The following is a 56929-nucleotide window of genomic DNA, read 5'->3' on the forward strand; positions in this document are numbered from 1 at the left end:
GGCCTCGGCAAGGACGGCACATTGTGGGTGCCGGTGCCCGAGGACGGCACGCTGGTCCAGGTGAAGGACGGCCGGCAGGTCAAGGCCGTGACGGTCGGCGAGCCCGGCGACCCGCTCACCCTGACGCTCGCCAACGGCGCCCCGCTGGTCACGAACTCCGCCGCCGCCTCCGCCATGCTGATCGGCCCGGCGGGCACCCGGCTCCAGGTGTCCCTGCCCAGCACGGTGACGGGCGCGGGCGGCGGCGGCCTGCTGGTCCCGGCGGTGGCCGAGAGTCAGATCGTGCCGATCCTGGAGCCCAGGAAGGGCGCGCTCGTCCTGGTCGACACCGCCGGCGGCGGGCTGACCACGGTCTCGGTGAAGGGCGGCAAGCTGGGGGCGCCGCAGGCGCTCGGGCGGCGCGTCTACATCGCCGACGAGAGCACGGGCCGGCTCATCGTGTACGACACGGTGGCCAAGGCGTTCGAGCCCCAGAAGGTCGTCACGGGCAAGGCGGGGCCGCTGGAGGTGTTCGTCAAGGACGGGCTGCTCTGGGTGAACGACCAGTTCAGCGAGACCGCCCTGGTCATCGAGCAGGACGGCAGGGGGCACCGGGTCGGCAAGTACGACGAGGCGCTCGGCCAGAAGGACACGCCGACGCCGCTGCCGGTCCCGACCGACCTCCCCACGGTGGTGCAGCCGACCCTGGCGCCCACCCGCTCGACCAGGCAGCCCACCGGGAAGCCGACGTCCGTGCCGACGAGGACGAAGACGGCCGTGCCGACCGTGACCGTGACGAAGACCCCCACCCCGTCCGCCACTCCTTCGGACACCCCGACCCCGACCCCGACCCCGACGCCCACTCCCACGCCGACCCAGACGCCCGATCCGCCGGGATCGGTGACGGCCAGGTCCGGGCCCGGCTGGATGGAGGTCACCTTCACACCCTCCCGCCAGGGCACGGTCAAGGGCTACTCGCTCAAGGGCGCGTCCGGCGCCGCCGACGTCACGCCGTCCCGCGTGCAGCCCGACGGGCCGTACCAGTTCCGGGTGAGCGGCGGCCGGTGCGACCAGGAGTACACGTTCCGGGTGGTCGCTGAGTGGTCCGGCGGCGAGGTGGAGTCCCAGTCGTCCGTGCCCGTGCGCCCGTGCGTCGCACCGGGCCGGCCGTCCGGCTTCACCGCCAAGGGCAAGAACCACGGCGCCGACCTGACCTGGTCGGCCCCGGAGAACGCGCGGGACGGCGGCGTCACGTACACGCTGGACGGGCCCGGCAACCACCCCGGCTCGCCCGACGGCACCGCCGCCGAGGTCACCGGGCTCAAGAACGGCCAGTCCTACACCTGGACGCTGCGGGCCAAGAACGCGGCGGGCGAGAGCGAGGAGCGCGCGGAGGCCACGGCCGACCTGCGCCTGCCGTCCGCCCAGTTCAGGAACGCCAACAACAACGACAGGGACACCATCATCCGCTCCGGGCCCAGCGCGGGCGCCGAGGCGGGGCGCATCCCCAAGGGCGTGTACATCACGATGACCGTGCTCTGCCAGCAGAAGGGCGCCCCCTACACCGACACGGACACGGGCATGAGCAGCGACGTCTGGAACAAGGTGGAGTCCGGCCGCGGCAACGGCTGGCTCAACGACGTGCTGATGGACACCCCGAAGGGGGGCTTCCCCGCGGCCCCGCTCTGGGAGTGCGAGTGATCACCAGGGCGGGGTGGGGCCTGGCGGCCGCCTCGGTGCTGGTCTACGCCGTGGGGGCGCCGCTCGGGTACGCCCAGGCGGCGGTCCTCGCGGTGGCGGGGCTGGCCGCCGTGGGCGCGAGCGCGCTGTGGACGCTGCGCGGCGCCGGGCTGGACGTGCGGCGGGAGCTGACGCCGGTGAAGGTGGCCAGGGGCGAGCCCGCGGTGGCCCTCCTGCACGTGCGCAACACCGGCCGCCGCCGCCACGCCGGGCTGGTGGCCCGCGACACCTGCCGGGGCACGTCCGTCACGGTGGAGGTGCCGGCGCTGGCCCGCGACACCGCGCGGACGGTGTCGTACCGGCTGCCCACCCGGCGGCGCGGGGAGACGCCCGTCGGGCCGTTGCTGCTCGACCGCACCGACCCGTTCGGGCTGGCGCGGCGCTCGATCGCGTACGGGCGCACCGACCTGCTCCTGGTCCGGCCGCGTACGGTGCCGCTCGCGCCCCCGCACGCCGGCCGCCGCAGGCACCTCGACGGGCTCGACTCGCGCTCCGCGCCGAACGGGGCGATCAGCTTCAACGGGCTGCGCGACTACGTGATCGGCGACGACCTGCGGCACGTCCACTGGCGCTCCACGGCCCGCACCGGCGTCCTCATGGTCAAGGAGCTGACCGACGTCAACCTGCCGAGCACCGTTACGGTCCTGGACACCCGGTACTCGTCGTACGAAGGGGACGACGAGTTCGAGCTGGCCGTGGACGTGGCGGCGTCGGTGGCCTGCGCGGTGACGCGCGACCGCTTCCCCGTGCGGCTGCTCACGGGGGCGGGGGAACTGCTGCACGCCAAGGGCGGGCCGGGGGAGACCGAGGAGGTCCTGGACCGGCTCGCCGTGGTGGAGCGCTCCGAACAGGCGGACGCGCCGCTCCACGCCCTGCGCCGGGCGGGCTCGGGCGGGGCGCTGGTGCTGGTCAGCGGCTCGTTCGCGGGGCTCGCGGACGTGGCGGCCGTGCGGCGGCGCTTCGACGAGGTGCTGTTCGTGCGGGTGGGCGAGCCGGTGGAGGGCGGGCGGCCGGCGGCGGCCGGGGTGACGGTCATCGAGATCAGCGACCTGGCGGACCTGGCGGCGGCATGGCCCCGCTAGCCGGGCCGCCGCCCCACGACGTCGCGGTGCCACAGGGGCGCACCCCGACCCCACCGGGCGTCGCGCCCGCGCGCCCACCGGGCCCCGCGCCCGTATCGGGCCCCGCGCCCGTGTCAGGCCCCGCATCCGCGTCGGGTGGCGGGCCGGTGCCGGCAGGCGAGCCGGTGGATGGCGGGTCGCCGGGGGTGGGCGCGGTGAGTGCCGGAGCGTACGCGGCCGGGGCGCCGGTGCGGGGGCTGGTGTCCGTGGGGGTCGTGGCGCTGCTGGCCGCGACGGCCGGGCTCGCCTTCGACGGGGTGTTCCCGTTCGCCGCCCTGCTCCCCGTGGTCGGCCTGGCGGCCGGGGCGCCGTGCGTGCTGTCGGTGCTGCTGTACGGCCGGTTGCCGCTCCGGGGAACGGTCCCGGTCAGCGTGCTGGGCTGGCTGGTGGCGGTGTCGGCGACGCTGTTCAGGTCGGAGGCCTGGCTCGGGTTCCTGCCCGGCCCGGCCGCCGTGCGCGCGGCGCTGCTCGGCGTGCGCGACGCGGGCGGCCGGCTCCTGACCACGATCCTCCCGGCGGCGCCCGACAGCACGGCCGTCGTGCTGGTCAGCTTCCTGGTCTGGGCCGCCGCCCTGGCCGGGGCGGAGATCGCGCTGCGGTCCAGGTCCGTCATGCTGCCCGCCCTGGCCGCGCTCCCCGTGCTCGCCGTCGCGGTCGTGCTGGGGGTCGCCGGGGCCGGGTCCGTGGTGCCGTACGCGGCGGTGTTCGCCGGGCTGACCCTGCTGCTCGGCCTGGTCAGGGCGGCCAGGTCGGCGGGGACGCTCGCGGCGGGCGTGCCGCTGCTGGCCTGCCTCGTGCTGGCGGCCGTCGTCACCGCGCCCGCCCTGCCCATGGCCGAGCGCCCGTACGACGTGCGCCGGCTCGTCGAGCAGCCCCCGCCGCGGCCGATCAACGGCGTGAGCGCGCTCGACCAGGTGTCGGCGTGGCTGCAGAACCCGCAGCGCGAGCTGTTCACGGTCGCCACCGCCTCGGAGGCGAACCTGCGCCTGGCCGTCCTGGACACCTTCGACGGGGTCACGTGGACGTCGGGCGCGGGGTTCGTCCCCACGGGCGGGCGGGTGCCGGGGCAGGAGGGCGGCGGGGACCCGGTCACGCAGCGGTTCACCCTGCAGAAGCTCCCGGGCCCGTGGCTGCCCGCCGCCGACCGGCCGCTGCTGGTCAAGGGCGCGGGCATCGTGGTCGATCCCGCGACGGGCATGCTGGCCGGCACGCAGGCGCGCGAGGGCATGACGTACGAGGTGACCTCGGGGATCCGCCACTACACGGCGGAGGATCTGCGCGCGGCCGTCCCCGCCGCCGACCCGGCCGCGCTGCGGCTGCCGGACGGGCCGGACGGCCGCACCCCGCCGCAGCGGGCCCGCCTCCTCGCCATCGCCCGCCGCGCCACGGCCGGGGCGCAGAGCCCGACGCAGCGGGCCGCGCGGCTGGCGGCCTACCTGCGCAAGCACGCGGTGAACGACGTCAACTCGCCGCCCGGGCACGGCTACCGCAGCGTCGAGTTCTTCCTGACGGAGTCGCGCAGGGGGACGACGGAGCAGTTCGCCGCCTCGTTCGCGCTGCTGGCCCGCGCGATCGGGCTGCCGAGCCGGATCGTCGTGGGCTTCCGCCCGGGAACCGGCTCCGGCTCGGGGTCGGGCTCGGGCTCCGGCTCTGGCTCGGGAACCGGCTCTGGCTCGGGTTCCGGCTCCGGTGGGGTGCGGCAGGTGCGGGGTGGGGACGTGCTGGCCTGGGCCGAGGTCGAGTTCGAGGGGATCGGGTGGGTGCCGTTCTACCCGACGCCGTCGCGTACGAGGTCGGGAGGGGGCGGTGACGTGGCCGAGGGCGCGCCGAAGCAGGCGCGGGAGATCGAGCAGGCGATCAACAGCGACTCCTCCGAGCCCAAGCCGACCCCGACGGCCGCCAACCGCGCCACCCCGACCCCGGCGCCGCGTCCCGGCGGCTCCTCCGGCCCGCTCGTCTGGGCGGCCGTGCCCGCCGCCGCCCTCCTGGTGTACCTCCTGGCCGTGCTCGTCGTGCCGCCGCTGAGGCGGATGCGCCGCCGCCGGGCCGCCGTGCCCGCCGCGCGGGTGGTGGGGGCGTGGCGGCAGACGGTGGCCAGGCTGCGCGTGGCCGGGATCCCGGTGCCCTCGGACGCGCTGACCGCCGGCGAGGTGGCGTCTCTGGCCGAGTCCGTCCTGGGTCCTGCCGCGCGTGAACCGCTCACGACGCTCGCCGGCGTGGCCAACCTGGCGACGTTCGGGGGAGCGCCCGTGGACGAGGCCGACGCCGACCTGGCCTGGCGCCACTTCGGTGGCGTGGACGCGCTGGTGCGGCAGAAGGTCGGCCTCGCGAGCAGGCTCGCGCACCGCCTGTCGCCGAGATCCCTGGTGGGGTAGCCGCCGCTCAGGAGGGTGGCGGGGTGGCCAGGGGGAGCACGATCGGGGGCTGGACCTGGTCGTCCTGGCTGCCCGGGCTCGTCTCCGCGGCGCCGCGGATGCACAGGGCCGACGACCACGCCACGGACGAGGGCTGGCCGAGAGCGACCACGGTGCCGACCTTGAAGCAGTAGCCCGTGACCGGGTCGAGGCCGCCCAGGGTGTAGGTGTTGCTGCCGCCGGCCGACGACACCAGCCGGTTGCCGGGGGCCTGCTGGATCACCACGGGGTAGCCGCTCTTGCGTACCGCCTTCCAGGCGAGGGTCACGGCGGTGCCGTTGTCGGACACCACCTTGAGGCTCTTGGGACGGTACGCGGCCACCGCGGCGGGATCGACGGTCTGGCGGCGCGCGGGCGGCTTGCTCGTCTGTGGTTGCGACTCTCCCGGCGGCGTCGGTTGGCCGGTGGGCCGGTCCGTGGGCCGGTCCGTCGCCTGGTCCGTCGGCTGATCTGTCGGCTGGTGGTCGGCCTCGGGCGGTGTGCCGGGGGTCGTGGGGTCGAGGGCGGCGGACGTCGCGCCGGCGGGTTGCCGGGCGTCGGGCCGGCCGTTCATCGCCAGGGCCACGCTGCCCACGCCCACCACCACGGCCAGCACCGAGGCCGTGGTGACCAGCAGCGGGACCCGGCTGCGGCGGCCCGGCTCGGCGGCGGGGGCGTGGGGCGCGGAGACCTCGGGGGGAGGCTGGGAGAAGGGCTGAGGGCCGGCGGGCGGCCTGACCTGGGAACGGTCGGGGTCCACCGTCCAGACCAGCTCACGGGGCCCCGACCGCTCCACCGCTCCCGAGTCCTCAGGGGAGGGCGAGGGGAGGCGCGCGGTGAGGGGCTGTCCCGCGTCCCCGAGGGGCAGGCGGGCCGTCGAGGGCTGCCCCGCGTCCCCGAGGGGGAGTCGGGTGGTCGGCGGCTGGGCCGGGTCCCCGAGGGGGAGTCGGGTGGTCGGCGGTTGGCCCGCGTCGCCGACGGTGAGGCGGGTGGTCGGTGGTTGGGCCGGGAGTGCGGTCGGTGGGTGGGCGGTCAGGAGCTGGGAGGCGACGGTGGCCAGGTCGGTGGCGGTCGGGCGGTCGGCCGGGGTCTTGGCCATCGCCTTCCGCAGGGTCTCGGCCAGGTCCGGCGGCACCCCCGGCGGGAGCGGCGGCGGCGCCTCCGTCAGCACCCCGAGCACGAACTTGGCCGTGCCCCCCGCCCCGTCCAGCGGGAACGCGGGCCGGCCCGCCAGCAGCTCGTACACCATCGACCCCAGCGCGTACACGTCGGAGCCGGGCACGGGCGGGTGGCCCTCCAGCTCCTCCGGCGCCGCGTGCACCGACGGGAGCGTGCCGTCGGGCAGCTCCACGATCGACATCAGCGCGGACATGGCGAACCCCGTGAGCGCCACCCCGCGACCGGCCACGATGACGTTCTCGGGCGTGACCCGGCCGTGCACGCCGCCCGCCGCGTGCGTGGCGGCGAGCGCGTCCGCCACCGCCCGCAGCAGCCCCAGCGCCTCGTCGAGCGGCATCGGCAGGCTCCGCCCCAGCCGCTCGGCGAGCGTGAGACCGCCGTGGAGCGGCGTCACCAGGTACGGCCGCCCGTCGCCGGTGGCCCCCACCTCCAGCACCGGGATCACGCCGTCGTGGGCCGCCAGCGCCTCGGGGAAGCCGAAGCCGCGGACGATCCGCTTCAGCGCCCGCCGGTCGGCCCGGTGGCACGCGAGCGTCTTGACCAGCACCTCGGCCCCCGTGGCCGCGGACCGGGCGAGGTGCGCGGTCCACGGGCCGTCCTGGCCGGCCCGCTCCAGCAGCCGGTAGCCGCGGACCCGCTCGGTCGTCACCGTCATGCGATCACGGACGGGCCGCCCATGTCATCGGTCTCGAACGCCTCGTCCTCCACCAGCGGGAACCTGGCCCTGTCACGGTCCCGCTCGCTCCCGTTCTGGCCGCCGCCCATCATGGGCGGGATCATGCCCATCCCCATGCCGGTGGCGCCCAGCCGGCCCGCGCCGCTCGCGGGCGATCCCGAGCCGCTGAGCTGCGTGGCCGGGACGGTGCCCGGCAAGGTGCCGGGGCCGTTGCCGGTGGGCTGGCCGGTGGTCGGGCCGGGCGGCAGGTTCGTCTGCGGCAGGCTCGGCTGGGGCGGCACCGCCGCCAGGTCCGTCCTGGGCGTCTCGGGCAGTTTGGGGGTGTTGAGCTCGGGATTCTTCAGGTCCGGGTTCTGGAGCGAGGGGTCCTTCAGGTCCGGGGTCTGCGGGGTCTGGAGAGAGGGGTCCTTCAGCGAGGGGTTCTGGAGGGAGGGGCTCTGGAGGGAGGGGTCCTGCAGCGACGGGTTCTGCAGCGACGGGTTCTGGAGAGACGGGTCCTGCAGCGAGGGGTCCTGGAGTGACGGGTTCTGGAGGGCGGGGGTGTCGAGACGGGGGGTCCCGTACGGGGAGCCCGGGCCGGTGCCCGCGTACGGGTCGCCGGTCAGGCTGCTCGGCAGCTTGGGCCCGAGCGGGAGGGACGGGTCGGTCAGCCCCGCCTGCGGGGCCGAGGACCGCTGCTCCACATAGCCCGCGATGGCCCCGTACACCTCCCCCATGAACCTGTTGAGCTGCCGCAGGTGATGGCGGGCGAGCGCGTGGCCGTTGGTGTCGCTGCCGAAGGCGTCGCCGATGTCGTCGTCGAGGCCGACGCTGCCCGTCCGCGGCACGTTGTTGTGGAACCAGGGGAGCACCTGGGCGCCGTACCACTCCAGGGGCACGCCGACCGAATCGGCGGCGATGCTGATGCGCGCGAGGTCGCGTTGCAGCTCGCCGACGGTCTCGAAGATCTTCTGCAGGGACTCGCCGCCCAGCGTCTCCGCGATGCGCCCGGCCTGGTTGTGCAGGAGCTCCACGGACTCGGCGCACATCTCGGCGATCTCCTTGTACCGCTTGCCCGCGTCGGCGACGCGCCCCGGGTTGGTGCCCTGGATCAGGGCGGCGACGCCGTCGCTGCTGTCGGAGTCGCCGTTGCCGGTCGGCGCGATGTCGTCGATCTGCGGCGCCCGGGTGTCCTTGAGCGCGTCCGTCCAGTAGTCGGTCATTCGTCCCCCGTCAGTTACGCGTGCGCAGGCCGCCCGCGATGGACTGGTCGGCGCTCTTGGCGGTCTTGACGGTGTCGTCCAGCGCCTGCACCACGGCCGCGTACACCGAGTAGACCCGGTTGATCGCGGCGTCCAGCGTGCTCTGCGCCTTGTCGGTGGTCGCCTTCATGTCGGCGGCGGCCTGCCAGCTGCCGAGGTCGCGCTCCGTCAGCCCGGCGAGGGTGAGGCGGACCTTGAGGCTCTGGCCGCCCACCTCGCCCTGCAGGCGCTTGAGGTCCTGACGGAGCTGCTCCACGGGCGACGACGGGAGCGGCCTGCCGGTGGCCGGGTCCTCGTACTCGCCGACCTTGATGAACATCTCCTTCTTCGCCGTCCCCGGGTCGACCGGGTTGCGGGCGAGCAGGGCCTCGCGGTCGGCGTCCGTCGGCGTCCGGGGCGCCTCGGGGGGATAGTCGCCGTTGCGGTGGAAGTGGATGTGGTCGGCGTACGACTCCTCGATGTTGTCCGGGTCGAAGTCGTACTCGGCGCCGCTGAAGCCGCCTTCGTAGGTCTGGGTGATCTGCGGCCGCTGGTATACCGACAGGCCGAGGCCCGGCCTGGGGTTGCCGTGCGCGTCGCCTCCCTCGGCCTCAGGTGTCGACATGCTTCCTCTCCGCGGTCGAAGGACATACCGGCACTTGCCTATCCCGCGCTCCGGCCGGCGGCGCGTCATTTCAAGATATTTCTAAGAGACCAGCCGCAAATCAGAAATGTCGGCAGACTGCCTTACCGTGCCTTTCTCCTGGTACGGCGCCGCGGCCATCGGCCTGGTGCTGACCCTCACCCCGACCCCCGCGCCGACCCCTGTGCCGACCTCTGTGCCGACCTCTGGGCCCACCCGCACGGTCACGTGCGACCCCGAGCCCGGCGTGGCGGAGGTCACCGGCAGGCCGTGGCCGCAGGAGAGGCTGAGGTTCGAGCGGGTGTGGCGCTTCACCAGGGGCGAAGGGGTCACCGTCGCCGTCGTGGACAGCGGCGTGGACGCCACGCACCCCCAGCTCGCCGGCGCCGTCACCACCCAGGTCGATCTCACGGGCACGGACCTGCGCGACTGCGTCGGGCACGGCACGGCGGTGGCCGGGATCATCGCGGGACGGGACCTCACCGCGCGCGGCGTGCCCGTCATGGGCGTCGCGCCGGCCGCCCGGATCGTGTCGATCAAGCAGACCGAGGGCAGCTCGGGCGACGTGTCCCGGCTGGCCCAGGGCATCAGGCGGGCCGCGGAGCTGGGCGCGGACGTGATCAACGTCTCCGTGCAGGCGCACGACCATCCGGCGCTGAAGGCCGCGGTGGCGTACGCGCAGGCCAAGGACGCGGTGATCGTGGCGGCCGCGGGCAACGTGCGGCAGGACGACGGCGTGGTCACGCCCGCGTACCCGGCCGAGTATCCCGGCGTGATCGCGGTCGGCGCGGCCTCGCCGGACGGTGGCAAGTCGGAGTTCTCCAACAGCGTGACCCGCATCTCGGTGACCGCCCCCGGAGCCGGGATCACGAGCGCGTGGACCGGCGGCGGCTACCGTACGGAGCTGGACGGCACCAGCTTCGCCGCCCCCTTCGTGGCGGGCGTCGCCGCCCTGGTCAGGGCCCGGCACCCCGAACTCGACCACTGGCAGGTCAAGCGCCGGCTGGAGCGCACGGCGGACGGCGGCGGCGCGGCCGGCACCGGGGCCGGGCTGGTCAACCCGCTGCTCGCGGTCACCTCGGTGCAGCCCGACGCCGGGGAGAGCGCGCCCGCCGCGCCGCCGATCGTGCTGGCCAGGGCCCCGGTGCCGGACCCGCGCACGCGCGGCGTCGCGATGGCGATCACGGCGGGGGCGGTGGGGGCCACCGCGCTGGTCGTGTTCCTGGCGTTGACGCTGCCCAGGGCCCGTCGCAGGGGCTGGCGGGCCGGAGGGGCCCAGACATTTACAGGAAAGTTGAAATCGTAGCCCTGCCCGCTTTGACCCATTTACTTTGATCCGCAGTACGGGAAACCCGGTCGAATTCGGGTTCACGAGATCCGAGAGGTGCACGTGGCAGAGCCGACACGTTATCAAGAGGGCAGCCAGCATAGCGCGGCCGAACGCGCGCTCATCGCACACCAGAACATCACCCAGATCCACAACAGGCTCACCCAGATTCCCGCGACGCTCGGCGCCGCCTGGCAAGGCGAGTCCGCGAACGTCTACCGCCAGGTCCTCGACGAGTGGAACCCGCAGTTCAAGAAGGTCATCGACGCGCTGCACACGATCGCCGAGAACCTCAAGAGCTCGGGCATCACGTACACCGAGGCGAACACCCAGGCCAGCGAGGTCGCCACCAGGCTCAAGGCGGCGCTCGGCGGCGGCCAGCTCTGACGAACGGAGAATCACCATGACGGGTGGCGGAGACATCATCCTCGCCAATTTCGACGAGATGGACGAGATCGCGTCGGAACTCGGCCGGGCCTACGCCAATCTGGTCGGCGAACTGGCCGACCTCGAAGACGACCTCAAGGTCCTGGAGACCTGGGACGGCTCCGCCAAGGAGGTCTACCGGACGGCCAAGGAGCAGTGGAACAACGCGGTCGTGGCCATGGGTGACACCATGCAGCGCTTCGGCCCCGCCCTGCACGACGCCACGGAGATCATGCGCGACGCGGAGGCCGCCAACATCCGCCGCTGGGGCACCTGAGGCCGGTGGATCAGCCTCTCATCGACCCGGCCACGGCGGGCGACACGGCGAGGTGCAGGCCGGAGGCCCTGCTCGACGTGGCGGGCAAGCTCGGCGACAGCCTGCTGCCCCGGTTGCGTGCGGCCGTGTACCAGGTGCCCGACCTGTCGCCGGCCGCCCCGGGGAGCTGGGACATCGCCCAGGGGTACGGCGAGACCGTGCGCAGGGCCCGGGTGGCGACGGGCGATTCGCTGCAGTTCGTCATGGAACAGGTCCAGCGGATCGTCGACGACCTGGCCGCCACCGCGAACACCGTGCGGGACGCCGACCAGCGGGCCGCGGGCACGGTGCCGCGTACGTGATGTGAGGGGACCTGTTGCCGCAACCACAACCGATCAAGCACGGCTGCCTGCAGGGCGGGAACGTCAACGCGTACGGCGGGCGCGAGGAGATCCGGCGGCTGGTCATGGGGACCGCGCCGGAGGAGTTCGCGCCGGTCGTGGACGCGTACAAGAAGACGTCCCAGCTGCTCACCGACACGATCGCGGCGCTGGGGGACAGCGCGGCGCGGCTGGTGGCCGACGGGAACTGGGGCGGGGAGTCCGCCAGGGCCATGCTCACGCGCATGAACCGGCTCCAGGCGTACCTGCAGTCGCTGCGGAACGGTGTGGATGGCGTCCCGCCCGCTCTGGAGACGGTGGGCGGCGAGCTGGCCTCGGCCAAGGAGCGCTTCGACAAGGCCACGGAGCAGCAGGAGTACTGGGTGGAGGCGAGCGGCATGGGCGCGGGGTCGATGGAGCCGCTCAACGACCCGGACGCGGACGCGCGGGCGTTCATGCAGCAGCTCAACGGCGTCTACCAGCGGGCCTACACGGCCATGCCGGACGCCCTGGCGTGGGACCCGGAGCTGGCCTCGCCGGCCCCCTACCTGCCGCCGCCGGTCGCCCCCGTCTCCGCGCCTGCGCCGGGCGGCGACCTGCCGTTCGAGAGCACGGTGCCGGTGCGGTCCCGTACCGATCTGGCCGGCACGCCCGGCCACCCCTTGACTCCCGCGGGCCCGCTACCCGGTCAAGCTGCGGTGCCGGGTGCGCCCGCGGGGGCGTCACCGCCCACCTCCCTGGCGAACTGGCCGGGCGTGCCGCCCGCCGTGGGAGGCGGGCAGCCGGCTCCGGCCGGGCTGCTGCCGTCACCCGGTACGACGCCATCGGGACCCGGCGCCCCCGCCACGGGGACCACCCCGGCCGGGACCACTCCGGCCGGGACCACTCCGGCCGGGACCACTCCGGCCGGGACCACTCCGGCCGGGACCCCGCGGCCACCGGGCGACCCGCGCAGTCCGGGGACGAATCGCCCAGCGGACCCGAATCGCCCAGCGGACCGGAATCGCCCGGCGGACCCCTTCCAGAGCCGTGCGGCGGATCCCTACCAGAGTCCGGGCACGAGCGCCGCTCAAGAGCCGAGGCCGTCCGGGCCGTCGGTGCGGCCGGGCAGCGTGCCGGTCGTGGACGGCTCATGGCCCCCGGCCAGGTCGCCCGTCGCAGGGGCCGAGCCCGGCGCGACGGCCTCCGGCGGCATGCCGTTCCTGCCCATGGGCGGATCCGCGGACGGCGGGCAGAGCGCCCGCAGGTCGACCGCGTCGAAGAGCGCCGACGACGACTTCTTCCGCCCCGAGGTCGTCCACGGCCCGCCGGTGGTGGGGTGAGGCCATGTCCGGCGACTTCGTGGCGACGCAGGTCGGCTCCATCCGCGAGATGGGCCGCAACCTGGCCGCCGCCCCCATGCGGGACCTGGAACGGATGTCCTCGGCCATCGGGCACATCGATCTCTCCTCCGGCGCCTACGGCGCGTTCGGCCTGCTCGGCGGCTCGCTGGGGCAGGCGTTCGACGACGTCAAGCAGGCCGCGGTGACGTATCTGAGGGCCAAGCGGGCCGAGGTGTCCGCCATCCACGACAAGGCGTACAGCACGGCCAACACCTACGTGGACGGCGACGGGAACGCCGGCCGGGCGGCCGCCGACATCACCAGGACGTGAACATGCTCGAACAACCGTGGTCCGTCATCGAGGGTTCGGCGATGGCCGTGACCGGCTCCATGCTCCTCGGCTGGAACCGCGCCCGCTACGCCACCCTGGTCCTGCCCCTCATGTACGGCGACACCGCCCAGCAGCGGGCGGCGGCCGAGGCGTGGGACGAGCTGGCCGGGGCCCTGCGGGCGCACCCGAACCTCGTGGACGGCTCGGTCAGGAACGTCGAGTGGACCGCCCCCAGCGCCGAGCTCTACAAGGGCACCGTGCAGCAGTACTCCGACGACGCCGCCGACAAGTCCGCCTCGCCCAAGGCCTCGGCCGACACCCTGCGCCTGACGGCCGGCGTGTACGACGTCCTCGGCAAGGCCGTCTTCCTCACCGGCGCGAGCATCCTGACCGCCGGGGTGATGCACAAGGTCGCCCAGGCGAACCCGTTCACCAGGGTCGCCGCGGAGGTGGCCGCCACCGGCTTCGGCCGCCGGGCGGACCACCAGGCCGGCGCGATCGCCGCCAGGGCGCGGGCCTTCGCGGAGGGCGGCAAGGGCGTGCTGGGCAAGGTGGCGCAGAAGCTGGTGCAGATGTCGCCCGCCAAGCAGGCGCTCGTGGGCGGCGCCGCGGCCGTCACGGCCGGGGTGATGGGACAGTCGGCGGTCGCCGACCAGTTCGGCGGCACGAAACTCGAGACTCCGACTCCGGGGGTGAAGGCATGACGGCGTTCGACGAGAGTGCCATGGACCGGCTGATCGCCGAGGCGCAGCGGCCCTCGGACGGGCTGGACGACCTCTACCAGCAGGTCCTCGCCGTGAAGGGGACCGCGCAGGACCCGGACAAGCTGGTGCGGGTCGAGTGCTCGGCGCAGGGCGTCACCGGGCTGGACATCGACCCGAGGGCCATGCGCTGGGGCTCGCAGCGCCTCGCCGAGACGATCCTGGTGCTGATCGCCGACTCCCTTGCCGACATGCAGGCCAGGTCCGCCGAGCTCCTCGGGGACGTCCTGGGGGAGGGCCCGCTGGACCTGGCCGCCGAGGGCAACCCCGCCGACCTGCGGATGCGGGCGGCACGGGAGGCGTACGAGCAGGCCATGGACCAGGCGGTGGCCGAGCTGGGCCGCATCGAGCGGGACCTCGACCGCTAGAAGCCGGGGTCGAGGTAGGCGGTCTGGACGAGCTTCTCGCCCGACCGCCGGTCCACGTAGAGCCCGCGCCCCGGCGGGAGCTGGCGCGGGCGCACGTTCCCGAACAGCTGCCCCTCGTCCCGGGGCCCCGACAGCATCACGGCGGGCGAGTTCATCTCCTTCAGCCGCCGCACGATCGGGTCCAGCATGCTCCGCCCGGCCCCGCCCATGGCGCGCGCCAGGACCAGGTGCAGCCCGATGTCCCTGGCCTGCGGCAGCAGCTCGCCGAGCACGCTCAGCGGGTTGGCCGAGGTCGCCACGAGGTCGTAGTCGTCCACGATGACGTACAGGTCCTGGCCGGTCCACCAGCTCCGCGTCCGCAACTGCTCCGAGGTGAGGTCCGGCGGCGGCAGCCGCGTCAGCATCACCTCGTGGACGCCCTTGAGCAGCTCCGCGGCGGCGGCGCTGGAGGCCGCGTACCCGATCCGGTGCTCGGTGTCGGTCGCGTCCAGCAGCGAGCGCCGGTAGTCGATGACGATGAAGCGCGCCTCCAGCGGCGTCTTCGCGGTCGCGATGCCCCCGGCGAGCACCCGCAGCAGGTTGGTCTTGCCGCTCTCCGTGTCGCCGAACACCACGAAGTGCGGGTCGGCGTCGAAGTCCAGCAGGACGGGCGCCAGCGCGGCCTCGTCGATCCCGATCGGGACGCGCGTGCCGCCCTCCGGGGGAGCAGGGAGGGTGTGCGCGGGCAGCAGGGCGGGCAGCAGCCGCACGGGTGGCGCCGGATGCCCGCGCCAGGCCGCCGCCGCGGCTTCGACCAGGGCGGAGACCCCGTCGGCGAGGTCGTCCACGGTGGAGCGGCCGTCGACGCGCGGCAGCGCGGCCAGGAAGTGCAGGGCCTCGCGGGTGAGCCCGCGCCCGGGGGCCCGCTCGGGCACGTTCGAGGCCGCCTTGCGGTCGATCTCGGAGTCGAAGGAGTCGCCGAGCCGCAGCTCCAGCCGGGTGCCGAGCAGGTCGCGCACCCCGGCCCTGAACTCCATCCACCGGTTCGCGGTGCCGATCACGTGGATGCCGAACCCCAGGCCCCGGGTCACCAGGTCGCCGAGGTCGGGTTCGAGCAGCTCGTACTCCTGGCGCAGGATCGCCCAGCCGTCCACCACGATGAACACGTCACCCCAGCCGTCACCCTCGTAGGCGCCCGAGGCGACCATCCTCCGGTAGGTGGCCATGGAGTCGATCCCGCGCTCGACGAACAGCCGCTCGCGCCGGTCGAGCAGCGTCTTGACCTCGGCGACCGTCCTGCGCACGGCGTCGGCGTCCAGCCGGTTGGCCACCCCGCCGACGTGCGGCAGCCCGGTCAGCGAGGTCAGCGTGCCGCCGCCGAAGTCCAGGCAGTAGAACTGCACCTCCTTGGGGGTGTGCGTGAGCGCGAGCGAGGCGATCAGCGTGCGCAGCAGCGTGCTCTTGCCGGTCTGCGGCGCGCCGACGATCGCGACGTTGCCCGCCGCCCCCGACAGATCCAGCCAGTACGGGTCCCGCCGCTGGTCGAACGGGCTGTCCACGATCCCCGCCACGGCGTGCAGCCGCCCCGGCCGGTCCTGGCCGGTGCCCGCGGCCGTCAGCCCGTGCTCCGGCGTGGCCTCGACGGGCGGCAGCAGCTGGTCGAGCGAGGCGGGCTCCTTGAGCGGCGGCAGCCAGATCCGGTGCGCCGCCGGCCCCTGCCCGGCCAGCCGGCCGACCACGATCTCCAGCAGGCTGTCCTTCTTGCCCTGCTTTCCGGGCTCCGCCACCACCGGCGGCGCCTGCTCGACGGGCGGCATCGGCACCCGCTCGGGCCCGTACCAGACGATCTTCCCGCGGTGCCCGGCGCGCGCCGTCACCGCCGGCCCCTGCGCCGAGGCCACCTGGTACGGCCCCGACACGTACGCCGCCTTGAACCGCGTCATGCCCGTCGTCTCGAACATCAGGTAGGCGTTGCCGGGCTCGGGCGGCAGCGAGTACGCGTCCGCCACCCCCAGCACGGCCCGGCTCTCGGCCGCCGAGAACGTCCGCAGCCCGATCCGGTACGACAGGTGCGTGTCGAGCCCGCGCAGCCGCCCCGACTCCAGCCGCTGCGAGGCCAGCAGCAGGTGCACGCCCAGCGACCGGCCGAGCCGCCCGATCATCACGAACAGCTCGATGAACTCCGGCTTGGCCGACAGCAGCTCGCTGAACTCGTCCAGCACGATGAACAGCGTCGGCAGCGGCCGCAGGTTCGCCCCCTGCTCGCGGGCCTGCTCGTAGTCCCGCAGCGAGGCGTGGTTGCCGGCCGCGCGCAGCAGCTCCTGGCGGCGCACCAGCTCGCCGTGGAGCGCGTCGTGCATGCGGTCCACCAGCGGCAGCTCGTCCTCCAGGTTCGTGATGACCGCCGAGACGTGCGGCAGCGCGTCCAGACCGAGGAAGGTGGCGCCGCCCTTGAAGTCGACGAGCACGAAGTTCAGGGTCTCGGAGGAGTGCGTGATCGCCAGCGCGAGCACGAGCGTGCGCAGCAGCTCCGACTTCCCGGAACCGGTCGCGCCGACCACGAGCCCGTGCGGTCCCATGCCGCCCTGGGCGGCCTCCTTGATGTCCAGCTCGACGGGCCGCCCGTCGGCTCCGAGGCCGATCGGGACGCGCAGCCGGTTCCTGACCGGGCGGGGCTGCCACGTCTGGGCGGGCGCGAGCCGCCGCGCGTCGCCGATCCGCAGCAGGTCGGTGAGCGTCGTGTTCGTGGCGAAGACGTCCCGCACCTCCTCCGCGCCCGCCCCCGAGCCGGTGCGCATCGGCGCGAGCTGCCTGACCAGGGCGGCGAACGCGGGCGGGTCGAGCCGGTCCGGCCGCCCCAGCCCCGACCTGACCTCCTTGCCGAGCTCGTCCTCGGCGACCCTGACCACCTCGTCCGCGCCGACCTCCAGCCGCAGCGTGAGCTGCGCGGGCACCTGCGCGGTGGTGCCGCCGACGTCGATCACGGTCACGCCCTCGATGACGTCCAGGCCGAGCTGGCTGCCCGCGGGCACCATGCCGCCGTCCATGACGACCACGTGGTACGGCAGCGCGTCCGCCGAGAGCCCCTTGCTGAAGCGCGGCCGGTCCTTCAGCTCGAACCCCAGCAGGTCGTCCAGCTCGCCCAGATCCCCCGCGACCAGCCGCACGGGGCCGGCGCCGTCCTCCTCGGTGGGGTGCAGGGCGTGCGGCAGCCACTTGACCGGCTCCCACTCGCGGGCCCTTTCGGCGCCCGCGCAGACCGAGATCCGCAGGTCCTCCGGCGAGTGCAGCGCCGCCGCCTGGGCCAGCAGGGCCCGCACGAGCCCGCGCGCCGCCGCCGGGTCGCCCGTGATCACGATCCTGGCGAACGAGTGCAGCGCCAGCGCCACCGGCAGCCCGGGAACGGTGGCGTGCGTGCGGACGAACCGCCGCAGCGCGCCCGCGGTCACCGGGTCGAGGTCCTCGATCGGCTTGGTCTCCGGCGGGATCAGCGGCAGCGCCAGCCGCTGGGCCGAGGTAGCGATCCTGATCTGGGCGAAGTCGTCGTCCCGGGGCCGCCGCTCCCACAGCCGGGTGGTCATCACCAGCGACCACAGGGCGGCCGGGTCCGGATGGTCCCAGGTCATGGCCTTGTGCTGCTGCGCCGCGGCGGCCCGGACCCGCTTCCTGACCTGCTCCAGGTAGCGGTAGTAGTCGCGGCGCTGGCCGTTGAGCTGGCTCTTGCGCTCGCCCGCGCCGCGCATCATCTGGCCCACGGTCATGCCGATCATCGAGACCGCGAACAGGCCGCTGGAGACCAGCATGATCGGGTTGTTCGTGGAACCGCCGGTGAACATCAGCGCCATCGCGCCCGCGCCCGCCAGCATCGGCAGGTACGTCAGGAGCTGGGTCAGCCCGCCGCCCGTCACCGTCTCGGGGATCTCGGGCGGGGACTCCAGCAGGACCTCGCCGCCGGGAGGTTCGGGTGGCCGGCGCCGCTCGGGCCTGCGGACCACGATCAGGCTGCCGCTCACGACGCCATACAAGCCGCTGACGTAGCGAAACAGTCGATATTTCAAAATTCCTGTACGTATTAAGCCCGTCGCGTTCGGTGTGCGATCCATACACTCGTCCGGGTGAGCGCCACCGGAACCGACCTGTGCCGGGTCACCGTCGTGACCCCGCGCGGATTCCTGGACCTCGGCCTGCCGCCGGACATCCCGCTCGGCAACCTGCTGCCGACCCTGCTGCGCGTCGCCGGCGAAGGGCTCGCGGAGGCGGGCCTGGCCCACGGCGGCTGGGTGCTCCAGCGCCTGGGCGGCCCGCCGTTCGACGTGAACGCGACCCTGTCGGAGCTGGCCGTGCACGACGGCGAGATGCTGCACCTGCGGCCGCGCGGTCACGAGCTGCCGGAGGTCGTCTTCGACGACGTCGCCGACGCGGTGGCGACCGGCGTGCTGGAGCGCACCGGCCGCTGGCAGCCCGCCACGACCAGGGCCTACGGGCTGCGCGCCGCCGCCACCCTGCTCGGGGCGGGGGCCGTCGCGCTGACGGCGACCGGCCCGCCGTGGCTGCCCACGGCCCTCGTCGCGGGCGCCGTCGCGCTGGTCCTGCTGCTGGTGGCCGTGGCGCTGTCACGGGCGCTCGGCGACGCGCGGGCGGGCGCGGTGATCGGGTACGCGGCCCTGCCGTACGGGTTCGTCGCGGGTCTGACCGGACCGGCGTCGGCGGCCGTCGTCCAGCCGGACACCCTGCTGTCGGCCTGCGGCGTGGTGCTGATGCTGGCCACGGCGACGGGGTTCGCGGTGGCCCAGGGGCTGCCCACGTTCCTCGGCGTGGCCGCCGCCGCGCTGTCCGGGCTGCTGGCGTCCGGGCTGGTCATGGCCTTCGACCTGCCCGCGGCCGGGGTGGCGGCGGTGCTCGCGGCCCTCGCGGTGGGGCTGACCACGGCGATCCCCTCGCTGTCGTTCCGGCTGGCGGGCATGCCGCTGCCCGCGCTGCCGACGACGGCGGAGGAGCTGCGCCGCGAGAGCGGCGACCTGGACGGCGCGCTGGTGATCGACAAGACCGTGGTGGCCGACCGCTTCTGCACGGGGCTGGTCGCCGGCGTGGCGGTGATCGTGCTCGCCGCCCAGGTGCTGCTGGCGGTGGCGGGCACCTGGGCCGCGTTCGCGATGGGCGCCGCGCTGTCGCTGTCGCTGCTCATGCGGGCCCGCGTGTTCGAGGGCCGCGGCCAGCGGGCCTGGCTGCTGACCTCGGCCCTGCTGGGGGTGGCCCTGCCCGCCGCGGCCGCGGTGGTCAGGGCGGCCGGCGGGGTGGTGCTCTACGGGATCGTGCCCGGGCTGGTCGTGCTCGCCCTGGGCGTGGTGGGGACGGCGCTGTGGCTGACGTCCGCGCGGCCGTCCCCCTTCTGGGGCCGCGTGGGCGACATCTTCGACATCCTGTTGATGATCGCCCTGATCCCGCTGGCGCTGGCCGTGATGGACCTGTACGAGACCATCCGGGGCCTGGTGAGCTAGCTACGGCTCTTGACCACGTCCTCGAGGCTCATGCCGCCGCCCGGCGCCTTGACCGTCCACTGGAAGGACCCCGTGCCGGGCGGGAGCGGCTGCCCCTGCGGAGGTGCGGCGAACGTCCCCGCCTTGGCGGGGTCCACGGCGCCCGTGCCGAAGTCGATCGCCGCGGCGCCGGTCGGGCGCATGAAGGCCAGCTGGACGGCCGCCGTCCCGCCGACGCCCGCCGCGACGCCGCCCAGTACGTCCTTGAGCCCGAGCGAGCCGAGGAAACGCTTCAGCGCACTGGTCGAGGTGGCCAGCGACGCGCTCGCCTGGACCCCCGTCCTGCGCATGGCGATCCTGGCGGCCAGCCTGGTCTGCGGCGCCAGCGCGAGCACCTGCAGCGCGGCCAGCCGAAGGTACGTCTCCTGCGCGATCTTGGCCGCCGCGCCCCAGTAGACCATGAACCCGTCGCCGATGCTGTCCACGTGCCCCGCCACCCACTGCACGTTGGTGCGGAAGGCGTCGAGCTCGGCCCGCAGCCGGTTGGCCGCGCTCGCGAACTCCTTCTGGTCCCCGGCGATCCAGTTCTGGCCCGAGTTGTTGATCACCATGGTCAGCGAGTTGTTCGCGCCCTTGTCGAGCCGGCCGCCCGCGCCCGCCTGGAGGTTGGCGGCCGCCTCCCAGATGCCGGGCACGTTCGCGACCGCGGGAACGGTGGCCAGCAGGCCGACGACGACCGACGGCTCCATCCTGGCCGCCTTGCGCAGGACGCCCTGCACGGCCTCGGGGTCGGGCGGGTTCTTCGACAGGCGCAGGGGAGAGCCGTCCCGGGCGCGCCCGGCCACCCTGGGCGTCATGGCTTCTTCACCCGCTGGACGATCAGGTCCTCGGCGGTGCGCCAGTTGCGCTCGGCGAAGGCCAGGTCCTCGCCCTCCCACTTCCGCATCACCGCGAGCGCCGTCTCGGTGTCGCGGACGAACGAGTCGAGCAGCGACCGGTACAGTGCCCCGACCGTCCACTCGCCCAGCGGCCCCCAGCCGGGGAAGCCGACCGCCCGGTTCTCCTCGAAGATCTGGCGCACCTCGTCGAAAACCGGCAGGAGGTCGTCCCTGATGCCCCGCCGGACCTCGCCGATCGCGTCGGGGGTGATATAACGCGTATCCGGATTCACGATCATCAGCCTGTTACGTGCCGGGCGCGCGGAACAGGGACGTCATTCACTGGTCATTGATCATTCTCAATTACGAAACCAGCCAGCTTCTCCATATTTATCCCGATAAATTGGGTTAAGTTGGGGAGTCATGTGATCCAAGGGGCGGGAGTTGCACAGCCAGCGCGACCTTTATCAGGCCTACCGCCTCACCGTTCAGCGCATCGGCCTGGCGCTCCTGCGCGCCCAGCCGAACCAGCCCGAATGGCCGCTCCGCCGGCAGAACATCGGCTTCCTCGCCGGCATCATGGTCGCGGTCCTGCTCTGCGTCGGCTTCGCGGTCTTCGGCCTGCTGCGCCCGGGCGGCACGAAGGCGCTGGAGGAGCCCGGCACGCTGATCATCGAGCGCGAGACCGGCGCCAGGTTCGTCTACAGCCAGGAGCAGCGCAGGCTCATCCCCGTCGCCAACTACGCCTCCGCCCGCCTCGTGCTCGCCGCCCAGGACGTCAAGGAGCGCGTCGTCGCGCGGGAGGCGCTGACCAAGTACGAGCGCGGCGCCCTCATCGGCATCCCCGAGGCCCCCGACTCGCTGCCCGGCCCCGCGAACCTGGCCCGCGGCCCCTGGGCGGCCTGCGTCCAGGAGCGCGCGGAACCGACCGGGCGCAAGCCGTACGTGACGCTGGTCGCCGGGCGCGACCTCGGCGGCGCGCCGCTCGCGGAGGGGAACGCGCTGCTGGTCGACGTGGGCGGGCAGCGGTGGGCGATCTGGCGGGGCACCCGCATGCGCGTGCCCACAGGCATCGCCCGCGGGCTCACCTCGGCCGTCCCCGCCGCCGTGCCCGTGGCCTGGCTGAACGCGCTGCCCGAAGGGCCCGACCTGGCCGCGCCCGACGTCCGCGGTCGCGGCCGGCCGGTCGCGGGGCCCGGGGGTAGGACAGCGGCCGTGGGGCAGGTCTTCCGCGCGGCCGGCGTGGCCGGCGGCGAGGACCGCTGGTACGTGCTGCTGGACGACGGCCTGGCCCCCCTCACGCAGGCCCAGGCCACGCTGCTGCTGAGCGACCCCGACAGCAGGGCGGCCTACGGCGGCGGCGCGGTCAGGGAGATCGCCGTCGACGCGGCCTCCGCCAACGCCGCCCCCCACTCGCGGACCGCCGTCCCCGCCGACGGCCTGCCCGCGGTCATGCCGCGCATGACCGCCTACGACCCGGCCAGTCCCATCTGCGTCGTCTACGCCGACACGGACACCGGATCCACCCGCGTCCGGCTCACCACCGGCGCCAAACTGCCCGAGCCGCGCGGCGACGCCACCGACCTCGTACGCCTGCCGCCGGGCCGGGCGGTGCTGGCCGGCGTCCTGCCCGGCGACGGGCAGCTGAACGCGGTCCAGTCCTACTACCTGGTCACCGCCGAGGGCCGCCGCTACGCCGTGCCCGGCGCCGACGTGCTGGCCAAGCTCGGCTACGCCCCCGGCCAGGCCACCCCGGTGCCCGCCAACGTGCTCCAGCTCATCCCCGAAGGGCCGGTGCTCGACCCGGCCAGGGCGGCCAGGCCCCTGCTCGAAGGGGGCCGGTCGCAGGCCGCGGGTCAGTAGCCGCGGTAGCCGCCGCCGGTCTTCAGCCCGACCACGCCGGGCACGTTCGAGACCGAGCCGTAGCGCTCGATGGCGTACCGGACGCCCGCGATGATGTTGTCCACCGGGTTGTAGACGTTGTCGTGTCCCGGCAGCTTCCAGCGCTGGAAGGTGGGGTCGATCGTCTGCATCAGCCCCTTGGACGGCGTGCCTCTGGCCGCGTTGGAGTCCCAGGTGTTGACGCTGTTCGGATTGCCGCCGGACTCGTGCCGGATGATCGTGTAGATGTCGTTGACGTTCATCTTCTCGACCGGGTAGCCGTTGGCCTTGAGGATCTCGACGGCCTGGTTGATCCAGCCGGCGATCTGTCCTTGAGGGGCGGGCCCGCCGCCGGGCGGGGGCGGGCCGCTGGGGCCGTACCCGGCGAACCCGGAGCTCGACGAGCCCGTGCTCGCGGCCAGCGCGGTCGTGCCCGGCTCCTGCCGCGCGGGCGACCAGCCGAGCGCCCTGCCCGCGCGGGGGGCGAAGGGCTGCGCGTCCGGCTCGCCCAGCTCGGCGGCGACGTCCGGGATCGTTGCGAGCGCCTTCTGGATCTTTCCCGCCGTGTCGGACAGGACCGTGCCGGTGTCGGCCACAAGCTGCCGCAGCGTGCCGCGGGCCTGGTCGAGCGCGGGTTTCAGGCTCTGGGCGACCTGCTCCTCGGTGGGCCGCGGCTCGCGGCCCCGCACCTCCTGCGCGGCGGCGGCGTAGGCGTGGCAGGTCTCCAGCGCCCGCGACTCGGCCGAGCGCAGCGTGCTCGCGGCGGCGTCGAGGTGGCCCGCGCACTCCTGCAGCGCCTGCCGCAGCCCGTCGCCGCAGCGCACCACCTGGCCCATGTAGCCGGTGAACGCCTCCGCGCTGCCGCCCTGCCACGCGCCGCCCACGCCGGCGGTCGCGGTGCGGATCGCCTCGGTGTGCCGCTGACCGGTGCCGGCGGCGGCGCGCCAGGCGTTCGCCGCCGAGGCGATCCCGCCCGGGTCGCCGATCACCTTGGCGGCCAGGTCGGCCAGCTCGGCGCCACCCGGCGCGGCTCTGACCTCGTCGAGCGGGCTCATGATCGAACCGCGCCGCCATCGGCGTCGATGACGGTGCGCCGGACGGCGTCGAGCGTGCGCTCGACCGCCTCCAGCCGGCCGCCCAGGGTCCGCGCCGCCAGCTCGGAGACCCGCGCCAGGTCGGCCGCCGCCGTGGCCAGGGCCGCGGACCCGGACACGTCCCCGAACGCCGCCGCGCCCGGCGCCTGGCCCTTGATGCCCGAGAACGCGCCGGCCGCCGCACCGGCCGCCTCGGCGCACCCGGCCAGCGCGTCGCGCTGGAACTTGAGCATCCCGCTCCTTCCCGTCAACGCCGGAACAGCTCCAGCAGTTCGTCCGCCCGATGGGTGCGGGCGATCCACACCTCGCGCCCGCGGCGCTCACGCGTGATCAGCCGCCCGGCCCGCAGCCGGTCGCAGTGGTACGTGAGGCCGCTGGGCGCGATCTTCATGTCGGTGGCCAGCATCGACATGGTCATGGGCTGGTCGAGCGCGCACAGCAGGTCCGCGCGGACCGGCCCCACGAGCGCCGTCAGCTCGTCCACGGCCGGCGCGACGGGCTTGCGCCACAACGAGTCCGCCCCGCGCACGGGGTAGGCGATCCACACCGCCTCCGGGTCGTCCAGGCCGAGGATCAGGGCGTCCTTGCCGGCCAGCATCGGCACCAGGACGATCTTGCGGTCGCCCAGCTCGAACGTGCCGGGTTCGAGGTCCGGGATGAGCAGGCCGCGCTCGCCGTACACGATGCGCTCGCTGAGTGCGCCGAGCAGCAGTTCGGGGCCGCCGCGCACGGTGGCGACGCCGACCCGTTCGATCTCCCTGTCCAGCAGCGGGCGGCCGCGCTTCCACAGGGGCTCGGTGGTGTTCCAGACGTCGGCCAGGGCGCCGGCGTAGCCGAGCAGCCAGCGGCCCGGCCGCTCGGCCGCCGACCGCCAGTGCGCCGGCAGCGGCCCCGGGCCGAACGCCTGCTCGAGGTCCGTGATCAGGCGGTCGGGCGGCGTGTCGTGCAGGGCGCTGATCTGGGCCTGCATGGAGACGTCCTGGCCGATGGGCGTGTGCGGCACCAGGATGTCCGGCGCGACGGAGTGGCCGGGTGCGGCCAGCGGGCGTACGGCCTCGTGGCCCAGCGGGCCGACGCGCGAGCTGATCGCGCGCCGCCAGAGTTCGGGCAGGCCGCGGCGGCGGCCGGCGAGGGCGTCGGCGATCATGGCGAGGACGGTCAGGTTGGGCGAGACGGAGACATATAGCCGGGGTGTGGAGCTCACGCGCAGCTCGCTCCAGACCTTGGTGCTTGTTACTTGGGCCCCCACAGGTAGGACTGTAGACAGGGAAGACATCTCCGGAGGAATGCTTCGAGAATGCTCGAAACGTCCGTAAGCGGGATGATCAACTTCTACGTGATGCGAACGCTCCGGCTTTCCGTGACGCGCGTCCGCCGCTCTGGGCTCACGTTCATGGTGTGTCCTTTTTGTGGTGCTGTGCTGTGATTTATCGAGAACTTACGCCCCTCCACTAACTTCTCGCTTAAAAGGCTCTAACAGACACTTGTCCATCACTGGCACCACATACCGCGCACCGAGGGTCGGCAATCTTGCACCCCGGGTCAAGAGATCGCCTCCTGTGAGTGGGTTTTTCCAACCTCCCTCGTCCCCGGCCCGGTGGCCGGGTCACCCCTCGGGATGCAAGGCTTCCCGCATCCGCCCCGGTCCCCCTGCGAACGGGTGGCCGGGGTGGAATCCCCGCAGGGCACTGGAAGGAGTGCGTATGAGTCAAGTAGCCGGCCGCGTCGAGGCCAAGCGGATCAACGACCACGTGGAGCTCATTCACGTCGATCACCCGGACGCGGTGTTGGAAGTACCGCGCCGCGACTGGGAGTCGTTCACCGCGGCGGTCAAGGCGGGCTCGTTCGACCTCGAGACGCTCAACCGGTTGGCCGAGGAGAACGTGGCCTGACGCCCCGCTCGCACGAAGAGGCGCCCGCTCTCAGCGCAGTGGAGCGGGCGCCTCCGTGGTGCCGCGTCCTGTCAAGGGGGCGGACCTCAGCCGCGGCCGGACCAGTACGCCTTGGCTCGGTCCCAGGCCGCCGTGCCGACCGCGCGGCCGAGGGCGCGGCCCTGGAGGTCTCCCAGGCGGAAGTGGATGCCGCCGTACCGGCGCGAGATCCCGGCCTCGTCGGCCGCGTCGGTGAACGTGGGCCAGCGCAACGTCACGTCCTGCGCCGGCGTCACCCCGGGCTCCACCTGCGACGAGCCCTTGGCCACCACGGCCTGCCCGCCGAACGCGTCGCCGCCGGTGAAGCGCCTGAGCACCTCGGCCGCCGCCGCGCTGAACGTGCTGTGCCCCGAGACGTACTCGGCGAACGGCGGCGTCGGGAACGTCGGCACCTGGAACGGCACCCACGTGGCCCCGTCGATCACCCGGCCGCCCCACGTCGGGATCTGCTGCCCCTGGTACAGGAACCGGATCGCGGTGATCGGGCGGCCCGAGTCGTGGTCGCGCTTGACCTCCCACGCGGCGATCCCGGCGTCCATGACCGAGTTGGCCAGCGCGAAGAACAGCTTCACGTCCTGGTCGAGGCCGTGGTGGTCGCGCGCCGAGATCTGCTGCGCGAACAGGCTCCAGTGGCCGGGCGGCGTCTCGCTGTTGGGGCCGTCGGCCCAGTATTCGGCGATCGACTTCTGCCGGTCGGTCAGCGCGGCCGTGGTGGACACGATCTCGGCGGCCTGCGTGCGGAAGCCGGACGAGCCGTAGGCGTACGGCGGGGGCACGGCGTCGGCCAGGCCGCGGGCGGCGCCGCTGAAGGAGGCCACCTGGCCCCAGTGCGGCGCCAGGAACGGCGGCGTGACCGTCGCCCCGGCCCGGTTGACGTACGTCAGGGGCGCCCACCGGCCGGGATCGTTGAGCGAGGTCAGCGGGTCTGCCACCACCACGGGGGCGTTGACGGGCGCGTAGCCGGTGGTGTCGGCGTAGCCGCCGAGCTGGTTGGAGCCGTCGGCGTGCCGGTGGTCGAGCACCGCCTGGCAGGCGGTGACGCCGGTCCGCGCCGGGACGCCCGACGTGTCGGCCGGGTCGTAGCCCAGGTCGGTCATCAGCGCGTCGAACGTGGCCCGCTGCGCCGGATAGAGGTCGACCGCCGCCAGGTGGGCGGCGAAGCTGATGGCCGCGGCCTTGTTGGCGTCGGTGCGCTCGGCCGCGGGCCGCCGCAGCGAGCCGCCCAGCCGGGTGCCGACGGCGACCGCGTCGTAGGCGGCCCACGCGTCGTAGGCGCAGGTGTGCACGATCGCCAGCGCCCTGGCCACCTGCGGCGGGCCCAGCGTGCCGGTGCGCACCGCGGTGAGCAGCGTCTGGTTCCACCGGACGACCACGTTGGGGCCCGTGGCCTGGGCGGGTAAGGCGGGCAGGGCGAGCGCGGCGGCGCTCACCAGCGCGAGCGCGGCCACGCGTAAGGATCTCAGAACGGGCAAGGCGTTTTCCCCTCGCTGTGTGCGGACCCCCGGGGTGCCTCCGGGGCATGACGACGATTCCATACTCGAACACATTTTCGGGCTAGCCTTTCGGTGACAGTCGCCTGCCGTTCCGGTGAAGGGCGGTCCGATTCTTCGCAATCCCCCTTGATGGCGCGCCATTCTGAAAGTTTCGGTGATCGATCGAAATATTCTTGACGGCTTTGTGGCGGGCACTTAGAGTCCGAATTCAATGATCGGAATGAGGGGCCATGACATCAGTGAACGCGCCGGGCCTGGCGCCCTGGCGGGACAGCGCGCGGACGGTCGGCGAACGGGTCGAGTCCCTCCTCGCGGAGATGACGCTGGAGGAGAAGGTCGCGCAGCTCGGCTCCGTCTGGCTCCAGAACGGGCCCGAGCACGGCAACGTGGCGCCGATGCAGGACCGCTTCGAGCAGGCCGAAGGGCTGGACGCGCAGCTGGCCCACGGGCTCGGGCACCTCACCCGGGTGTACGGCACCGCCCCGCTGTCCGCCGCCGAGGGCGCGGCCCGGCTGCGCAAGCTCCAGGAGCTGGTGGTCACGTCCAACCGGCTCGGCATCCCGGCCATCGCCCACGAGGAGTGCCTGACCGGGTTCGCGACGTTCGGGGCGACCGCGTACCCGACGCCGCTGGCCTGGGCGGCCACGTTCGACCCGGACCTCGTCGAGCGCATGGCCGCGGCGATCGGCGCCGACCTGCGGGCCGCGGGCGTGCACCAGGGCCTGTCTCCGGTGCTCGACGTCGTACGCGACTACCGCTGGGGGCGGGTCGAGGAGACCCTGGGCGAGGACCCGTACCTGGTGGGCCGGATCGGCGCGGCCTACGTGCGCGGCCTCGAAGGCGCCGGGATCATCGCCACCCTGAAGCACTTCGCCGGCTACGGGGCCTCGCGCGCGGCCCGCAACCACGCCCCCGTCAGCATCGGCCCGCGCGAGCTGGCCGACGTGATCCTCCCGCCGTTCGAGGTCGCGCTGCACGAGGGCGGCGCGCGTTCGGTCATGTGCTCCTACACCGACCTCGACGGCGTGCCGGTCGGGGCGAGCGCTGACCTGCTGCGGCGGCTGCTGCGGGATGAGCTGGGCTTCGACGGGACCGTGGTGTCCGACTACTGGTCCGTCCCGTTCCTCGCCTCCACGCACCGGGTGGCCGCGGACGACGCCGAGGCCGGGGAGGTCGCGCTGCGGGCGGGCGTCGACGTGGAGCTGCCCGAGACGGTGTCGTACGGCGCGCACCTGGTCGCCAAGGTCCGCGCGGGTCATGTCGAGGAGGCGCTGGTCGACGAGTCGGTACGCCGGGTCCTGCGCCAGAAGATCGAGCTCGGCCTGCTGGACGGCGGCCCGCTCGTCCCGGACGGCGCGGACGACGTCGATCTGGACAGCCCGCGCAACCGCGGGATAGCCGCTGAGATCGCGGAACGTTCCATCGTGCTCCTGAGCAACCCCGACGGCCTGCTGCCCATCGGCCCCGGCACGACCGCCCGGCTCGCCGTCATCGGGCCGTGCGCCGACGACCCGCGTACCCTCATGGGCTGCTACGCCTTCCCCAACCACGTGCTCGACCGCTACCCGGAGCAGGGCATGGGCCTGCCCATCCCGTCCATCAGGGAGGGCCTCACGCGGGAGTTCCCCTACGCCGACGTGCGCCACTGCCTCGGCGCCGAGGTGTCGGGCGACGACGCGTCGGGGATCCCCGGGGCCGCCGAGCTCGCGGCCGAGGCGGATCTCGCGCTCGTGTTCGTCGGCGACCGGGCCGGGCTGTTCGGCGGCGGCACGTCGGGAGAGGGCTGCGACGTGGCCGACCTGCGGCTGCCCGGACTCCAGCCCGACCTGGTCGAAGCGGTCCTCGCGACCGGCACGCCGACCGTGCTCGTCGTGGTCTCGGGCCGGCCGTACGCGCTCGGCGCCTACAAGGACCGGGTCGCCGCGCTGGTCCAGGCGTTCTTCCCCGGCGTGGAGGGCGCGGCCGCGGTGGCGGGCGTGCTGAGCGGGCGGGTCAACCCGTCGGGACGGCTGCCGGTGCAGATCCCCGGCACGCCGCCGATCAGCCCGTCCACCTACCTCCAGCCGCCCCTGGGGAGGAGGGCGGAGGGCATCACGGTCCTCGACCCCACTCCGGCGTACGCGTTCGGGCACGGCCTGTCGTACTCGGCCGTCGAGTACGTGGCCATGACGACGGACGTGGCCGAGTGCCCCGCCGACGGCGCGGTCGAGGCCCGGGTGCAGGTGCGCAACGCCGGCGCCAGACCGGTGGAGGAGGTCGTGCAGCTCTACGCCTCCGACCCGGTCGCGCGGGTCGCCAGGCCCGTCGTGCAGCTCATCGGGTTCGCCAGGGTGGCGCTGGAGCCGGGGGAGGAGCGGGCGGTGGTGTTCGCCGTGCCCGCGGACGCGTTCTCGTACACCGGTCCCGACCTGCGGCGCGTCGTCGAGCCCGGGACGATCGTGCTCTCCGCCGGGCCCTCCGCCGAGGACCTGCCGCTGCGGGCCGCCGTCCGGGTCACCGGCGAGACCGTCGTGCTCGGCTCGAAGCGGCGGCTCACCACTCACGAGACGCCGGGCCGCCGAGCCGGCTAGGGCAGGCGCAGCTCGGCGAAGACGCCGCGGTGGTCGGTCCTGGGCACGTCCACGATCTCGACCCGGTTCACGGCCACCCGCCGGTCGGCCAGGACGTGGTCGATGGAGATGATGGGCGGTATGCCCCGGCCGTTCGGCCAGGTCGCGACCAGGCCCTTGCCCACCTGGTCGGCGGCGTCCACGTAACCGCGGTCGAGCAGGTCGCGGAAGGCGCGGTGGTCGAGGCTGGCGTTGAAGTCGCCGGCCAGCACCCGGATCGCCGACGGCGAGGCCGGGGGCAGCGCGCGCAGGGAGGCCTTCCACTCCGCCTCCTTGCGCCCGAGCGGCGGATTGGGGTGAACGGCCACGAACTCGACCTTGCCGCCGCCGGGCAGCGCCACGGTGGCGGCGGGCATGTTGTGGCCGATCGGGGTGAACAGGCCGGTCAGCTCCGTCACCGGATGCTTGGAGAAGATGCCGCTGCCGGTGGCGCCGAACTCGGCCTGCAGCACCCGGTGGGGCAGGAGCTGCTTCATCCCGGCCGCGTCCAGTCGCTCGACCTCGGCCGGGGTGAGCTCCAGGGCGCTGAACACCTCGACGTCGAACCTGCGTACCAGGTCGACGACGGTCTGCGCGTCACCGCGGCCGAACAGGTTGACCGTCAGCACCCGCAGCGGCGCGCCCTTCGCGGGCGGCTGCTCGGCGCTGAAGGCCCGCGGCGTCACGACCGACACCAGCACCGCGCAGACGAGCGCCGCGGCGAGCGCGGCCGGGCGGTTGCGCCGGAGCAGCGACAGGATCGCGGTCAGCGCCGCCAGCCCGGCCCCGATGGGGGTCACGGTCATGAGCTGGGTCGGGAACGAGCCGCCCTCCATGCCGGCCACCCTGATGACGGCCCACAGGGCCAGCAGCGCGACGACCGTCCACGCGAACCACCGCCTGCGCCGCTTCTTGGGAGCGGGGGAGTCGCCCTCCGCGGCCGGCCCGGCCGCCACCGTTGTGCTCACTCCGCCGTCCCGTCCGCCTCGTCTCACCGCTTGAACCTTAAACTGCCCTGGGACGGCTCGCGCCGCGTCCACAGCTCGCTCTCAGGTTCCCTCGCCCAAGGGGATGCCGGTAGGGATGTAAGAAACCCTTACCACATGCTCCATGAACGATGTGCTCCCGACCGAAGGAACCGGGCTTCGCCGCCGTTCGCCGTACGACTCGACGACGAGCGCGCTCCCGAAGTCTCCTATCCCCAGGTGGGATCCACCCATGTCACCACGAAGGAGGTCATGAACCTGCCGACCGACGTGGCGAAGCTCCGGCAGGTGCTTCTGGGGTGGACCCGGAGAAGCGGTCAGGGGGCCGGCGAGGAGTCCCTGTACGCGGAGGCCACCAGCCTGCTCTCGCAACTTCCGACGACTCCCCGGCTGCGCGCCGCGCTCTACCGCGTGCTGGCGGACATGCCGCGAATGGTGAACACCGGGGCGACCACCGACCCGATCGGACGCGCCGGGACGGGCATCGAGCTGTCGGGCAGCGGCCGGCGGATCGTCATCGACGAGACCTCGGGCCGGCTGCTGGCCGCGGAGGAACGGGATGCACGTGCGCTGACCTCGTGGACCGCCCTGACCGCGTCCGGCTGGACGGACGCGAGACCGGCGCTTCCCACCAGGACCATCGACTGACGTGCGCGGCTGACGGGGACCTCTGACCAGCCGGATTCCCGGCCCGCGTCGGCGTGTCAGGCGGTGACGTAGTCGGCGATGATCACCGTGGCGTCGTCCTTGGGATCGGCCGCGGCCATCTCGTCGTACAGCCGGTCCAGGCACGCGCTCGGCGACGTCCCCCCGGTGAACAGCTCCTTCATACGCGCCGCCCCGAGCGCCCTGATCGCCCCGCTCGTGACGACCACGACGCGGTCGCCGGGACGGAGCGGAACGGCGCCGACCTCGGCGTTGAGCTCCGACGGCAGGCCGATCCCGCGTAACGGCGGGTCGTCGCCGAAGGAGTGCGACGTGGTGAGCGGCTGCGGCTGCGCGCCTTTCGGGCAGTGCCAGATCGCGCCGTCACCGACGTGCGCGAAGCGCAGGCGCGGGCTCTCGCCCGGTTCGAGGAGGATCACGTCCAGGCTGGTGACCAGGGCGGGCCCCGCGCCGCCGCGCAGGGACGCGGTCCGCACGGCGCGATGCGCCGCCTGCGCGCACTCGTCCAGGTCCTCCTGGTACTGCGGCCTCGCCCCGACCACGGCGCCCAGGGCCAGGGCCGCGGCCGTGTGGGCCGGCCCGCCGCCGGCCGCGCCGCGGGCCGCCGCGACCAGCCGCTCCTGGATGACGTACGCGTCCGACGGCCGCCCGCGCGAGCCCTCGTACGTGCCCCCCACCGCCACCAGGCGCGGCCGGGCCACCGGCATGCCGGCCGGCCAGTTCCCCCGCCGGCCGCGGACCGTCATCACCGACAGGCAGCCGACCAGGATCGAGATCACCAGCAAGGTCATGAGGTCCCCTCTCGTCGCATCGTCGCGACCCGCAGCCCAGTACACGCGCTGCCGAGCGGACGCGACTGACGGCTGATCGGCCGTCGTAGCGGATGACGGCCGATCAGCCGTCATGCCGCCGGACACGCGGGGAGCCAGTGTGCGGGAAGGCGGTCAACACCGCGAGCAGAGCCGGCACGAGGGAAATGACGATGCGACCCATGTCTTCACCCGGCGCCACAGAGACGCACTTACGTTATTGTGAAGCCCGTCTTGTGCTGTCATCGCGAGCGGGCGGCTCATGTCTCTCCCCGGTTCCACGAGATACGACTCCGCGACCAGGCACATGGAGCGGACCATCGCGCGCACCGGTGCGGGGGCGCGGGGCGTGGTGGGGTTCGTGGCGATCGTCGCCGCGACCCTCGGCGCCGTTCCACCGGTCTCCGTCGCCTGGCTGGCGCCCGCGCTCGCGGTCGACCTGGTGTGGACGGGGCTGTTCCTGTGGGTGGCCTGGCGCGGCCGGCGGCTTCCGGCCTGGCTGGTGGCCGGTGACGCGGTCATCACCGTCGCCCTCTGCCTCGTCCAGGGCCACCTCGTCGGCGGGGCCGCGCTCGAAGGCGGGTCGAGCTGGATCGCGGGGCTGGTGACGATGACCATCGTCGTGTCGGGGGTCACGTGGCGGCCGTGGGTGGCCGTGTCCGTCGGGCTCGTCGTGGCGGGGGCGTACCTGGCCGGGATGCGGCTGGCGGCCCCGTACCAGGAGGTGGCCGGGACGCTGGGGATCCACCTCGTGCAGATCCTCTGCATCGCGCTGCTGATGACGTTGCTGCGCCGCTCCGCCGCCTCGGCGGACGCGTTCCTGCGGGAGAGCGCGCGCGCCGAGATCGCGCTCATCGTCGAACGGCTGCGCCGCGAGGACGAGCTGCGCCAGGTCGGCAGCGTCCACGAGACGTCGCTGCACACGCTGACGATGGTCGGGCTGGGCACGTACGACAAGCCCTCGCCCACCCTGCGCCGGCAGGCGGTGGCAGACCTGGCGGCGCTGGAGAAACTGCGCGACAGGCCGAGCGCCGAGTCCGCGCCCATCGCCCTGGACGCCCTGCTCGACGAGGTGGCCGGGCGGGTGACGGGGCTGGACGTCCGCAGGCGGCTGAGGCCGGAGACGGTGCCGGGGGAGGTCGCGGAACGGTTCGCCCGCGCGGTCACCGAGGCGCTGGCCAACGTGGCGCTGCACGCCGGGGTGGGCGAGGCCGAGCTGGTCTCCAGCCGGTGCGACGGCGAGATCAGGGTGGAGGTCGCGGACGCCGGAGGCGGTTTCGACGTGGAACGGGTGCCGTCGGACCGGTTCGGCGTGCGCGGGTCGATCCTCGACACGATGCGCTCGCTCCCGAACGCGGGCGCCGACATCCGCTCCGGCGACCAGGGCACCCGGGTGAGCCTGTGGTGGCGGCCATGAGTACTGGCATGTGGTGGCGCGGGGCGGTCGTGAGCGGCGGCATCCGGTGGCGCGGGGGCGGCCGCGAGCGGCGGCATCTTGCGGGGCGGGGGCGGCCATGACCGATGACATCGAAGAGGTGGCGCAGCGGTACGCCCGCTACACCGCGATCGGCGCCATCGTGATCACCGCGGTCTGGCACACCGGCTACGACCTCACCGTCACCGTCTCGGGCTGGCCCGCCTTCCGCTGGCCGTGGCTGGTGGCGGCGGCCTGGATCGCCTACACGGCGGTCGTCGTGATCGCGGCGCGATCGCTGGTCACGGCGTTCGAGGGGCCGGGCAGGGCCCGCGCGCTGGCCGCCGTCGTGCTGGCCGCGGACGTCGCGGTGATCGTGTCCTGCCGCCCCGAGGACCTGCTCGGCCCCAGCGACTGGGGCTGGGGCTCGGTGGGCTGGGTCGGCGTCCTGCTCCTGTGGAACCGGCCGGCCTGGCGGCGCGAGCTGATCGCGTTCCTCTCCCTCAACGCCGGGATCATGCTGACGGCGATGATCGTGACGGGGACCGTCGACCGGGTCTCCATCGCCAAATACCTCATGGTCATGGTGGGGAGCATCACGCTCCAGCTCGGCTACGCGGCGGGCTGCCACACGCTGCGCGTCCGCGCCGAGGACGCCGCGCTGCTGGCCCGCCGGCTGGCCAGCGACGACGCCTGGCGGGAGTCCGCCCAGCGCATCCACGCCGACCGGCTCCGCCGCTACGCCGCGATCCGAGACGTGGCGGAGTCGCTGCTCGAACAGCTCGCCGACGGGGCCGACCCGGGGGATCCCCGCGTACGCGAGGACTGCACGGCCGGGGCCATGCGGCTGCGGCGGCTCATCACGGAGCGGGAGGACGTGCCGGACGAGCTGGTGTCGGTGCTGCGCGAGCGCATCGACGCGGCCGAGCGGCGCCAGGTGCTGGTGACGGCGCCGCCGTTCGGGGAGCGCATGCCCGCGCTGCCGGACGGCGTACGGGAGGATCTGCTCAGAGCACCCGTGCGGGCGCTGGACGGGGCGCGGTCGCGGGCCAGGGTCACGGTGTCCGCGATGTCCACAATGGTGAGCGTGGCCGTCGTGGCCGACAACGACGACCTGCCCGTCAGCGCCACCCCGGTGCGGGAGCCGAGCGGGGTCGTCGTCACCTATCAGCGGCAGGGAGGGGAGGTATGGGTCAACAGCATCTGGGAGGGCCCGCCGGCGCCGCGGCGGGACGCGTGACGGTCGCCCTGGTGGAGGACCATCAGGTGGTGGTGGACGGCGTGCGGTCGTGGTTCGGGCCGCCGAGCCCGGTGGAGCTGGTCGCGCAGGGGCCGACCATCGAGTCCGTGCGCGGCGTGCAGGCCGACGTGCTCCTGCTGGACCTCAACCTCAACGGCACCATGGTCGTGGACCGGGTCGCCGAGCTGTGCGCGGGCGGCCAGCGGGTCATCGTCTTCTCCGAGCACGAGGAGCCGGAGACGGTGCGCGCGGTGCTGGACGCGGGGGCGTCGGCGTTCATCGGCAAGGGCCGGGCCACCCGGGACTCCTGCCTGGAGACCATCCTGGAGGTGGCGGCCGACCGGCCGTCCGTCACGCCGCCCATGGCCCAGGCGATCGCCACGGACGAGGGCCCGCACCGGCCGCAGCTGTCCGACAAGGAGCGGGCGGCGCTGCTGTACTGGTTCCAGTCGATGTCGAAGGCGTCGGTGGCGGCCAGGATGGGCATCAAGGAGCGCACCGTGCGCCAGTACATCGACCGCGCCAGGGTCAAGTACGCCGCCGCCGGCCGCCCCGCGCCGACCAAGGAGAAACTCCTCATCTGCGCCATCCAGGACGGGCTGGTCCAGCCGGACGAGGTGACCGTCTACACCTCACTGGCCGCCCGCGCGACGCCGTCCGAGGAGTTCCGCCCTGGGTGAAGACGTTCTGCCGTGGGCGATGGGGGGCTGCACGGGCCCCTCCGGAAGGGCAAGGTGATTCTCGAACGGGCGGCCGATCGAGAGGTGGTGTCACGTCATGGCGGTGGCGGAGGTGCTGGGCCCGGGTGAGTGGCTGGGGTCGGAGCTGCGCGACGACGACAGCTGGCGGATCCGGCTCACGGAGGCACACCGGCAGGAGGTGCTCGCCGCCGTCCATGCGGCGGGGCGCGAGGTTACGGAGGCGCATCGGCAGGAGGTGCTCGCGGCGGGGAGCGAGGTTACGGAGGCGCATCGGCAGGAGGCGCTCGCGGCGGGGAGCGAGGTGTCTCGAGAGAGCTTCCGGCTGCCGACGCTCGGCCCCGTCCTGCGCCGGGTGCGCGACGAGCTCACGCATGGCCGCGACTTCTTCCTGCTCCAGGGGGTGCCCGTCGAGGGGCTGAGCGAGCGCCAGTGCGAGACGGTCGCCCTCGGCCTCGCCTCCCACGTGGGCGGCATCGTCCCGCAGGGCCCGGAGGGGGCGCCGGTGATGCACGTACGCGACACGGGCGCCGACCCGTCCCATGCGCGGACCAAGAGCTACCAGCACAGCGGCCGGCTCGGCTACCACAGCGACCCGACCGACGTCGTGGCCCTCCTCTGCGTCCGCCCGGCCAAATCCGGCGGCCTCAGCGCCGTCGTCAGCTCCGTGGCGGTGCACAACGAGGTCGTGCGCACCCGGCCTGACCTGGCGGAGGTCCTCTACGAGCCGTGGTGGCACGACCGCCGCACCGGCGACGGCCCCGACAGCTTCTACACCAAGCCGATCTGCGCGGCTCGCCCCGGGGGCGGGGTGTCCATGGCGTACGGCCCCGACTACCTACGCTCTGCCCAGCGCGGCGCCACCGTGCCGCCCTTCACCCGGGCGCAGGAGGAGGCCATGTCCCGCCTCGACGACCTGACCAACGACCCCCGCTTCACGCTCACCATGGATCTGCGGCCGGGCGACCTGCAGTTCCTCAACAACCACGTGACCTTGCACAGCCGCACCGCCTACGAGGACCACCCCGAGCCGTCCCGCCGCCGCCACTTACTCCGCCTCTGGCTCAGCATGAGCTGAGGCAGTGGTCAGCGCCGCGGGCGCTCGAGATCGCCCGGATCAAAACTGACGGCGAAAGGCGTCGTCAGGGTCGCGACCTGACCTGCCTTGTAGGCGGTCGGCGGGTCGTAGCTGTCACCGTTGAGCTCGTAGACGTAGATCGTCGGCCCTTCCCCCATTTCGACTCGCCAGTAGCTGGGGATGCCTGCCGCTGCATACGCCGTGACCTTGAAACCCTTGTCCCTTTCCTTGGTGCTTGGGCTGACCACTTCCGCCGCGAGCAAGATCTCCTCTGGCGCGTACATGAGCTGATCCATGTCTGCGGGCACGATGACAAGGTCAGGTATGTAGTAGTCCTTGTCGGTGACGCGGAGATTGACGGTTGCCAAGGGCTCCAGCTCGGGTGGCGCCGCATCGTCGAGGATGCGCTGCAGTCGATAGATGGCGCGCTGGTGGGAAGATGTGGGGGAAGGGCTCACCAGTAGGCTCCCGTTGAAGAGCTCATAGCGGTTCCCGTCGTCGGGGAACTTGAGCAGGTCGTCGACTGTGTACGGCGGCGCAGGAAGGACAATCTCGCGCCTCGTGGTCGGTTCGATCGTCGCCATTGCGGTCACCCACCAAGTATCGGGAACCTTACCCTCGCTCACATGCTACTTCCCCGATTCTCATCACTTTAAGTTCTGGGTCGATCACGTATCGACACATTCTCTCTGGATCGGGCACAACTGAAAGTTTCAGTCAATCTGGCGGGATGGCGGGAAAGCCCTTTCCGCTGCTCACCCGGCACGTCGACCTGGGTGTGCGGAGAGATGACCATGAGCTGACATAGCCCGTCATTTGTGTGGACTTGTGGGGTCAGATACGGTCGCCCCGCGGAGCGCTCCCTTTCCCGGAACCCCCCGACCGGAACACGGAGATCGCACTATGCCCCAAGCCGGACCCCACCGCTGGGCGCGGCGCGCCCTCGCTGTGCTGCTGACCACGGCGATGATCTTCGCCGTGCCCCTCGCCGAGTCCGCCTCGGCACACGGCTCGGTCGTCGACCCCGCCTCCCGCAACTACGGCTGCTGGCTGCGCTGGGGCAACGACTTCCAGAACCCCGCCATGCAGCAGCAGGACCCCATGTGCTGGCAGGCGTGGCAGGACAACACCAACGCCATGTGGAACTGGAACGGCCTCTACCGCAACGGGGTCGGCGGCAACCATGAGGCCGTCATCCCCAACGGCCAGCTGTGCAGCGCGGGCCTGACCGAAGGCGGCCGCTACCGCTCCATGGACACGCCGGGAGCGTGGACGATGGCGAACCTGACCGGCAGCACGTTCAACATCCGCCTGAGCGACCAGGCCAGGCACGGTGCGGACTACATCAAGGTCTACATCACCCGCCAGGGCTACAACGCCGTCACCACGCCCCTGGGCTGGAACAACCTGGAGCTGGTCCGCACGACCCCCAAGTACGCGCCCGGTGACGTGTACATGATCAACGACATCAGCAAGGGCTCGCGCACCGGCCGTCACGTGATCTACACGATCTGGCAGGCCTCGCACATGGACCAGTCGTTCTACTTCTGCAGCGACGTCAACTTCGGCTGAGCCGCTACGGGCGGGGGCGGGTCGAGGCGCGGATGGAGAGCTCTATCGGGTGTACGCGCTCCGTGCCCACGGGCGCGGCCCCGGACAGCAGCTCGAACAGCAACTCCGCGCAGCTCGCCCCCGCTTCCTTCGGGCGCAGGTCGATCGCGGTGATCGGCGGATCGGACTGGCGGGTGGCGGCGCTGTCGACGCACGAGGCGAGCAGCACGTTCAGGCCGGCCTCCCGCAGCAGCGGCGCCACCTCGGTCGCCGCCCCGGCCGGCGCACACACCAGGGCATCCAAAGGCCCGTCCCCACCCCTCTCCAAGGTCGGCCCCAAGTCTGTCGCCTCGCCCGGCTCCGAGTCTGTCGCCTCGCCCGGCTCCGAGTCTGTCGCCCCGCCTCGCCCCAAGCCCGTCGCCTCGACCGGTCCCAAGCCCGCCGCCTCGCCCGACCCCTGAGCGGCCGGAGGGCGGGTGGCCAGGGCGGGCTCGCCTTGGGCGCGGGTGGGTGGGGCGGCGTCGAGGAGGGCGCGGGCGGCGGATCGGACCTCGTCGCCCGAGGCGTCGAAGGACACCCGCCGCACCAGCGGCACCACCCCGTGCGCCGCGCACCACTCCAGGTAGCCCCGGTGTACGCTCGCCGCCCAGTCGCTCTCGTCCCCGGCGACGATGAGCGCCGGCCGTGACGCGCCCGATTCGCGCAGGTGGTCGAGGAGACGGCCCAGCATCGAGGCGTGCTCGGACCAGACCACGCCGTCCGCCTGCCGGGAGCCGGGGAAGCGTTCGCACGAGACCGTCGGCAGGCCCGTCGCCATCAGGCTCTCCACCACGGGGTCGCCGCCCAGCGGGTCCCCGAGCACGAGGCCGTCCACGCGCGGCGGCCGTGAGCGGCGCTGGCCGGACGTGATCAGTGTGACGTCGTAGTCGTGCCGCGCCGCCTGCTCCACCACGCCGAACACGAACGACATGTAGTAGGAGGAGCGGGTCAGGACCTCGGGGACGTGCAGTCCGATGGTGCCGGTGCTGGCCTTGCGCAGGTGCCTGGCCGAGCCGTTGGGCACGTAGCCGAGCCGCTCGGCGACCTGCGCGACCGCCTCCCGGGTGCGCTCCGAGACCCGCCCGGAGCCACGCAGCGCGTCGGAGGCCGTCGTCTTCGACACCCCCGCCTCCCTGGCGACGGTGAGGATCGTGACCGGCTCCTCCGCGCGCACGCCTGCCCGCTCGCGCCCCTCGTCTGCTCGCACGCCCTGATGGTAGCGGCCCTGATCGCCCACTTCCGCCGGGCGAGACTGCCCCACCCCACCGGAGCCGCCCGGCGGTCTCCGCGCCTCACGTGCGCAGGGGCCCTGTGGTGGTTTCAGGTGTTTGGTGGGTGGCGGGTCTGCTGGGTTTGGCTTGGCGCTTCGGTGGTGGGGGCCCTCCACTGGTCTCGGCGTTTCATGGGTGGCCGGTCCGTTGGGTCGGCTTCGCGTTCCGGTGGTGGCGCTGGGCCGTTCGGTGGTCTCGGTGTTTCCGGGGTGGTGCTGGGCCGTTCGGTGGTCTCGGTGTTTCCGGGGTGGTGCTGGGCCGTTCGGTGGTCTCGGTGTTTCCGGGGTGGTGCTGGGCCGTTCGGTGGTCTCGGTGTTTCCGGGGTGGTGCTGGGCCGTTCGGTGGTCTCGGTGTTTCCGGGGTGGTGCTGGGCCGTTCGGTGGTCTCGGTGTTTCGGGGGCGGCTGGCTCGTTCGGTTGGCTTCGCGTTTCAGGGGTGGCGGGGGTTCCGGTAAACGGTCTGTTTCGGGTGGCGGTTGGGTCTTGTCTCGGTCCGGGGGTCGCAACTAAGTTAGCCCAAACCTTGCCGGAACGTTCCGGCATCAGAAAGGGGCGGAACGTTGCACCTGACCACCGGGAAGCACCCCCATCCTCTCGACCCCCTCACCGCGCAGGAGATCGACGAGGTCAGGCGGATCCTGATGCAGCAGGGCCTGCTGACCGACACGGTGCGGGTGTCCTACCTCGGCCTCGAGGAGCCACCGAAGGGCGAGGTCCTGGCGTACGAGCCGGGCGCCCCCGTCGCGCGCCGGGCCCGCGCGTTCCTCCTCGACCTGGCCACCGAGACGGCCGAGGACGTGATCGTGGCGATCAGCGCGGGCACGGTCGAGGAGCGCAGGCCCATCGATCCGGTCACCGACGGCCAGGTGCCCATGCTGGACGAGGAGCACGCCCTGGTCAGGCGGGTGCTGAGGGAGGACCCGGCCTGGGCCGAGGCGCTGCGGCGCCGGGGGATCGAGGACCCGGCGGGCGTCTACCTGGCCGCGCTGAGCGCGGGCAACTTCGGCCTGCCCAAGGAAACGGGCCGGCGGGTGGCGAGGGTGCTGGCGCACCTGATGCCCACGCCCGAGAGCCTCCCGTGGGCCCACCCCGTGGACGGCCTGGTCGCGTACGTGGACCTGGTCAAGGGCGAGGTCATGGAGATCGTGGACACCGGCCCCCAGCCGATCCCCGCCGAGCCCGGCGACTACCACCTCGGCCCGCACCGGACCACGCAGAAGCCCATCCACATCACCCAGCCGGACGGCCCCAGCTTCACGGTCGACGGCCCCCTGGTCACCTGGGAGAAGTGGAGCCTGCGCCTCGGGTACGACATGCGCGAAGGGCTCACCCTGCACCAGATCGGCTTCGAGGACGACGGCCGCGTCAGGCCGATCGTCTACCGGGCGTCGGTGGCGGAGATGCTGGTCCCGTACGGGGACCCGAGCCCCATCCGGTTCTGGCAGAACTACTTCGACACCGGCGAGTACCAGCTCGGCAAGCTGGCCAACTCCCTGGAGCTCGGCTGCGACTGCCTCGGCGAGATCACCTACTTCGACGCCGTCGTGACGGACGGCGCCGGCGTGCCCAAGGTGATCACGAACGCGATCTGCATGCACGAGGAGGACTACGGCGTGCTGTGGAAGCACACCGATCCGGCCAACGGCTCCAGGGAGACCCGCAGGCAGCGGCGCCTGGTGATCTCGTTCTTCGTCACGGTGGGCAACTACGACTACGGCTTCTACTGGTACCTCTACCTCGACGGCACCATCGAGCTGGAGGTCAAGGCCACCGGCATCGTCTTCACCGGCGCCTACGACGACCGCGCCGCGCCCTACAGCTCGGAGGTCGCGCCGGGGCTGGCGGCGCCGTACCACCAGCACCTGTTCAGCGCCCGGCTGGACATGACGGTGGACGGCGTGGCGAACGCGGTCGACGAGGTGGAGGCGGTCGCGGTCGAGAGCCCGTACGGCAACGCCTTCGGCCGCGCCGTGAAGCGGCTGCGCACCGAGGGGGAGGGCCGGCGCGACGCCGACCTCGCCAGGGAGCGCACCTGGCACGTCGTCAACCCCGGCGTACGCAACCGCCTCGGCCGCCCGGTCGGCTACGCCCTGCACCCCGAGGGCAAGCCGGCCCTGCTCGCGCACCCGGAGTCGTCCATCGGCAGGCGGGCCGAGTTCGCGACCAGGCATCTGTGGGTGACGCGGTACCATCCCGCAGAGCGCTATCCTGCCGGTGACCTGGTCAACCAGCATCCCGGCGGCGCGGGCCTGCCCACCTACACCAGGGCCGACCGCGACATCGACGGGCAGGACATCGTGCTGTGGCACACGTTCGGCCTGACACATTTCCCCCGCACGGAGGACTGGCCGATCATGCCGGTCGACACGTGCGGCTTCGTACTCAAGCCGGTCGGGTTCTTCGACCGCAACCCCACGCTCGACGTCCCGCCGAGCGCCGCCGAACGTTCCTGCCACTAGAGGAGAAGAGGCCCATGCGTCCCATACGCCTGGCCTGCGGTGTCATGGCAGCCCTGCTGGCCTCGGCCTGCGCCGCCACCGGAACGACCACCACCCCCGCCACAGCCCCCGACCGGCCCAACCCGACCGGTTACCTCGCCACAGCCGACCAGTCACTCCCCGTCGGCGGCACGCTCAACCTGGCCGTGCACATCGACAGCGGCGCCGCCACCGGCTACGACCCGCAGCTCGCCGACGTCGCCACCACCTGGCAGCTGCTCTCGCTGTCCTACGAGACGCTGGTCACGGTGGGCCCCGACTTCAGCGTGCAGCCCATGCTGGCCGACAAGTGGGACACCCCCGACCCCAAGACGTACGTCTTCCACCTGCGCGACGGCGTCACCTTCTCCAACGGCCGCGAGATGACGGCCGACGACGTGGTGGGCAGCCTGAAGCGGCTGCTGGCCTCCAAGTCGGTCTGGCGCGGCCAGCTCGGCCCGGTCAAGTCGGTCACCAAGGACGGCGACCGCGCGGTCAAGGTCACCCTGAGCGAGCCGTACACGCCGTTCCTGGCCGCCCTCGCCAACATCCCCGCCGCCGTCCTGCCCATGAAGGAGATCGACGACAAGTCGGTCGACCCGGCCAAGACGCTGCTCGGCACCGGCCCGTACGTGGTGGAGAACCACCGCCAGGACGTGTCGTGGACCTTCAAGCGCAACGACAAGTACTGGTCCAAGGGGAAGCCGGCCGCCGACGCCGTCAACGTGACGATCGCCCCCGAGGAGGCCGCGCGCATCGCCGCCCTGCAGAACGGCAGCGCCGCGCTGGCCACGCTGGGCAACGTCGACTCGGCGACCATGCTGGCCGGGGCGAAGAACGTCCAGGTCGTCACCCAGGCCACCACCGACTTCTACTACCTCATGCTCAACACCCAGGCGGCCGGCTCCAAGTTCGCCGACCCGAGGGTGCGCCAGGCCGTCGCCATCGCGCTCGACCCGAAGCAGATCGCCGACGTGGCGCTCGGCGGCAAGGGCAGGCCGACGGCCATCACCCCGGCGGGCCTGCCGGGCGCCTGCGACCCGGCCGCGCTGCCGTCGGCGTCCAAGAGCGTGGACGAGGCGAAGAAGCTGCTGGCAGACGCGGGCGCCCAGAACCTGACGTTCACGCTCAGCATCTTCTCCACCGAGCCCGCCCCGGCGGTCGCCCAGGTGATCCAGCAGAACCTCCAGCAGGCCGGCATCACCGTGAAGATCGAGCAGCTCGACGAGGCGAGCTGGTCGGGCAAGGTGTACGGCAAGGCGCCCGCCGAGTTCGACGCCGCGCTGTCCTGGTTCGCCGGCTACGCCGACCCCGGCATGGTCACCAAGTGGTGGAACCCGGAGACGGCCGGCTTCAACGTCGGCTTCATGAAGCCGGACAAGGAGCTGAACACCCTCATTGACGCGGCCGGCAAGGAGCCCGCGGGAGCCGCCCGCGACAAGGCGCTGGCGGCCGTCTGCGCCAAGGCCGACACCGACGCGCAGATGATCCCGCTGGTCACCCGCCCGGCCACGATCGCGTTCCGGACCGACGCGCTCAGCCCCAGCCTGTACGCCACCGAGGGGTACGGCAACGTGCTGCGCCTGATCGCCGACGCCCGCGTGAAGAAGACCCAGTAGCCATGCGCCTGCTGATGTGGTGGGCCGGCCGGGCGCTCAGCTCGGCCGCCACGCTCCTGGGCGTCTCCGTGCTGATCTTCACGGCGGTGCGCCTGATGCCCGGCGGTTTCGCGGAGACCGTGCTGGGCCCGTTCGCCACGGCCGAGCAGAAGGCGGAGCTGGCCACCCGCTACGGGCTCGACCAGCCGGTGTTCATGCAGTACGGGCACTGGCTGGCCGCCGTCGCGGGCGGCGACTTCGGCATCTCGATGATCAGCCGCCAGCCGGTCGGCGCGGAGCTCCTGGCCCGGCTGCCGGTGACCGGCGAGCTGACCGTGCTGGCCGTGGCCGCCAGCGCGCTGGCGGGGGTGCCCCTGGGCGTGCTCACCGCCGTGCGCTCCCGGCCGGGCGGCGGCGGCGCGGCGGGGCGGCTGCTCAGCGGGCTCGGCGTCAGCGTGCCGGAGTTCGTGCTGGGCAGCCTGGTCGTGTTCGTCTTCTCCCGGTACGCGCTCGGACTGGAGGTCGGCACGTGGGTGCCGTTCACCCAGGACCCGGCCGCGAACCTCGCCACGATGGTGCTGCCGGCCGCCGTCCTGTCGGTGTTCGCCATCTCCGTCACCGCCAGGACCACCCGGGACGCCGTGCTCGGCGTGCTGGTCGAGCCGTACGTCACGGCCGCCGTCGGGCGCGGCGAGTCGCCGTGGTTCATCGTCCGGCACCACATCCTGCGCAACGCCGCCACCCCCGTGGTGACGCTGCTCGGCACCATCACCGCGTACCTGCTGGGCGGGGCGCTCATCGTGGAGCACGTGTTCAACCTGCCGGGCGTCGGCTCCTACATCGTGCAGGCCGTCGGCCGCCGCGACTACGCCGTCGTACAGGCGGGCGTGCTGCTGGCGGCGGCGGTGTTCATCGTGATGAACGTGCTGATCGACTTGCTCGTCGGGGTCCTGGACCCGAGGCTGGGCGTGCTGGCGGGGAGGCGTTCATGAGGAAGCTGGACCGGCTGTCCATCGGCGGGCTCGTCTGCCTGGCGGTCCTGGTGGTGTTCGCGCTGGGCTCGCTGGTCGGAGCCGGGGGAGACCCGGACGCGATCGTCGGGCCGCGCCTGCAGCCGCCGGGGCCCGGCTGGTGGCTGGGCACCGACAACCTGGGCCGCTCGGTGCTGCCGCGCGTCATGGAGGGCGTGGGCACGACGCTGCTGCTGTCGTCCGTCGCCGTGCTGGTGACGGCGGCGCTGAGCGCCACGTTCGGCATCATCGCCGGCTACCGCGGCGGCTACCTGAACGAGCTGGTGATGCGCCTGGTGGAGGTGCTCTACTCCTTCCCCGCCATCGTGCTCGCGATCCTGGTCGCCGCGGTGCTCGGCCCCGGGCAGACGGCGGCGCTGGCCAGCATCGTGCTGGTGACGATCCCGCTGATGACCCGGCTGGTGCGGGCCGCCGCCGTGGCCGTGTCGCAGCGCGACTACGTCACCTCGGCCGTCATCAGCGGGGCCGGGCTGCCGCGCGTGCTCGGGCGGCACGTGCTGCCCAACGTGGCGGGCACGATCGCGGTGCAGGGCACGTACGCGCTGTCGGTCGGGATCGCGGTCGAGGGCGGGCTGAGCTTCCTCGGGTTCGGCGTGCAGCCGCCGCAGGCCTCGCTCGGCGTGCTGATCCAGCAGGGCGGCACCTACATGATCGCCGCGCCCTGGCTGATCCTCGGCCCCGGGGTCGTGCTCGTGGCGGCGATCCTGGCGATCAACGTGGTGGGCGACGGGCTGCGCGACCGGCTCGAACCCCGGGAGACGAGGTCTTTGACTTGACTTCCTTCCCACGGCCGAAGCCAGGGAACTCCGGCCCTCACAGGTCGGATCTTCCTGCTTCACCGCCAGCCGCCCGCCAGAGAGAAGGACTCCCCTTGAGGTCTTACACCGGCTCCACAGGCGTTTCACCTCTCCGCCAGCCCGGCGGCGAGGGCATTGCAGGACACACAGGTGACGGCTTGGTTATCGCCGCCTCACACACTGTAGCGAACCTCGTGATGCCGCGAGGCGCTTTCTCCTCGGGTCTCAATGCCGGGGCAGTCATGGTGGAGGAGGTTTGATGAGCCTGCTCACGGTGCGGAACCTGGTGATCGACTACGCCGGGACCAGGGCGCTGGACGGCGCCGACCTGGAGGTGGCGCAGGGGGAGACCGTCGGCCTGGTCGGAGAGAGCGGGTCCGGCAAGTCCACGCTCGGCTCCGCAGTCGGCCGGCTGCTGCCCAGGGCGGCCCGGCGCGGCGAGGGGGAGGTCGTGGTGGCCGGGGAGCCGGTGTTCGACCTGCCCGCCGACCGGCTGCGCCGCCTGCGCAGGAAACATCTCGGGTTCGTCTTCCAGGACCCGATCGCCTCGCTGAACCCGACCATGCGCGTCGGCGACCAGCTCCGCCTGGTGCTCGGGCGCGGCGCCGACGTGGGCTTCCACCTGGGGCGGGTCAAGCTCGACGACCCCCGCGTCATGCGGGCGTACCCGCACCAGCTCTCCGGCGGCATGGCGCAGCGGGTGGCCATCGCGATGGCCATGGCCACCGAGCCCGAGCTGCTCGTCGCGGACGAGCCGACCGCCGCGCTGGACAGCCAGGTGCGCGAGGAGGTGCTGAACGTGGTCTTCTCCCTGGCCGCCGCGGCCGGGACGAGCATCCTGTGGCTCAGCCACGACCTGCCCGCCGTCGCCCGCAGGTGCGACCGGGTCGCGGTCATGTACGGCGGCCGGGTCGTCGAGGCCGGGCCGGCCCGCGAGGTGCTGGGCAATCCCGCTCACCCCTACACGGCGGCGCTGGCCGGGTCGGCGCCCGCCGCCGCGGCCCACGGCGTCCGCCTGGAGCCCGTGCCCGGCCGCCCGCCCGTCCTCACCGGGCCGTCGCCGGGCTGCGCCTTCGCGCCGCGCTGCCCGTTCGCGGAGGAGCGCTGCGAGCACGAGCGCCCGGAGCCGGTCCGGGTGGGTAAGCAGGACGTGCTCTGCCACCGGGCGGAAGAGGTCGCGGCATGATTCTCGAACTCGACGACGTCACCGTCACTTTCGCCGCCGGGCCGCCGCTGCGGCGCATCCACCTGGACGCCATGCGGCACGTGTCCCTGTCCGTCGCGGCGGGGGAGACGCTGGGCCTGGTCGGCGAGTCCGGCTCGGGCAAGACGACCACCAGCCGGGTCGCGCTCGGCCTGCAGCGGCCGACGTCCGGAGCGGTCAGGTTCGACGGCCGGCCCTTCCCCAGGCGGCGGCGCGAGCTGGCGGGCCGGATGCAGGCCGTGCTGCAGCACCCGCACTGGTCGCTCAACCCGCGCATGCGCGTCGGCCAGAGCGTCGCCGAGCCGCTGGACGTGCTGGGCCGCCCGGCCAGCGACGCGGTCACCGAGATGCTGGAGCACGTGGGGCTGGAGGCGTCGTTCGCCTCCCGCTACCCCCATGAGCTGTCCGGCGGCCAGCGGCAGCGCGTCTCCATCGCCCGCGCGCTGGTCACCCGGCCCAGGTTCATCGTCTTCGACGAGGCCGTCAGCGCGCTGGACGTCTCCGTGCAGGTGCAGATCCTCAACCTCATCAAGGACCTGCAGGCCGAGTACGGCTTCAGCGCCCTGTTCATCTCCCACGACCTCGGCGCGGTCCGCTACGTCGCCGACCGGATCGCGGTCATGCGCAAGGGCGAGATCGTCGAGACCGCCGACACGGCCACGTTCTACTCGGCCCCCGCTCACGAGTATTCGAAACAGCTTCTGGAGGCATTGTGACCAGTGAGCCCCGGCTCGCCACCCCGTCCGCGTTCGCGCCCGGCGTGCCGCGCAACGCTGACCTGCCGCTCGCCCCGCAGGCCAGCCCCGGGCGCGGGTCGGTCGCGTTCGACCTGCCCGGCGTGCTCGTCGGCACGGCCGAGTACGCGGAGGGCCCCACCGGGTGCACCGTGATCCACGTACCGGCGGGCGCGCGCACAGCCGTGGACGCGCGCGGCGGCGCGGTCGGCATGAGCGGCGGGTACGACTACAACCACGCCATCTGCTTCGCCGGCGGCTCGGTGTACGGCCTGGCCGCCGCCGCGGGCGTGAGCGACGAGCTGCTGGCCCGCAGGGACAACCGGACCCGCTGGGACGACCTCCAGCTCGTGTCCGGCGCGGTGATCTACGACTTCTCGGCCAGGGAGACCGCCGTCTACCCGGACGGCGAGCTGGGCCGGGCCGCGCTGCGCAACGCCGTCGAAGGCGAGTTCCCGGTGGGCCGGTGCGGCGCGGGCCGCACGGCGAGCACCGGCAAGGTGGACTTCGGGCGGGCCGAGTTCGCCGGTCAGGGGGCCGCGTTCGGCACGTTCGGCGAGGCCAAGGTGCTGGTGGCGACCGTGGTCAACGCCGTCGGCGCGGTCGTCGACCGGCAGGGCGGGATCGTGCGCGGCAACTACCACGCCGAGGACGGCGCTCGCCGCCACCCCGGCGCCGACTACGCCGCGATGGTCGGCGACCCGGCCCCGGCCGTCATGGGCAACACCACGCTGACCGTCATGGTCACGAACGTGCAGCTGACCGACGTCGAGCTGCTCCAGGTGGGCCGCCAGGTGCACAGCTCCATGCACCGCGGCATCCAGCCGTTCCACACCATGAACGACGGCGACGTGCTGTTCGCGCTGACCACGGACGAGGTGGACCTGGTGAGCGTCAAGCCCACCGGCCTCGGGACGCTCGCGTCGGAGCTCGCCTGGGACGCGATCCTGAGCGCGGTGGAGTAGCCCCATGCACGTCTTCCCCCGTTACGCCGCCAAGGACCCGGCCCAGGCGATCGAGCTGGTCAGGCGCAACCCGTTCGCCCTGGTCGTCAGCATGGTGGACGGCGTGCCGGTCGCCACGCACGTCCCCGTCATCCTCGAGGGCGGCGCCCTCGAAGGCGGCGCCCTGCTCGGCCACATGGCCCGCGCCAACCCCCACTGGCGCTCCTTCGAGTCCGCGCCCGACGTGCTCGTGGTCTTCTCCAGCGCGCACGGGTACGTCTCGCCCACCGTGTACGCGACCGACCCGGCCGTCCCGACCTGGGACTACGCGGCCGTACACGTGACGGGACGGGTGGAGCTGATCGACGACGCGCTCGACGTGGTGGAGCGCACGGTCACGGCCCTGGAGGCGCTCCGCTCGCCCTCCTGGGAGCCGACCCCGGCGTCCAGGGAGAGGTTCGCCGCGCTCCTGCCGGGGGTAGTGGCTTTTCGGGTGCATGTGCATACCGAGAAGAGCATGTTCAAACTGAGCCAGGACATCGACGCCGAGCGGTACGCGCGCGTCCGCGCCTCGTTCGCGGCCGAGAACCCCAGGCTCGCCGACCTGATGGATGGTTCATGACTTTCCCCACTTTCACGTCGACGCAGATTGACCCCCGGGCCCGCGGCAAAGAACTCGGCACGCACCGGAGCGAGGCGATCCGCGCCAACCTCTCCGGCTACTCCGACCTGTTCACCGTCGCGGGCGCCACCGCGACGCAGGTCCGCTCATGGGGTGAGCTGGCCCTGGAGCGCACCGCCGACTGGGCGCCGCACCTGGCGGAGGAGATCGCGGGGATCGCGGGCGGCGCCGGCCTGGAGCCCTGGCAGGTCGCCGTCGTCAACGCCCGCACGGAGATCCTGGCCGCCATCGACGCGACCGGCGAGGGGGAGTGCTCCACCTCCGTCGTGCTGCCCGGGCCGGGGGAGGCGCCGCGCACGGTACAGACGTGGGACTGGCACGACCACCTGCGCGACGCGCCCATGCTCTGGGAGCTGGAGCCGCGTCCGGGGCACGTCGTGCGCACGTTCACCGAGGCCGGGGCGCTGGCCAAGATCGGGGTGAACACGGGCGGGCTCGGCATCCACTTCAACATCCTGCGCCACGACTCCGACACGGCCGACCTCGGCGTGCCCGTCCACCTGATCGCCCGCAGGATCCTGGACGAGGCCACCACGGTGGAGGAGGCCGCCGACATCGCGCGCTCGGCCACCGTCTCCGCCTCGACCGTCATCACGGCCGTGACCTCGTCGGACGCGGCCTCGATCGAGATCTCCCCGGCCGGGGTCGCGGTCATACCGCCGGAGCCCGACGGCGTGCTGCAGCACTGCAACCACTTCCTCGACCCCGCGCTGGCCAAGGACGAGCGGCATTCCACCGACCGGCCCAGCACGTACGCCAGGTTCCAGCACCTGCGGGCCAACACCGAGGGCCTGAGCAGCGACGACCACACCAAGCGGGCGCTGGCCATGCTCAGCCACGGCCCCGACGACGCGCCCGTCTGCGCCCACCCGGACCAGACGATGCCGATCAACCAGCGGTGGGAGACCGTCGCGACGATCGCGCTGGACGTCGTCGCCGCGCGGCTGCGGGTACACCAGGGCGGGCCGTGCCAGGTCACCGAGGCGACCTGGCAGACGTTCTGATCAGTGGAACGCGGCGATCCCCGTGAGCGCCTTGCCCAGGACCAGGGAGTGGATCTCGGACGTGCCCTCGTAGGTCAGCACCGACTCGAGGTTCACGGAGTGCCTGATCACCGGGTATTCGAGGGTGATGCCGCTCGCTCCGAGCAGCGTGCGGCACTTCCTGGCGATCTCCAGGGCCTCGCGCACGTTGTTCAGCTTGCCGGCGCTCACCTGCTCGGGGGTGATCGTCCCGGCCTCCTTCAGCCGGCCCAGGTGCACGGCCAGCAGCAGGCCCTTGCCCAGCTCCAGCGCCATGTCGGCGAGCTTCTCCTGGGTGAGCTGGAACGAGGCCAGCGGCCTGGCGAACACCTCGCGGTCGCCCGCGTACGCGATGGCCGTCTCCAGGCAGTCGAGCGCCGCCCCCATCGCCCCGAACACGATCCCGAACCGCGCCTCGTTCAGGCAGCCGAGCGGCCCCGACAGGCCCCGCGCGCCGGGCAGCAGGGCCGCGTCCGGCAGGCGCACCCCGTCGAGCACCAGCTCGCTCGTCACGCTCGCGCGCAGCGAGATCTTGTGCTTGACGTCGTTCACGGTGAAGCCCGGGGTGCCCGCCGGAACCAGGAAGCCCCTGACGCCCTCGTCCGTACGCGCCCACACCACCGCCACGTCCGAGACCGAGCCGTTGGTGATCCACATCTTGGTGCCGTTCAGCACCCAGTCGCCGCCCTCGCGCTTGGCCGTGGTCCGCATGCCGGCCGGGTCGGAGCCGAAGTCGGGCTCGGTCAGGCCGAAGCAGCCGATGCGCTCGCCGGCCGCCATCGCGGGCAGCCACTCCTGCTTCTGCTCCTCGCTGCCGTACTTCCAGATGGCGTACATCGCGAGGGACCCCTGCACCGAGACCAGGCTGCGCAGCCCGGAGTCGGCCGCCTCCAGCTCCAGGCAGGCCAGCCCGTACGAGACCGCGCCCATGCCCGCGCAGCCGTACCCCTCGAGGTGCATGCCGAGCACGCCCAGCGAGCCGAGCGTGCGGGCCAGCTCGCGGGCCGGCAGCTCCCCGGTCTCGAACCACTCCGCGACGTGCGGGCGGATCTCCCGGTCGCAGACGCGCCTGACCGTGGTCCTGATCTCGCGCTCCTCCTCAGTGAGCAGCGTGTCGAAGGCGAAGAGCGCGGTCGGGGTGGTCATCGGACAACCTCCGTATTTTGGATCCAATATTGAAAATCCAATATGGCACAGTTAGGGTTCGTTGACCATGGACGTTCTGAATCTCGCTGTTCTCAATCTCATTGGGGGCCGCTGGGTCGAGGGTGACGGCGAGGAGTTCGCCGACACCAACCCCGCCCGGCCCAGCGAAGTGGTCGCGCGGGGGCGGTTCGCCTCCGCCGCCGAGGTGGAGCGGGCCGTCGCCGCGGCCCGCGCGGCGGCGCCCGGGTGGGCGGCGACGCCCCACCACGCCCGCGCGGCGGTGCTCGTGGCCGCCGCCGACCTCGTGGACGCCGCCGCCGACGAGTGGGGCGCCGAGCTGGCCCGCGAGGAGGGCAAGACGCTGCCCGAGGCGGTCGCCGAGGTACGGGGCTCGGCCCGGATCCTGCGCTACTACGCGGGCGAGGCCGACCGCGAGAGCGGCGAGATCTTCGCCTCCCCGCGCCCCGGCGAGAACGTCCTCGTGGTCCGCAAGCCGATCGGCGTGGCCGGGCTGATCACGCCGTTCAACTTCCCGATCGTCATCCCCGCCTGGAAGATCGCGCCCGCCCTCAGCTACGGCAACACCGTCGTGTGGAAGCCGTCGTCGCTGGTGCCGCTGCTGGCCTACCGGCTGGCGCAGGCGCTGACGTCGGCGGGGCTGCCGGACGGTGTGCTCAACCTCGTGTACGGCGAGGCCGAGGCCGGCTCGGCCATCGTGGACCACCCCGGCGTGGACGCGATCTCCTTCACCGGCTCCACCGCGGTCGGGCGGGCCGTGATCGCGCGCTGTGGCGAGCTGGGCAAGCCGGTGCAGACGGAGATGGGCGGCAAGAACGCCTCCGTCGTGCTCGCCGACGCCGACCTCGACCACGCCGCCGAACAGGTCTGCCTCGGCGCGTTCCGCTCCACGGGCCAGAAGTGCACGGCCACCTCGCGGCTCGTCGTGGCCTCCCAGGTCGCGGACGAGCTGCTGGAACGGGTGACCGCACGGGCCGCGCGCCTCGTGGTCGGCGACCCCCTGTCGCCGGAGGTCGAGATGGGCCCGCTGGTCAGCTCGGCCGCCCGGGACCGGGTGACGTCCGGGGTCGCGCGGGCCGTGGACGAGGGGGCCAAGCCGCTGGCGGGCTCCTCCCCGTACGACGGCGAGGGCTGGTTCGTGCCGCCGACGGTGCTCGACCTGCCGGGGACCGGGGTGGACTTCTGGCGAACCGAGCTGTTCGGGCCGGTGGTCGGCGTGGTGCGGGCGTCGGGGACAGAGGAGGCTCTGGAGCTGGCCAACCTCAGCGACCACGGCCTGTCGGCGGCCATCTTCACCAGGGACCTGGGCGTGGCCCTGCGGGCGGTCGAGCGGCTGGACGTCGGCGTGCTGCACATCAACTCAGAGTCGGCCGGGACCTTCCCGTACGTGCCGTTCGGCGGGGTCAAGCAGAGCGGGTTCGGGCCCAAGGAGCAGGGGCGGGCGGCCCGCGAGTTCTTCACCCACACGATGACCGTCTACCTCGGGGCGCCGGCGTGAGCGAGCGTAGCGAGCGAACAATCAAACGCAGCACGGGTCCGGTCACGCGACCGACGAAGGAGGGCGCGTGACCGGTGGTGCTCTTTCGGGGCTCTTGGTGGCGGACTTCAGCCGGGTGCTGGCGGGGCCGTACGCCACGATGCTGCTGGCCGATCTGGGCGCGGAGGTGGTCAAGGTGGAGCGGCCGGGCGCGGGGGACGACACCCGCGCCTGGGGGCCGCCGTACGCGCCCGACGGCGAGGCCACGTACTTCCTCGGCGTCAACCGCAACAAGCGCTCGATCGCCCTCGACCTGCGCGAGGACGTCGAGGTCGCGCGGGCCCTGGCCGGCCGGGCGGACGTGCTGGTCGAGAACTTCCGGCCCGGCACGATGGACCGGCTCGGGCTCGGCTACCCGGCGCTGCGCGAGCTCAACCCCGGGCTGGTGTACTGCTCGATCACCGGGTTCGGGTCGGGACCCGGGGCCGGGCTGCCCGGCTACGACCTCATCGCGCAGGCGGTGGGCGGGCTGATGAGCGTCACCGGCGAGCCCGGCGGGCCCGGGACGAAGGCCGGCGTGGCGCTGGTGGACGTGATCACCGGCCTGCACGCCGGGCTGGGCATCCTGGCCGCGCTCCGCCACCGCGACACCACCGGCGAGGGGCAGCACGTCGAGGTCTCGCTGCTGTCGTCCCTGCTGTCGGCGCTCACCAACCACGCCTCCGCCTACGCCGCCGCCGGAGTGGTCCCCCAGGCGATGGGCAACCGGCATCCCAGCATCGTCCCGTACGAGGTCTTCGAGGCCGCCGACCGCCCGATCGTGATCGCGGCCGGCAACGACCGCCAGTTCCAGGCCCTCTGCGGGGCGCTGGACCGCCCGGACCTCGCCGGGGACCCCCGCTACGCCACCAACGCGGACCGGGTCGCCGGCCGCGTCGGGCTCGTCGCCGAGCTCAACGCGGCGCTGGCCGCCCGCACGGCCGACGAGTGGTTCGGTACGCTCACCGCCGCCGGGGTGCCCTGCGGCCCGATCAACGACCTGGCCGCCGCCTTCGCCCTGGCCGACGACCTCGGCCTCGAGCCCTCCGTACGGCTCGACGGCGTCGGCCAGGTCGCCAACCCCCTGCGGCTCAGCGCCACCCCGCCCTCCTACCGCCGCCGGCCGCCCCGGCTGGGAGAGGATGACGACTGGGTTCGTGAGATATTGGGGCGATGAGTTCGGACGAGGCACGACGCAGGCCGCCGACGGCCCAGCAGTTCGTGCTGGGCGAGCTCCGCCTTGCCATCACCACCGGGCGCCTGCGCCCCGGCGCCCCCATCCGGCAGGACGCGCTGGCCGAGGAGCTGCAGGTCAGCCGCGTCCCCCTGCGTGAAGCGCTCAAGACGCTCGAAGGCGAGGGCCTGGTCACCTACAAGGCGCACAAGGGCTACTGCGTCGCCATGCTCTCGCTCGACGACCTGCGCGAGGTCTACCGCATCCGCGAGCTGCTGGAGGAGGAGGCCGTCCGGCGGGCCGTCGAGCGCCTCACGGACGCCGACCTCGCCCGGCTGGAGTCGGCCCAGGAGGAGGTCGAGCGGGCCGCCGCGGCGGGCGACGTGCTGGCCATGGCGACGGCCAACCGGCTGTTCCACATGACGCTGTTCGAGTGCGCGGGCATGCCCCGGCTGGTGCGCCTCATCAGGACCCTGTGGGACACCACGGACGCCTACCGGTCGATGTACTACGGCGACGCGGGCAACCGGGAGCGGGTCGTCAAGGAGCACCGCGCCACCCTCGACGCCCTGCGCCGCCACGCGGCCGACGAGGCGGTGACGACGCTCGACGTCCACCGCGCCCACGCGGTCGCCGAGCTGGAGTCACTCCTCGGCCCCTCCTCATGACTGCATGGAGCCCCAGAAGGCGCAATTGCTGGCGTCGGCGGTGTCGGTCAGGTGGATGCCGTCGCGTCCCGGAGCCAGGCTGAGCACGTCGCCGGAGCCCTGGAAGAGCGGCCAGCGCGGGACCCAGGGGGCGTTCGGGTGGCCGTCGCGGGCGAACGACGTCCAGTAGCCGATCATGGCGTTGGACAGCCGCTGCTGCTCGGCGTTGAGCCGGTTGGGCGAACCGGGGAACAGGTAGAGCAGCTCCGTCGCGTGCTCGGCGCCCTCCTCGAAGCCGGGCACGTCCATCAGCGGCGGCGCGGCGCGGTCGGCGAACTGGTAGGCGTAGACCTTGACCCCGGCCCGGGCGAGCAGGGCGAAGGCGTCCTGGTGCGCGCAGGTGGCGAGCGGGCCGGTGCCGTGGGTCAGCATGGTGGCCAGCCCGATCCGCAGGTCGGGGTGGCCGGTGGCGGGATAGCGGGCCAGGACCTGGTCGGCGTTGGTCCCATATGTGCCGCGCACGAACTGCTCGTACTGTGCCCGTGTGATCGGCTTCGGATAGGTGAGACCGGTGTAGAGGCGCATCTCGTCGAGCGTGTTGCCGTGCATGACGGGCACGCGGTTGATCCGGCCGCTCTCCAGCGCGGCGCGCGGCTGCAGCGGCAGCACGTGGTCGCCGCCCGCGACCGGGTACGGATTGTGGCCCCGGAACGCCTCCAGCAGCGTCTTGACCGGCAGCGCCCGCAGGCAGGCGGCCGCCCCGGCGGCGCAGCCCACGGCCTCGGCGAACCTGGCCCCCTCGGCCTCCGCCTGCTCCGCGGTGCGCGTGGGGGAGGAGCAGCTGAAGCTCTGCACGATCGCCTTGTCGAACAGCCCGGCGGCGGTGGGCGAGGCCAGGTCGGCGCAGATGTCGGCGGCTCCGGCGGACTCCCCGAACAGCGTCACGTTGCGCGGGTCGCCGCCGAACGCCTCGATGTTGCGCCGCACCCAGCGCAGCGCCGCCTGCTGGTCGAGCAGCCCGTAGTTGCCGCTCTGGTAGCGCTCGCCCGTCTCGAGCGCGGGGTGCGCCAGCCAGCCGAGCGCGCCGAGCCGGTAGTTGACGCTCACGACCACGACGCCGCCCCGGGTCACCATCCTGGTCAGGTCGTAGGAGGCCGGGTTGCCGCCGGCGTTGCCGCCGCCGTGCAGCCACACCATGACCGGCCGGTCGCGGCCCCTGCGCGGCGCGGTGACGTTGAGGTAGAGGCAGTCCTCGCTGTACGACGTCCGGCCGCCGTAGGGTTCGACGAGTTGCGCGCACTGGCTGCCGAAGGCGGTCGCGTCGCGGACGTCGGTCCACGGCTTGGCCGGCTGCGGCGGGCGCCATCGGAGCGGGCCCGTGGGCGGCTCGGCGTACGGGATGCCGCGGAAGATCCGATGGTCCTTGCGCACCTCGCCTTTGACCATGCCCTTGTCGGTGCGCACCAGCGCGGACGGAGCCGACTGCGCGACGGCCGGAGTGGTGGTCATGACCAGGGAGAGCGCTGCCACCGCGGCGCGAACGAGTCTCACTGGGGCCCCCTGTGATTACTGTACGTAATTCTTCCGTTCCTGACCGTACACGAAGAGGGGGCGTGGAACTACTGATTTATGCGCCCGGCCAGGTCGGCCACGGCGCCCACGACCTCGTCGCCGGCCAGCATGACCAGGTCGTTGTGGCCCGCCCCGGCGACCTCCACGGTGGTGGCCCGCTCACCCGCCGCCTCGGCGACCGCCCTGCTGAGCCGCGGGGGCACGATCGTGTCGCGGGTGCCGTACACGACGACGACCGGCGCCCGCACCCGCCGGATGTCCTCCGCGACCGGGAAGCGGTCCCGCAGCAGCGTCCTGACCGGCAGGAACGGGTAGTTGGCCCGACCGGCGGCGGCCAGGTCGGTGAACGGGGAGCGCAGCACCAGGCCGCCGGGCGGGCGCTCCAGGGCGAGCCGGGTGACCACGGCCGCGCCCAGGCTCTCGCCGAAGTAGATGACACGGCTGTCGCCGAGGTGGTCGCGGGCGGCCAGGGCGTCCTGGCGCAGCCCCTCCTCCGTCGGGGTGCCGGGGTTGCCGCCGTAGCCGCGGTAGTCCATGAGGAGCACCGCGAACCCGCGGTCCGACAGCGCGCGGGCCAAGGGGGCGCGGTCGCGGCGGTTGCCCCCGTTCCCGCCCGCGATCAGGACGGTCACGCCGCGGGTGCCGGGGACGTACCAGGCCGCCAGCCGGAGCCCGTCGGCGGTGGTGAACGTGACGTCCCGCGCGCCCGGGACGACCTCGGCGGCGGGCGGCACGGGGGCGCTGTCGGGCAGGTAGATCAGCCGCCGCTGGAACACCCACAGCAGGGCGAGCAGCAGGAGCAGCACCGCGACCACCACGAGGGCGGCGCGCGTCAGCGTCGTCACCCTGCCACTATGCAACGCCGCCCGCCCCGGAGCGGGCCCCGGCTCAGCCGGAGACGACCCGGCCCGCCTGGACGACGTGGCGGAGGTGGGCAGCGTCGGCGAGGACGCCGATGTCGGCCAGCGGATCGCCGTCGAGCACGAGCAGGTCCGCGTGCGCCCCCACGGCCAGCGTGCCGACCTCGCCCGCCATCCCGACCAGCTCCGCCGCCCCGGCCGTCGCGGCCCGCAGCACGTCGATCGGCTGCTGCACCTCCCGCCGGAGCCGGAACTCGTGGTTCTGGTGCCGGTGCATGCCGCCCAGCAGGTCGGTCCCGTACGCCAGCCGCAC

Annotated in this window: 51 protein-coding genes (2 of these 51 running past the window's edge); 33 read left to right on the top strand and 18 right to left on the bottom strand. The window is 73.2% G+C overall.

Annotated elements, in window-relative coordinates:
• The 3 genes from H4W80_RS49345 to H4W80_RS49355 all read left to right on the top strand — a co-directional run.
• Positions 1-1680: the 3' portion of a hypothetical protein gene (locus tag H4W80_RS49345; RefSeq protein ID WP_192791388.1), read on the top strand. 492 nt of this gene lie to the left of the window's left edge; the window shows 1680 of its 2172 coding nt (coding positions 493-2172); its start codon lies beyond the left edge, outside the window; its stop codon occupies positions 1678-1680.
• Positions 1677-2801, top strand: coding sequence for a DUF58 domain-containing protein (locus tag H4W80_RS49350; RefSeq protein ID WP_192791389.1), 1125 nt, complete (start codon positions 1677-1679; stop codon positions 2799-2801). The genes H4W80_RS49345 and H4W80_RS49350 overlap by 4 nt, the downstream gene beginning before the upstream one ends.
• Before the next feature lie 194 nt (positions 2802-2995).
• Positions 2996-5215, top strand: a complete 2220-nt coding sequence (locus H4W80_RS49355; RefSeq protein ID WP_192791390.1) for a transglutaminase TgpA family protein — start codon at positions 2996-2998, stop codon at positions 5213-5215.
• Positions 5216-5222: 7 nt separating this feature from the next.
• On the opposite strand, the gene H4W80_RS49360 is transcribed toward H4W80_RS49355, so the two are convergent.
• From H4W80_RS49360 to H4W80_RS49370, 3 genes are read right to left on the bottom strand one after another with little or no spacing between them, the layout of a single operon-like run.
• Positions 5223-7067: a protein kinase domain-containing protein gene (locus H4W80_RS49360; RefSeq protein WP_192791391.1), complete on the bottom strand. Its 1845-nt coding sequence runs from the start codon at positions 7065-7067 to the stop codon at positions 5223-5225.
• Positions 7064-8290 (bottom strand): hypothetical protein, encoded by a 1227-nt coding sequence (locus tag H4W80_RS49365; RefSeq protein WP_192791392.1) that lies wholly within the window; start codon positions 8288-8290, stop codon positions 7064-7066. Before H4W80_RS49365 ends, H4W80_RS49360 begins: the two co-directional genes overlap by 4 nt.
• A gap of 10 nt (positions 8291-8300) precedes the next feature.
• Positions 8301-8933, bottom strand: coding sequence for a hypothetical protein (locus H4W80_RS49370; protein ID WP_192791393.1), 633 nt, complete (start codon positions 8931-8933; stop codon positions 8301-8303).
• Between the two features lie 127 nt (positions 8934-9060).
• Between H4W80_RS49370 and mycP the strand changes: the two genes are divergently transcribed.
• The 8 genes from mycP to H4W80_RS49410 all read left to right on the top strand — a co-directional run bounded on the left by mycP (position 9061) and on the right by H4W80_RS49410 (position 14122).
• Complete coding sequence (mycP, locus tag H4W80_RS49375) at positions 9061-10257, top strand: type VII secretion-associated serine protease mycosin (RefSeq protein WP_192791394.1); 1197 nt, start codon at positions 9061-9063, stop codon at positions 10255-10257.
• 84 nt (positions 10258-10341) lie between these two features.
• Positions 10342-10665 carry a WXG100 family type VII secretion target gene (locus H4W80_RS49380; protein WP_192791395.1) on the top strand — a complete coding sequence of 108 codons (324 nt, stop codon included), beginning with the start codon at positions 10342-10344 and terminating at the stop codon, positions 10663-10665.
• Between the two features lie 16 nt (positions 10666-10681).
• Positions 10682-10981 carry a WXG100 family type VII secretion target gene (locus H4W80_RS49385; protein ID WP_192791396.1) on the top strand — a complete coding sequence of 100 codons (300 nt, stop codon included), beginning with the start codon at positions 10682-10684 and terminating at the stop codon, positions 10979-10981.
• A gap of 5 nt (positions 10982-10986) precedes the next feature.
• Positions 10987-11322 carry a hypothetical protein gene (locus H4W80_RS49390; protein ID WP_192791397.1) on the top strand — a complete coding sequence of 112 codons (336 nt, stop codon included), beginning with the start codon at positions 10987-10989 and terminating at the stop codon, positions 11320-11322.
• Between the two features lie 14 nt (positions 11323-11336).
• Positions 11337-12662 (top strand): WXG100 family type VII secretion target, encoded by a 1326-nt coding sequence (locus H4W80_RS49395; protein ID WP_192791398.1) that lies wholly within the window; start codon positions 11337-11339, stop codon positions 12660-12662.
• Positions 12663-12666: 4 nt separating this feature from the next.
• Positions 12667-12993: a hypothetical protein gene (locus tag H4W80_RS49400; protein WP_192791399.1), complete on the top strand. Its 327-nt coding sequence runs from the start codon at positions 12667-12669 to the stop codon at positions 12991-12993.
• 2 nt (positions 12994-12995) lie between these two features.
• A complete protein-coding gene (locus H4W80_RS49405; protein ID WP_192791400.1) occupies positions 12996-13697 on the top strand; it encodes a hypothetical protein in 702 nt (233 codons plus the stop codon).
• On the top strand, positions 13694-14122 hold the full coding sequence (locus H4W80_RS49410) for a hypothetical protein (protein ID WP_192791401.1): 429 nt from the start codon (positions 13694-13696) through the stop codon (positions 14120-14122). Before H4W80_RS49405 ends, H4W80_RS49410 begins: the two co-directional genes overlap by 4 nt.
• Here the strand turns inward: H4W80_RS49410 and eccCa are convergent.
• Entirely contained in the window at positions 14119-18114 is a 3996-nt protein-coding gene (gene eccCa, locus H4W80_RS49415) for a type VII secretion protein EccCa (RefSeq protein WP_318787415.1), read from the bottom strand. The two genes, H4W80_RS49410 and eccCa, sit on opposite strands and share 4 nt — an antisense overlap.
• Before the next feature lie 102 nt (positions 18115-18216).
• Here eccCa and eccD point away from each other — a divergent pair, with 102 nt between their 5' ends.
• Positions 18217-19599: a type VII secretion integral membrane protein EccD gene (gene eccD / locus H4W80_RS49420; protein WP_192791403.1), complete on the top strand. Its 1383-nt coding sequence runs from the start codon at positions 18217-18219 to the stop codon at positions 19597-19599.
• On the opposite strand, the gene H4W80_RS49425 is transcribed toward eccD, so the two are convergent.
• Together H4W80_RS49425 and H4W80_RS49430 are read right to left on the bottom strand one after the other, a co-directional pair.
• On the bottom strand, positions 19596-20435 hold the full coding sequence (locus H4W80_RS49425) for a hypothetical protein (protein ID WP_192791404.1): 840 nt from the start codon (positions 20433-20435) through the stop codon (positions 19596-19598). The two genes, eccD and H4W80_RS49425, sit on opposite strands and share 4 nt — an antisense overlap.
• Complete coding sequence (locus tag H4W80_RS49430) at positions 20432-20749, bottom strand: hypothetical protein (protein WP_192791405.1); 318 nt, start codon at positions 20747-20749, stop codon at positions 20432-20434. The genes H4W80_RS49425 and H4W80_RS49430 overlap by 4 nt, the downstream gene beginning before the upstream one ends.
• A 151-nt stretch (positions 20750-20900) precedes the next feature.
• Here H4W80_RS49430 and eccB point away from each other — a divergent pair, with 151 nt between their 5' ends.
• Complete coding sequence (gene eccB / locus H4W80_RS49435) at positions 20901-22319, top strand: type VII secretion protein EccB (protein WP_192791406.1); 1419 nt, start codon at positions 20901-20903, stop codon at positions 22317-22319.
• On the opposite strand, the gene H4W80_RS49440 is transcribed toward eccB, so the two are convergent.
• Genes H4W80_RS49440 through H4W80_RS49450 form a run of 3 tightly spaced genes read right to left on the bottom strand, consistent with a single transcriptional unit; the run spans position 22313 to position 24635 of the window.
• Entirely contained in the window at positions 22313-23392 is a 1080-nt protein-coding gene (locus H4W80_RS49440) for a transglycosylase SLT domain-containing protein (RefSeq protein WP_192791407.1), read from the bottom strand. The genes eccB and H4W80_RS49440 overlap by 7 nt on opposite strands.
• Entirely contained in the window at positions 23389-23664 is a 276-nt protein-coding gene (locus H4W80_RS49445; RefSeq protein ID WP_192791408.1) for a hypothetical protein, read from the bottom strand. Before H4W80_RS49445 ends, H4W80_RS49440 begins: the two co-directional genes overlap by 4 nt.
• Positions 23665-23678: 14 nt before the next feature.
• Positions 23679-24635, bottom strand: a complete 957-nt coding sequence (locus tag H4W80_RS49450; protein ID WP_225964096.1) for an ArsR/SmtB family transcription factor — start codon at positions 24633-24635, stop codon at positions 23679-23681.
• A gap of 499 nt (positions 24636-25134) precedes the next feature.
• On the opposite strand from H4W80_RS49450, the gene H4W80_RS49455 reads away from it, so the two are divergent.
• Positions 25135-25323, top strand: a complete 189-nt coding sequence (locus H4W80_RS49455) for a hypothetical protein (RefSeq protein ID WP_192791410.1) — start codon at positions 25135-25137, stop codon at positions 25321-25323.
• 86 nt (positions 25324-25409) lie between these two features.
• On the opposite strand, the gene H4W80_RS49460 is transcribed toward H4W80_RS49455, so the two are convergent.
• Positions 25410-26834, bottom strand: a complete 1425-nt coding sequence (locus H4W80_RS49460) for a vanadium-dependent haloperoxidase (RefSeq protein WP_192791411.1) — start codon at positions 26832-26834, stop codon at positions 25410-25412.
• Positions 26835-27085: 251 nt separating this feature from the next.
• Here H4W80_RS49460 and H4W80_RS49465 point away from each other — a divergent pair, with 251 nt between their 5' ends.
• A complete protein-coding gene (locus H4W80_RS49465) occupies positions 27086-29425 on the top strand; it encodes a glycoside hydrolase family 3 protein (RefSeq protein WP_192791412.1) in 2340 nt (779 codons plus the stop codon).
• On the opposite strand, the gene H4W80_RS49470 is transcribed toward H4W80_RS49465, so the two are convergent.
• Positions 29422-30411 (bottom strand): endonuclease/exonuclease/phosphatase family protein, encoded by a 990-nt coding sequence (locus H4W80_RS49470; RefSeq protein WP_318787416.1) that lies wholly within the window; start codon positions 30409-30411, stop codon positions 29422-29424. The genes H4W80_RS49465 and H4W80_RS49470 overlap by 4 nt on opposite strands.
• A gap of 270 nt (positions 30412-30681) precedes the next feature.
• Here H4W80_RS49470 and H4W80_RS49475 point away from each other — a divergent pair, with 270 nt between their 5' ends.
• Positions 30682-31077, top strand: coding sequence for a hypothetical protein (locus tag H4W80_RS49475; RefSeq protein ID WP_192791413.1), 396 nt, complete (start codon positions 30682-30684; stop codon positions 31075-31077).
• A gap of 56 nt (positions 31078-31133) precedes the next feature.
• Here H4W80_RS49475 and H4W80_RS49480 read toward each other — a convergent pair whose 3' ends face one another.
• Positions 31134-31886, bottom strand: coding sequence for a SpoIIE family protein phosphatase (locus H4W80_RS49480; RefSeq protein WP_192791414.1), 753 nt, complete (start codon positions 31884-31886; stop codon positions 31134-31136).
• A 280-nt stretch (positions 31887-32166) separates the two neighbouring features.
• Here H4W80_RS49480 and H4W80_RS49485 point away from each other — a divergent pair, with 280 nt between their 5' ends.
• The 4 genes from H4W80_RS49485 (at position 32167) to H4W80_RS49500 (ending at position 36334) form a co-directional block, all read left to right on the top strand.
• Positions 32167-33321: a sensor histidine kinase gene (locus H4W80_RS49485; RefSeq protein WP_192791415.1), complete on the top strand. Its 1155-nt coding sequence runs from the start codon at positions 32167-32169 to the stop codon at positions 33319-33321.
• A gap of 97 nt (positions 33322-33418) precedes the next feature.
• Positions 33419-34558: a hypothetical protein gene (locus H4W80_RS49490; RefSeq protein WP_192791416.1), complete on the top strand. Its 1140-nt coding sequence runs from the start codon at positions 33419-33421 to the stop codon at positions 34556-34558.
• Entirely contained in the window at positions 34507-35238 is a 732-nt protein-coding gene (locus H4W80_RS49495; protein WP_192791417.1) for a response regulator, read from the top strand. Before H4W80_RS49490 ends, H4W80_RS49495 begins: the two co-directional genes overlap by 52 nt.
• 97 nt (positions 35239-35335) lie before the next feature.
• Positions 35336-36334: a TauD/TfdA family dioxygenase gene (locus tag H4W80_RS49500; RefSeq protein ID WP_192791418.1), complete on the top strand. Its 999-nt coding sequence runs from the start codon at positions 35336-35338 to the stop codon at positions 36332-36334.
• 8 nt (positions 36335-36342) lie between these two features.
• Here the strand turns inward: H4W80_RS49500 and H4W80_RS49505 are convergent, their stop codons facing one another.
• The gene (locus tag H4W80_RS49505; RefSeq protein WP_192791419.1) at positions 36343-36918 is read right to left on the bottom strand and encodes a Uma2 family endonuclease; all 576 of its coding nucleotides are present in this window, start codon (positions 36916-36918) and stop codon (positions 36343-36345) included.
• Positions 36919-37237: 319 nt separating this feature from the next.
• On the opposite strand from H4W80_RS49505, the gene H4W80_RS49510 reads away from it, so the two are divergent.
• Positions 37238-37906, top strand: a complete 669-nt coding sequence (locus H4W80_RS49510) for a lytic polysaccharide monooxygenase auxiliary activity family 9 protein (protein ID WP_192791420.1) — start codon at positions 37238-37240, stop codon at positions 37904-37906.
• A gap of 4 nt (positions 37907-37910) precedes the next feature.
• On the opposite strand, the gene H4W80_RS61925 is transcribed toward H4W80_RS49510, so the two are convergent.
• A complete protein-coding gene (locus tag H4W80_RS61925; RefSeq protein WP_318787417.1) occupies positions 37911-39131 on the bottom strand; it encodes a LacI family DNA-binding transcriptional regulator in 1221 nt (406 codons plus the stop codon).
• A 623-nt stretch (positions 39132-39754) separates the two neighbouring features.
• Here H4W80_RS61925 and H4W80_RS49520 point away from each other — a divergent pair.
• From H4W80_RS49520 to H4W80_RS49560, 9 genes are all read left to right on the top strand, one after another.
• On the top strand, positions 39755-41653 hold the full coding sequence (locus H4W80_RS49520; RefSeq protein WP_192791421.1) for a primary-amine oxidase: 1899 nt from the start codon (positions 39755-39757) through the stop codon (positions 41651-41653).
• 14 nt (positions 41654-41667) lie between these two features.
• Complete coding sequence (locus H4W80_RS49525) at positions 41668-43290, top strand: ABC transporter substrate-binding protein (protein ID WP_192791422.1); 1623 nt, start codon at positions 41668-41670, stop codon at positions 43288-43290.
• Between the two features lie 2 nt (positions 43291-43292).
• Positions 43293-44261, top strand: a complete 969-nt coding sequence (locus tag H4W80_RS49530) for an ABC transporter permease (protein ID WP_192791423.1) — start codon at positions 43293-43295, stop codon at positions 44259-44261.
• Entirely contained in the window at positions 44258-45076 is an 819-nt protein-coding gene (locus H4W80_RS49535; protein ID WP_185072287.1) for an ABC transporter permease, read from the top strand. The genes H4W80_RS49530 and H4W80_RS49535 overlap by 4 nt, the downstream gene beginning before the upstream one ends.
• A gap of 280 nt (positions 45077-45356) precedes the next feature.
• A complete protein-coding gene (locus H4W80_RS49540; protein WP_225964098.1) occupies positions 45357-46283 on the top strand; it encodes an ABC transporter ATP-binding protein in 927 nt (308 codons plus the stop codon).
• Positions 46280-47017, top strand: a complete 738-nt coding sequence (locus H4W80_RS49545) for an ABC transporter ATP-binding protein (protein WP_192791425.1) — start codon at positions 46280-46282, stop codon at positions 47015-47017. Before H4W80_RS49540 ends, H4W80_RS49545 begins: the two co-directional genes overlap by 4 nt.
• A complete protein-coding gene (locus tag H4W80_RS49550) occupies positions 47014-48000 on the top strand; it encodes a P1 family peptidase (RefSeq protein ID WP_318787418.1) in 987 nt (328 codons plus the stop codon). Before H4W80_RS49545 ends, H4W80_RS49550 begins: the two co-directional genes overlap by 4 nt.
• Before the next feature lie 4 nt (positions 48001-48004).
• Positions 48005-48601 carry an FMN-binding negative transcriptional regulator gene (locus tag H4W80_RS49555; RefSeq protein ID WP_192791426.1) on the top strand — a complete coding sequence of 199 codons (597 nt, stop codon included), beginning with the start codon at positions 48005-48007 and terminating at the stop codon, positions 48599-48601.
• Positions 48598-49665 carry a C45 family autoproteolytic acyltransferase/hydrolase gene (locus H4W80_RS49560; protein ID WP_192791427.1) on the top strand — a complete coding sequence of 356 codons (1068 nt, stop codon included), beginning with the start codon at positions 48598-48600 and terminating at the stop codon, positions 49663-49665. Before H4W80_RS49555 ends, H4W80_RS49560 begins: the two co-directional genes overlap by 4 nt.
• On the opposite strand, the gene H4W80_RS49565 is transcribed toward H4W80_RS49560, so the two are convergent.
• Positions 49666-50829 carry an acyl-CoA dehydrogenase family protein gene (locus H4W80_RS49565; protein WP_192791428.1) on the bottom strand — a complete coding sequence of 388 codons (1164 nt, stop codon included), beginning with the start codon at positions 50827-50829 and terminating at the stop codon, positions 49666-49668.
• Between the two features lie 67 nt (positions 50830-50896).
• Here H4W80_RS49565 and H4W80_RS49570 point away from each other — a divergent pair, with 67 nt between their 5' ends.
• The 3 genes from H4W80_RS49570 to H4W80_RS49580 all read left to right on the top strand — a co-directional run bounded on the left by H4W80_RS49570 (position 50897) and on the right by H4W80_RS49580 (position 54205).
• Complete coding sequence (locus tag H4W80_RS49570; RefSeq protein ID WP_192791429.1) at positions 50897-52345, top strand: aldehyde dehydrogenase family protein; 1449 nt, start codon at positions 50897-50899, stop codon at positions 52343-52345.
• Between the two features lie 67 nt (positions 52346-52412).
• On the top strand, positions 52413-53540 hold the full coding sequence (locus tag H4W80_RS49575) for a CaiB/BaiF CoA transferase family protein (protein WP_192791430.1): 1128 nt from the start codon (positions 52413-52415) through the stop codon (positions 53538-53540).
• Complete coding sequence (locus H4W80_RS49580; RefSeq protein ID WP_192791431.1) at positions 53537-54205, top strand: GntR family transcriptional regulator; 669 nt, start codon at positions 53537-53539, stop codon at positions 54203-54205. The genes H4W80_RS49575 and H4W80_RS49580 overlap by 4 nt, the downstream gene beginning before the upstream one ends.
• Here the strand turns inward: H4W80_RS49580 and H4W80_RS49585 are convergent.
• From H4W80_RS49585 to H4W80_RS49595, 3 genes are all read right to left on the bottom strand, one after another.
• Positions 54200-55735: a carboxylesterase/lipase family protein gene (locus tag H4W80_RS49585; protein WP_318787419.1), complete on the bottom strand. Its 1536-nt coding sequence runs from the start codon at positions 55733-55735 to the stop codon at positions 54200-54202. The two genes, H4W80_RS49580 and H4W80_RS49585, sit on opposite strands and share 6 nt — an antisense overlap.
• Before the next feature lie 68 nt (positions 55736-55803).
• Complete coding sequence (locus H4W80_RS49590) at positions 55804-56601, bottom strand: alpha/beta hydrolase (RefSeq protein ID WP_318787420.1); 798 nt, start codon at positions 56599-56601, stop codon at positions 55804-55806.
• A gap of 43 nt (positions 56602-56644) precedes the next feature.
• Positions 56645-56929, bottom strand: partial view of a metal-dependent hydrolase family protein gene (locus H4W80_RS49595; RefSeq protein WP_192791432.1) — the end only. The gene runs 927 nt beyond the window's last position; only the last 285 of its 1212 coding nucleotides appear in the window; the start codon falls outside the window, past its right edge — the gene reads right to left on this strand; it ends in the stop codon at positions 56645-56647.

The organism is Nonomuraea angiospora (assembly GCF_014873145.1).
GTDB classification, from domain to species: domain Bacteria; phylum Actinomycetota; class Actinomycetes; order Streptosporangiales; family Streptosporangiaceae; genus Nonomuraea; species Nonomuraea angiospora.

Coding starts and splice junctions, on each gene's coding strand:
- H4W80_RS49385 (WP_192791396.1), top strand. CDS start 10,682: ATGACGGGTGGCGGAGACATCATCCTCGCCAATTTCGACGAGATGGAC.
- H4W80_RS49535 (WP_185072287.1), top strand. CDS start 44,258: ATGAGGAAGCTGGACCGGCTGTCCATCGGCGGGCTCGTCTGCCTGGCG.
- H4W80_RS49365 (WP_192791392.1), bottom strand. CDS start 8,290: ATGACCGACTACTGGACGGACGCGCTCAAGGACACCCGGGCGCCGCAG.
- H4W80_RS49490 (WP_192791416.1), top strand. CDS start 33,419: ATGACCGATGACATCGAAGAGGTGGCGCAGCGGTACGCCCGCTACACC.
- H4W80_RS49455 (WP_192791410.1), top strand. CDS start 25,135: ATGAGTCAAGTAGCCGGCCGCGTCGAGGCCAAGCGGATCAACGACCAC.
- H4W80_RS49360 (WP_192791391.1), bottom strand. CDS start 7,067: ATGACGGTGACGACCGAGCGGGTCCGCGGCTACCGGCTGCTGGAGCGG.
- H4W80_RS49410 (WP_192791401.1), top strand. CDS start 13,694: ATGACGGCGTTCGACGAGAGTGCCATGGACCGGCTGATCGCCGAGGCG.
- H4W80_RS49525 (WP_192791422.1), top strand. CDS start 41,668: ATGCGTCCCATACGCCTGGCCTGCGGTGTCATGGCAGCCCTGCTGGCC.
- H4W80_RS49480 (WP_192791414.1), bottom strand. CDS start 31,886: ATGACCTTGCTGGTGATCTCGATCCTGGTCGGCTGCCTGTCGGTGATG.
- H4W80_RS49440 (WP_192791407.1), bottom strand. CDS start 23,392: ATGAGCCCGCTCGACGAGGTCAGAGCCGCGCCGGGTGGCGCCGAGCTG.
- H4W80_RS49565 (WP_192791428.1), bottom strand. CDS start 50,829: ATGACCACCCCGACCGCGCTCTTCGCCTTCGACACGCTGCTCACTGAG.
- H4W80_RS49510 (WP_192791420.1), top strand. CDS start 37,238: ATGCCCCAAGCCGGACCCCACCGCTGGGCGCGGCGCGCCCTCGCTGTG.
- H4W80_RS49505 (WP_192791419.1), bottom strand. CDS start 36,918: ATGGCGACGATCGAACCGACCACGAGGCGCGAGATTGTCCTTCCTGCG.
- H4W80_RS49580 (WP_192791431.1), top strand. CDS start 53,537: ATGAGTTCGGACGAGGCACGACGCAGGCCGCCGACGGCCCAGCAGTTC.
- H4W80_RS49405 (WP_192791400.1), top strand. CDS start 12,996: ATGCTCGAACAACCGTGGTCCGTCATCGAGGGTTCGGCGATGGCCGTG.
- H4W80_RS49370 (WP_192791393.1), bottom strand. CDS start 8,933: ATGTCGACACCTGAGGCCGAGGGAGGCGACGCGCACGGCAACCCCAGG.
- H4W80_RS49560 (WP_192791427.1), top strand. CDS start 48,598: ATGACTTTCCCCACTTTCACGTCGACGCAGATTGACCCCCGGGCCCGC.
- H4W80_RS49400 (WP_192791399.1), top strand. CDS start 12,667: ATGTCCGGCGACTTCGTGGCGACGCAGGTCGGCTCCATCCGCGAGATG.
- H4W80_RS49570 (WP_192791429.1), top strand. CDS start 50,897: ATGGACGTTCTGAATCTCGCTGTTCTCAATCTCATTGGGGGCCGCTGG.
- H4W80_RS49495 (WP_192791417.1), top strand. CDS start 34,507: ATGGGTCAACAGCATCTGGGAGGGCCCGCCGGCGCCGCGGCGGGACGC.
- H4W80_RS49445 (WP_192791408.1), bottom strand. CDS start 23,664: ATGCTCAAGTTCCAGCGCGACGCGCTGGCCGGGTGCGCCGAGGCGGCC.
- H4W80_RS49555 (WP_192791426.1), top strand. CDS start 48,005: ATGCACGTCTTCCCCCGTTACGCCGCCAAGGACCCGGCCCAGGCGATC.
- H4W80_RS49475 (WP_192791413.1), top strand. CDS start 30,682: ATGAACCTGCCGACCGACGTGGCGAAGCTCCGGCAGGTGCTTCTGGGG.
- H4W80_RS49465 (WP_192791412.1), top strand. CDS start 27,086: ATGACATCAGTGAACGCGCCGGGCCTGGCGCCCTGGCGGGACAGCGCG.
- H4W80_RS49485 (WP_192791415.1), top strand. CDS start 32,167: ATGTCTCTCCCCGGTTCCACGAGATACGACTCCGCGACCAGGCACATG.
- H4W80_RS49500 (WP_192791418.1), top strand. CDS start 35,336: ATGGCGGTGGCGGAGGTGCTGGGCCCGGGTGAGTGGCTGGGGTCGGAG.
- H4W80_RS49545 (WP_192791425.1), top strand. CDS start 46,280: ATGATTCTCGAACTCGACGACGTCACCGTCACTTTCGCCGCCGGGCCG.
- H4W80_RS49425 (WP_192791404.1), bottom strand. CDS start 20,435: ATGACGCCCAGGGTGGCCGGGCGCGCCCGGGACGGCTCTCCCCTGCGC.
- H4W80_RS49530 (WP_192791423.1), top strand. CDS start 43,293: ATGCGCCTGCTGATGTGGTGGGCCGGCCGGGCGCTCAGCTCGGCCGCC.
- H4W80_RS49540 (WP_225964098.1), top strand. CDS start 45,357: ATGAGCCTGCTCACGGTGCGGAACCTGGTGATCGACTACGCCGGGACC.